This is a genomic window from Pseudomonas sp. GW821-FHT09A09 (assembly GCF_059418405.1).
In genome coordinates this window covers 1-55,643 of sequence record NZ_JBWKPU010000026.1, presented here as the reverse complement: position 1 = coordinate 55,643, position 55,643 = coordinate 1, and the positions used below count along the sequence as shown (strand labels likewise).

Below are 55,643 nucleotides of genomic sequence, written 5' to 3'. Positions count from 1 at the left end.
GCCGGTGCCGATCATCATCACCGTGCTGTGCTTTGTGTTCTTTGGCTGGCTGCTCAACTACACCACCTACGGGCGCAACACCATGGCCATCGGCGGCAACCAGGAAGCGGCGTTGCTGGCGGGTGTGAACGTTGATCGCACCAAGATCATCATCTTTGCCGTGCACGGTTTGATCGGTGCGTTGGCCGGGGTGATCCTTGCCTCGCGCATGACCTCGGGTCAGCCGATGATCGGCCAAGGGTTTGAGTTGACGGTGATTTCGGCCTGCGTATTGGGCGGGGTATCGCTGAGCGGCGGCATTGGCATGATCCGCCATGTGATTGCCGGGGTGCTGATTCTGGCGATCATCGAGAATGCGATGAACCTCAAGAACATCGACACCTTCTACCAGTACGTGATCCGTGGCTCCATCCTGCTATTGGCCGTCATCATCGACCGCATGAAACAACGCTGAAGCCCTTGTAGGAGCCGGCTTGCCGGCGATGGCATCACCTGGGTTTACCTGATGCACCGAGGTGCCTGCATCGCCGGCAAGCCGGCTCCTACAGTTATATTCCTGCGTCTATAATGGCGCCGTTTTCGTACTTCCCACATAGGCCCGATATGCAGGAAAACCCTCAGCCCACCGTCAAAGAAACCGCCCCCACCGGCACCCAAACTCTGTTGCGTGGCCTGGGCGTGGTGCAGGCGGTGGCGGCCGGTGCGCGGGATCTGAAAGAGATCGCCCGGCGCATCGGCACCACTCGCAGCACCACCCACCGCCTGGCCAGTTGCCTGGTGGAAGAGCGCTACCTGCGCGTGGTGCCGCAAGTCGGTTACCTGCTGGGCCCCAAGCTCATCGAACTGGGTTTCCAGGCACGTGAAGAGTTGCCGCTGGTGACCTTGGCCATTCCTTATCTGGATGAGCTGTCGGCATTGACCGGCGACACCATTCACCTGGCCATTCGTGAATACGACGACGTGCTGTACCTGCACAAGAACCCGGGGCGCAATGGCCCGGAAATGCGCTCGCGGGTCGGCCATCGCATGCCGTTGGCGCGTACCGGTATTGGCAAGGCGTTGCTGCTGGATGACCCGGTGCAGGAATGGCAGCGCCTGTACGAAGTGAGCCAGCCGGTTGCCGGTAAACACCAGCCGTGGCCGCAGCACCCGGAACAGTCCTGGGCGCAGTTCGAGCAGCGCATGCACGAGTACGTGGTGGGGGGCTTTGCGTTCGATCTGGAAGACAACGAACCGTCGATCCGTTGCGTGGCGGCACCGGTGCGCGATGCCAGCCGGCGAATCGTCGCCGGCATCAGCATCGCCAGTACCGTGCCCTACATGCCGCTGGAGAAAATGGCCGAGCTGATCCCTGTGGTCAAACAGGTCGCAGCGCGGCTGTCAGCGGAGTTGGGCGCGAAGGCCTGATCAGGCCTTCAGGGTCGCCATGTCGATGACAAAGCGGTACTTCACGTCGCCGGCGATCATGCGCGCGTAAGCCTCGTTGATCTGGCGGATGTCGAGCATTTCGATGTCGCAGGTGATGTTGTGCTTGGCGCAGAAATCCAGGACTTCCTGGGTTTCGGCAATGCCGCCGATCAGCGAGCCGGCCAGCACTTTACGGCCCAATACCAGCTTGGCGGCGTTGACCGGTGGGTCGACCGGTTCGATCAGGCCGACCAGGATATGCACGCCGTCAAAGCGCAGGGTGTCGAGGTAGGGGTTCAGGTCGTGCTGCACCGGGATGGTGTCCAGCAGGAAGTCGAACTGCCCGGCAGCGGCCTGCATCTGTGCGTCGTCGGTGGACACGATCACGTGGTCGGCACCCTGGCGACGACCTTCTTCCGCCTTGCTGGCCGAGCGGGTGAACAGCGTGACTTCCGCGCCCATCGCCTTGGCGAACTTGATGCCCATGTGGCCCAAACCGCCCATGCCCAGCACGCCGACTTTGTCGCCGGCCTTCACGCCGTAATGCTTGAGCGGCGAGTAGGTGGTGATGCCGGCGCAGAGGATCGGCGCGGCGCTGGCCAGGTCGAGCGTGGCCGGGATCTTCACCACAAAGTGCTCGCTGACTACGATACTGTCGGAGTAGCCGCCCATGGTGTTGCTGCCGTCTACACGGTCCGGGGTGGCGTAGGTCATGGTCGGACCTTCGAGGCAGTATTGCTCAAGGTCCGCGTGGCAAGCGTCGCAGTGACGGCACGAGTCGACCATGCAGCCGACGCCGACCAGGTCACCGACTTTGTGCGCGGTGACGCTGGCGCCGACGGCGGTGACTTTGCCGACAATTTCGTGGCCGGGCATCAGCGGGTACACGGCGATGCCCCATTCGTTGCGAGCCTGGTGGATGTCGGAGTGGCACACGCCGCAGTAGAGAATCTCGATGGCCACGTCATCGGCGCGCGGGCTGCGGCGCTCGAACGACATGGGGGCCAGGGGCGTGGTAGGCGACTGGGCGGCATAACCGATAGCGGTGTACATGGAGGCAACCTCGCAAAAGCAATCACAGGTGAGGCGGCGCATTTTCCGCGCAGGGTCGGTGGGCGGCCATGGCGATTGCTCCGAACCTCATGCCTATTCGTCCGGGAGTGCCGGGTGTTTGGATCCATGTGCCTTCAGACCTGCGATGATGTTCTCATCCCTTTTTCGCGAAGTTTTTTGCCATGTTGTTGACCCGCCATCTCGATGCCAACGCCACCCTGGTTGCCTTGATCGAGGGGCTTACGCCCTGCGACGGTTTCTCCCCGACGAACCTGCCCGGCGTGCAGGTGTTGCGCGCCAGTTGCGACGTGGCGCGCGGGCCGCAGATCTATGAGCCGAGCCTGATGTTCGTGGCCCAGGGCAGCAAAGTCGCGTACCTGGGCCCGCGTACGCTGGAGTACGGCGCCGGGCATTACCTGATCCAGGCGATGCCGGTGCCGTTCGAGTGCGAGACCTTTGCCATGGCGCCCGATGCGCCGCTGTTTGGCGTGACGGTGGGGATCGACCGCGTGGTGCTGGGTGAATTGGTTATGGCCATGGGCATTCAGGCCGGGCCGCCACCGACGGCGCAGACCCTGGAGTCGATGAGTTCGGTGGTGCTCGATGATGCGATGCGCGGTTGCGTCGAGCGGCTGTTGCAGTGCCTGCACGATCCGCTGGAAAGTCGGATCATGGGCCCGGCGCGGGTGCGCGAATTATTGTTCACCGCATTGCGCGGGCCACAGGCAGATGTGCTGCGCGCGTTGGTGGAACAGCAGGGACAGTTTTCGCGGATTGCCACGTCGTTGAGTCACCTGCACGCCCATTACGACGAGCCGCTGAACATCGAGACCTTGGCCGGGTATGCACACATGAGTGCGTCGACCTTTCACGAGCATTTCAAGCGCTGCACGATGTTGTCGCCGGTGCAGTACCTCAAGCGTTTGCGGCTGCTCAAGGCTCAGCAATTGCTGCTGGTGGAGGGCATGGGCGTGGCGCAGGCGGCGCATCGCGTGGGGTATCAGAGCACGTCGCAGTTCAGCCGCGAGTACAAACGCTACTTCGAGCGCAGCCCGGGTGAAGAGCGCGCTGCCTAAATCTTATTGATTCAACCCGGTCAATGTGGGAGCTGGCTTGCCTGCGATAGCGGTCTGTCAGTGCCTTATGTATAGCTGGCCCACCGCTATCGCAGGCAAGCCAGCTCCCACAACTGACCGCGCTGTGTCAGCTGTAAAAAAAGGCTCCCATTTGGGAGCCTTTTTTTGGCTTACATATTCGGGTAAGTCGGCCCGCCCGCGCCTTCCGGCGTGACCCACGTGATGTTCTGCGAAGGGTCCTTGATGTCACAGGTCTTGCAGTGCACGCAGTTCTGGGCGTTGATCTGGAAGCGCTTCTCGCCGTCTTCCTTGGTGATCACCTCATACACGCCAGCCGGGCAGTAGCGCTGCGCCGGTTCATCGTAGAGCGGCAGGTTGGTGCCGAGTGGGATGCTCGGGTCCTTGAGCTTCAAGTGGCACGGTTGCTCTTCTTCATGGTTGGTGCTGGAGAGGAACACCGAGCTCAACTTGTCGAAGCTCAGCTTGCCGTCGGGTTTGGGGTAGTCGATCTTCTTGCTGTCCTTGGCCAGCTTGAGGCAGGCGTAGTCCGGCTTGGTGTCGTGCAGGGTGAACGGCATCTTGCCGCCCAGGATGTTCTGGTCGAACCAGTTGAAACCTGCGCCGAGGATCGGGCCGAACTTGTGCATCGCCGGGCCGAAGTTGCGGCTGGCGAACAGTTCTTCGTAGAGCCAGCTGTTCTTGAAGCTGTCGACGTAAGCGGTCAGTTCATCACCGCCTTCGGATTCGGCGAACAGGCGGTCGGCCACGGCGTCGGCGGCGAGCATGCCGGACTTCATCGCGGTGTGGCTGCCCTTGATCTTGGCGAAGTTCAGGGTGCCGAGGTCGCAACCGATCAGCGCGCCACCTTTGAAAACCATCTTCGGCAACGAGTTCAGGCCGCCTTTGCAGATGGCACGGGCACCGTAGCTGATGCGCTTGCCGCCTTCGAGGTACTGGGCCAGCACCGGGTGGTGCTTGAGGCGCTGGAACTCATCGAACGGCGACAGGAAGGTGTTGCTGTAGGACAGGTCGACGATCAGGCCGACGACCACCTGGTTGTTTTCCAGGTGGTAGAGGAACGAGCCACCGGTGTTCTCGGCGCTCATGATGTCCAGTGGCCAACCGGCGGTGTGCACCACCAGGCCTGGCTGGTGCTTGGCCGGGTCGATTTCCCAGATTTCTTTCAGGCCGATGCCGTAGTGCTGGGCGTCGGCGTCGCTGTCCAGGTTGAAGCGCTGGATCAGTTGCTTGCCGATGTGGCCGCGGCAGCCTTCGGCGAACAGCGTGTACTTGCCACGCAGTTCCATGCCGGGGGTGTAGACGCCTTCTTTCGGGTTGCCTTCACGGTCGACGCCGAGGTCGCCGGTGATGATCCCGCGTACCACGCCGTTTTCGTCGAACAGTGCTTCCTGGGCGGCGAAGCCTGGGTAGACTTCCACGCCCAGGTTCTCGGCCTGCTGGGCCAGCCAGCGGCACAGGTTGCCCAGGGAGATGATGTAGTTGCCTTCGTTGTGCATGGTCTTGGGCACAAAGAAGTCAGGGACCTTGGTGGAGGCTTCGGGGCTGCGCAGTACATAGATGTCATCGCGCACCACGGGGGTGTTGAGCGGGGCGCCGAGTTCTTTCCAGTCCGGGAACAGTTCGTTCAGGGCGCGTGGTTCGAACACGGCACCGGAGAGGATATGGGCGCCGACTTCGGAGCCTTTCTCGACCACGCAGACGCTGATTTCCTTACCGGCTTCGGCGGCCTTCTGCTTCAGTCGGCAGGCGGCAGACAGTCCCGCCGGGCCAGCGCCGACGATGACCACGTCGAATTCCATGTATTCGCGTTCCACAGGCTATCTCCTACTCAAGGCTCAACAGGCTTTTTTTTCTAATGGGTGGAGGTTCGGTGTCGTCTTGCAGCAACGGCATGACCCACCTTTCTCTCTAGGTGGCGCATTATATCTACACCACTGGCAGCGTCCAATACAAACGTTTGTTTGAATTGCTCGCAGGCTAGGTAAATCAAAGAGACGCGGCTTATGACGGGCTATTTTGCCGTATTGACCAGAATAGGCGTTCCGGTCAATATACGGTCGGTTTTGCGCTTACCGTAGGCAGACTGCAGGTTTCAAGAGCACGTCCAAAAGCAAGAAAGGTGGCGCGCGTCCAAGCAATGGCGCGCAGTTTACACGCTGCGATAAAGAATGACCTCTCAGTCACTGCTGACGAACGGTCATCACTTCCCGTGAGCAAGGTCATCCGCCGACGTTTTTGGAGGTGCCCTTGTGTGCCGATGAGCATCAACCGCCAGGTTCGCCTAGGCGACTTTCTTTTCACCGGAGAGTAACGAGGAATCCATGAAGGTTCTTGTAGCTGTCAAACGCGTTGTCGATTACAACGTGAAAGTTCGCGTCAAGGCGGACAATTCCGGCGTCGACCTTGCTAACGTCAAGATGTCGATGAACCCTTTCTGCGAAATCGCTGTGGAAGAAGCCGTCCGCCTGAAAGAGAAAGGCGTGGCGACTGAAATCGTCGTGGTTTCCATCGGCCCGACCACTGCCCAAGAGCAGCTGCGTACCGCCCTGGCACTGGGCGCCGACCGCGCTATCCTGGTCGAGTCCGCTGAAGAGCTGACCTCCCTGGCCGTTGCCAAGCTGCTCAAGGCCGTTGTCGACAAGGAACAGCCTCAGCTGGTGATCCTCGGCAAACAGGCCATCGACAGCGACAACAACCAGACTGGCCAGATGCTGGCTGCCCTGACCGGTTTCGGCCAAGGCACCTTCGCTTCCAAAGTTGAAGTGAATGGCGACAGCGTCGCGGTGACCCGTGAAATCGACGGCGGCGCACAAACCGTTTCGTTGAAACTGCCGGCCATCGTCACCACCGACCTGCGTTTGAACGAGCCGCGCTACGCGTCCCTGCCAAACATCATGAAAGCCAAGAAGAAGCCGCTTGAGTCGGTGACTCCAGACGCTTTGGGCGTTTCCACCGCCTCCACCAACAAGACCGTCAAGGTTGAAGCACCGGCTGCGCGCAGCGCGGGCATCAAGGTCAAGTCGGTTGCAGAACTGGTCGAGAAACTGAAAAACGAAGCGAAGGTAATCTAACCATGACTATCTTGGTAATCGCAGAACACGATAACAAGGTGCTGGCCCCGGCCACCCTGAACACCGTGGCCGCTGCCGCTAAAATCGGTGGCGACATTCACGTGCTGGTAGCAGGCCAAGGCGCTGGCGCCGTGGCTGAAGCCGCTGCGAAAATCGCAGGCGTGAGCAAAGTCCTGAACGCTGACAATGCGGCCTACGCGCATCAGCTGCCGGAAAACGTGGCCCCGCTGGTTGCAGAGCTGGGCGCTGGCTACAGCCACATCCTGGCTGCCGCTACCTCCAACGGCAAAAACATCCTGCCACGCGTTGCCGCGCAACTGGACGTTGACCAGATCTCCGAGATCATCTCGGTTGAAAGCGCTGACACCTTCAAGCGCCCGATCTACGCCGGTAACGCCATTGCCACCGTGCAATCGACCGCTGCCATCAAAGTGATCACCGTGCGTGCCACCGGTTTCGACCCGGTTGCTGCAGAAGGGGGGGCGGCTGCCGTTGAAGCTGTTGCCGCTGCCCACGACGCTGGCACTTCCAGCTTTGTTGGCGAAGAGCTGGCCAAGTCGGACCGTCCTGAGCTGACCGCTGCCAAGATCGTCGTTTCCGGCGGCCGTGGCATGCAGAACGGCGACAACTTCAAGCACCTGTACGCCCTGGCCGACAAGCTGGGCGCTGCGGTCGGCGCTTCCCGCGCGGCCGTCGACGCAGGTTTCGTACCCAACGACATGCAGGTCGGCCAGACCGGCAAGATCGTCGCGCCACAGCTGTACATCGCCGTCGGTATCTCCGGCGCGATCCAGCACTTGGCCGGTATGAAAGACTCCAAAGTGATCGTTGCGATCAACAAGGATGAAGAAGCACCGATCTTCCAGGTGGCTGATTACGGCCTGGTGGCGGACTTGTTCGAAGCCGTACCTGAGTTGGAGAAGCTGGTCTAATCCAGCCGCTTCACTTATAAAGAGCCCGGTCTTATGACCGGGCTTTTTTTTGCCTTTGTAGGAGCCGGCTTGCCGGCGATGGCGTCCTTGAAATCTTCGGTGATTTCAACGGCCTCATCGCCGGCAAGCCGGCTCCTACAAGGGATGCGTTTGTCATTGGGAGGAGGTGTCATGGAATTGCGTCGTTGGGTGGGGCTGCTTGGCCTGTCACTGCTGCCGGGCCTGGCGCTGGCCGCCGGCAAATGCGAGCGCCTGGTGATCACCGGCAGCCCGGATGCGCCACCGCTGCTGTGGCGTGACCCGCAAGACCCGACGCACCTGATCGGCGCCACCGCCGATGTGTTGCAACAGGTGGGCAAGGACCTCGGCCTGAAAATCGATCTGCTCTACGGCGGCAAGCGTTCTCTGGCGCTGGAGGAAGTGCGCAGCGGGCGCATGGACATCCTGGCCGATGCGCCGCTGAACCTGGGCGAGCTGGAAACCCTCGACTACATCCACCCGGCGCTGGTGCAGATCGATTACCTGGTGTGGACCCGCAAGGACTCGCCGCTGGTGTATGCCTCGGCCGCGGACCTGCATGGCCACAAGGGCGCAGTGTCAGAGCGGGCGCGCTTGAGTGCCGACTTCGAGACGTTTGCCGGCCAGCAACTCAGCTTGCAGCGTTTGCCCACCCTGACCCCGGCGTTTCAGAAGCTGCTGCTCGGTGAGGTGGACTATGTGCTGGCCGGACGTTATTCCGGCATGGCCATGGCCCAGACCCTGGGCATGAGCAATGACTTGGTCGCCCGCGAAGTACCCATCGACCAGCCGGGCCTGTACCTGGCGATTTCCCACAACTCGGCCTGCAATGATCCGTGGCTGCGCGGACAGTTGGCCAAAAAGATGACAGAATTGCCCGCTTCCGGTGTGGCGCAAGCGGCGTTGCAGCGCAATCTGGAGCGTTGGAAAGCGCAGTTGCAGCAACCTGTCGGCACCCCAGCAAAGTAAGGATTTTCAGTGACTCTTCGACCTCTTTTCGCGGCCCTCGCCGTTGTCGCTCTGGCGGGATGTGCAGCCGATCCTGCGCCGAATGAACAAATACGCCTCACCCAGCAGGCCCTGGAACAAGCCAGTGCGGTGGGCGCCAGCACCGATGAATCGCCTGAACTGAAACTGGCTGAAGACAAATTCGCCCGGGCCAAGGCCGACATGGCCGACCAGTCCTACAAACACGCGCGCATGCGTGCCGAACAGGCCGAGCTGGACGCACGCCTGGCCGAAGCCCAGGTGCTGACCCGCAAGAGCCAGGAACAACTGAATGTGCTCAACACGCGCATCACCCGCCTGCGCAAGCAATTGCAGTTGGGAGAAGCCCAATGAGCCCGTTGATCCGTGGATTGAGCTGTGTGTTGCTGCTGGGCAGCGCGGCGTTGGGCGGTTGTGCCAGCCAGCCCAACAGCGAGCAGGCCTTGCAACTGGCCAGCAATGACTTCCAGAAGGTCAAGGAAGACGCCAACGTGCTGCGCTTTGCGCCCAAGGACATTATCCGTGCCGGTGAGTCCCTGGCGCGGGCCGACCGTTTGTCCAGCTACTGGGGCAGCGGTGCCGACGTGGTGCATTACGCCTACCTGAGCCAGCGTTACAGTGCCATCGCCCGTGAACACACCGAACAGGCGCTCAACGCCGAGCGCGGCGTCAAGCTAGAACTGGAGCGCCAGCGCCTGCAACTGGCCCTGCGTGAAAACAAGCTGGCCAGCGTGCAGCAGCAAGGCAAGTGGCTTGAGCAGCAAATCGCCAGCCTGACCACCACCCAGACCGATCGAGGTTTGGTGATGACCTTGGGCGATGTGCTGTTCGACACCGGTGAAGCCGAGCTGGAAAACTCGGCCAACCGCACCGTGCTGAAAATCGTGCAGTTCCTGCAACTGAACCCCAAGCGCACAGTGCGCATCGAGGGTTACACCGACAACACCGGCGGCGAGCAGGAAAACCTGAAACTGTCCCGTGACCGTGCGCAGTCGGTGGCCGATGTGTTGATGGACCTGGGCATTGATGAGCAACGCATCGAAGTCCAGGGGTATGGCGATCAGTACCCGGTGGAGGCCAACGCTTCCGAGCGGGGCAGGGCGCAAAACCGCCGGGTCGAGATCGTCTTCTCTGATGAAAAAGGCCAACTCGGCGCCGCCCGCTAACGCCTGGCACCGATCAAAATGTGGGAGCTGGCTTGCCTGCGAAGGCGGTGTATCAGTCAATATTTCATTGGTTGACACACCGTCTTCGCAGGCAAGCCAGCTCCCACCGTTGTTTGGTGTACACCCTTACAGTTTTTACTGTCACTCCCGCCCGCGCTCGACTATTGTGGCAACTGTCCCCGTACACTTCTAAACTGTGCCGGTATGTTTCACACAAAAATAAAATACCCGTGAAATCGAGTGCTGCGTCATGACCAATCTGTTGCTTTACCAACGTATCGCCCAGCAACTGGCTGAGGATATCCGGCGCGGTGTCTATCAACCGGGGGAGCGCGTGCCTTCGGTGCGCAAGATGAGCTCCCAGCTCAATGTGAGCCATGCGACGGTATTGCAGGCCTACGCCAACCTGGAAGACCAGGGGCTGATCCGGGCGCGGCCGCAATCGGGCTACTACGTGCACCAGACCCCCGCGCTGACGGCCCCGACGCCGGACATCGCACGGGTCGAGCGCCCAGGGTTGGTCACCCGCAGCAGCATCATTCAGCAGGTCTTGGTCGAGTCGCGCCGCGAAGGGGTGTTCCCGCTGGGCGCGGCCGTGCCGAGTGTCGACTACCTGCCCGTACGGGCACTGCACCAGCAGTTGGCCAAGGTCACGCGTTTCCAGAGCCCGCGGGCGTTCAGCTACATGTTCAGCCCTGGCTTCGAGCCGTTGCGCCGCCAGGTGGCGATTCGCATGCGCGACGCCGGCGTGGTGGTGGACCCTTCCGAAGTGGTGATTACCCACGGCTGTGTCGACGCGTTGCAGATGTCGTTGCGTGTGCTCACACGCCCTGGCGACCTGATCGCCGCTGAGTCACCGACCTACTACGGTTTGCTGCAACTGGCCGACCTGTTGGGCCTCAAGGTCATCGAGATCCCCAGCGACCCCGCCACCGGCATGAGCCTGGAAGCCCTGCAATTGGCGGCCAACCAATGGTCGATCAAGGCCCTGGTGCTGACCACGCGCTTGAGCAACCCGCTCGGCGCGACCATGCCCGAGGAGCGCCAGAAGCAACTGCTGCGCCTGGCGTCGGACTTTGATATCCAGATCGTCGAGGACGATATCTACGGCGAGCTGATGTTCGAACTCGGCCGCACCAAGGCGCTTAAAGCCTATGACCGCCTGGACCGGGTGATCTACTGTTCGAGTTTTTCCAAGACCTTGTCGCCGGGTGTGCGTATCGGCTGGATGATCGCCGGTAAGTACCAGCAGGAAATCCAGCGTTTGCAGATGTTCAGCACCCACTCGGCGTGCAGCGTGACCCAGATGGGCGTCGCGGCCTACCTGGAAAACGGTGGCTATGACCGGCACCTGCGCTACATCCGCCAGGAATACCGCAAGAACCTCAGCGCATTTCAGCTGGCGGTGCAGCAGTATTTCCCGGAAGGCACGCAAATGACTCGTCCGACGGGGGGCTTTATCTTGTGGGTCAGTTTGCCGGGCCGGGTCAATACCCAGGAACTGCACGTGCGCGCCCTGCAGCAGGGCATCAGCATTGCGCCCGGGGTGATATTCAGTAATACGGAACAGTTCAACCACTGTATTCGCCTCAACTGCGGCACCCCGTGGAACCGCGAGGCAGAGCGCGCGCTGATGACCCTGGGGATGCTCGCCAGCCAGTTGTGCCAGGAAACCGCAGCGGGTTTTTGAGGCGTGCATTGGGGACAGTACCGATCGCTGGCAGATCAGCACGCTTGTCATGCCGCGCACAACAAGCGAGCATATGGCCCTCTGCCGTTAATGCTGTTGGCGATATGACCTCTATTTTTCGCGCTGCTGTGGTGATTGGCCTGCTAAGCCTGTGCAACGTCGGCACGGTGCTGGCGGCAACCCCCGTGACAGACAGCAAGCCCGCCGCCAGCAGCCAGCAGAAGACCCCCGCGAAGAAACCGGCCCCGGCTAAAAAAGCCCCGGCCGCCAAGAAAAAGGCGGCGGCGGTCAAAAAGCGTGCACCGATCGCCAGCAAGTCCAAATCGGCCCATGAAGTCGCCCAGACCCAACTGCCACCGGCACAGTTGGACCTTTCCCTGCCGTCGGACATGGTCCGGCACTTGCAGCCGATTGGCACCATGCCCAAGCCCAAGAGTGTGCCGTTGTTGCCGCCGATGTTCGGTGAGAAGCCGTCGGACAATAGCGCGTTCCAGATCAACGGCCGCTTGCTCAGCAACGAGATGAAGCTGCAACTGCGTAACGAAGAGCGGCGTGAAGTGGAAGGCGCCGCGCTGGATTTCGAATTCAAGCAGTAAACTTTTCCCCCGAAGGTGACCCCGACCTTCGACCATCTGTCGCAGACTGGTCAGTCACTTTTGTTTTGTGCGAAAAACCCCTGTTAGACCATTTTAAAACGGCTGTTTTAGGGCGTACTCTAGCCCGGCCATCCACATTGAGTCGTCGAGGACCTGCTGGTCATGAAATGCCGTGAAGGCTGTGGCGCTTGCTGCATCGCCCCCTCCATCAGTTCACCGCTGCCGGGAATGCCTCAGGGCAAACCTGCGGGGGAGCGTTGCCTGCACTTGTCGGTCGAACAGCTATGCCTGCTGTTTGGCCAGCCGGAGCGACCTGCGGTGTGCAGTGATTTCAAGGCAGATCCTGAGGTGTGTGGCACCGACCAGGCCGATGCAATCCGGTTGATCGGCTGGTGGGAGCAGATGACGGCGGCTTGATGGGCTTTACTATCGGAACTTCAACAATAAGGAATACAACAATGGGTTCGCTGAAACGAATGGCTGTGTTGTGCGGTTTTACGGTGTTGTTTGCTGCCACTGCCCAGGCTGAGGATTGGCAAGTCGCCAAGGACGAAGACGGTATCAAAGTGTCTTTGAGCGAAATTGCCGGCTCCAAGTACAAGGCCTATCGCGGTGTGACCGTGATCAAGGCTCCGGTGGCAAAAATCGTAGCGCTGCAGGAAGACGCCGTCGGCGCTTGCACCTGGATCCACGAGTGCAAATCGCAGAAATTGCTGAAGACCGAAGGTGACAAGAGCTGGACCTACACCCAGTTCAAGGCACCGTTCCCGGTGACCGACCGCGATTCCATCCTCGAAATCACCACCAGCAAGGCGGCTGACGGTACCGTGACCCGCAAGCTGCTGGAAGTGCCGACCTACCAGCCTGAAGTCAAAGGCTACGTGCGTGTGGCCCAGGTGGATGGCTACTGGAAGCTGGTGCCAAAAGGCGACAGCCAGACCGAAGTCACTTACCAGGTGCACACCGAGCCAGGTGGTAGCGTGCCGTCATGGTTGGCCAACAAGTTCGTGGTGGACGCGCCGTTCAACACCTTGAAAGCCCTCAAGGAACGCGCCGAGAAGTAAGCGCTATCGGTCCGGTGCCTCCGGCCTTGGGTGGAACGTTTGGCGAACCCCCAAGGTCCAGATAGATGTGAGCCCACACGCGGGCTTTATCGAGGAGGCACCGATGCAAACGTGGCAAATTACCTTCGTTGATGACCACGGCGTTAAAGCTGTGGAGCAGTTCACCTGCGAACAAAAGCCCAGCCTCGAAGACGCTGCGCACATGATTCGCAACAAGCTGGTGCCCGTTGCGGCCGAGCTTGACCTCAATGACCTGGAGGGTCGCAAGCCCGAGCCGACGGTCAAGATCCTCAAAGACCAGAACAGTATCCAGATCCTCGACATCTCGCCTGCCGCCTGAACATTCCCTGACTGCCATTAAAGCGCCTCTGGTGGAGGTGATAGCTTCGCGCTACTCTGCAATCGAGATCAGCGAATGATTCGCTAAGGTCTGGTCTTGTCAGCTACATGCTTGTTTTCCCTCGGTGTTGTTATTTGCCGTAGCACCCGCGCCGTTAGGGCGCGGGCTTCGGGAAGCACGGAAAGTCTATCCATCAATTTGAGGAGCACTTTTCATGAGCACAGCCTATCAAGAAGACATCAGCACCAACGTTCTGCGCCGCATGAAAGAAGGCGGCTTCGACTTCTCACGTTTCCACCCCATCGAGTTCTACGCCATTTTCCCGGATGAGGAACGGGCGCGCAGGGCGGCGGGTCGGTTTCGCGGGGAATCCCTGAATGCCCAGGTCAGTGCGCGCGACGACGGCGCCTGGTACCTGGAACTGAGCAAAATCATGTTCGCGACCTACGACGGCATAGGAGACTTCGAGCAAGACTTTGAAGCGGTGGTCGAGCCGCTGGGCGGGATCATCGAAGGCTGGGGCGTCAAGCAGGAGGTGCGTGGGTTACCCATGTAGCAGTATGAGAAACACAGCGTATCGGCTGACCTTAGGGTCGGCCGTTTTTGTTTATACCTCCCCGATATGACTGCCCCCAACAATTTCGCGGCGCAAAAAAAAGCCACCCTAAGAAGGGTGGCCTAAAGGGAAGACCGGAGGAGCCAGTCGGTACACGAAGTACCACGGTACCGATTGCGCAAGGGTTGAAGCTGTAGGACGAGTCCTGTTCAGCAGATGGTGGTGATTATCCGCAAGCTTCACCGGGCAGTGAAATCAACTCTGACTATGCTGTTGATAGCCAAAGCCCGCATTGCGATGAAGCGTGCGTCATGGCGCCGGGCATTCTGCGCACCAGGACGGTGCGACGTGTGCCTCGCATTAATTCAACTCACTGATTTTAAAGTGTTTATGCCGCTGGCACGGGCCTTGCGATGGTTCTTGCGTCCGGGTGACAAGGAGTACGGCATGATCCGCACTTATTACGACGAAATGTACGATAGGGCAGGGCAGGTTCGCCCCCATTACCGCGAGTTCGCCCGATGGTTGGCCGAAACCCCGGCTGAACTGCTGGCCCAGCGCCGGCGCGAAGCCGATTTGCTGTTTCACCGCGCCGGAATCACCTTCACCCTCTACGGGGACGAGCAGGGCACCGAGCGCCTGATTCCCTTCGACACCATCCCGCGCAGCATTCCGGCCAGTGAATGGCGGGTTGTCGAGCGTGGCTGCATTCAACGGGTCAAGGCGCTGAACATGTTTCTGGCCGACCTGTACCACGAACAACGCATCATCAAGGCCGGAATCATCCCCGCCGAACAGGTGCTGGCCAACGAGCAATACCAGTTGGCGATGCAAGGCCTGGACTTGCACCGTGATCTGTATTCCCACATTTCCGGGGTCGATCTCGTACGTGATGGCGACGGCACTTACTACGTGCTGGAAGACAACCTGCGCACCCCCAGCGGCGTAAGCTACATGCTCGAAGACCGCAAGATGATGATGCGCCTGTTCCCCGAACTGTTCGCTGCCCAGCGCATCGCGCCCATCGACCATTACCCCAACCTGCTGCTCGACACCCTGAAAAGCTCAAGCCCCCTGGATAACCCCAGCGTGGTGGTGCTGACCCCGGGCCGCTTCAACAGCGCGTTCTTCGAGCATGCCTTCCTCGCCCGGGAAATGGGCGTGGAACTGGTAGAAGGCGCCGACCTGTTCGTGCGCGATGACCGCGTGTTCATGCGCACCACTGACGGCCCCAAGGCGGTGGATGTGATTTACCGTCGTCTCGACGACGCGTTCCTCGACCCGCTGGCCTTCAACCCGGAGTCGATGCTGGGCGTGCCCGGCCTGCTCGCTGCGTATCGCTCGGGCAACGTGGTGCTGGCCAATGCCATTGGCACCGGGGTGGCGGATGACAAGTCGGTGTACCCCTTCGTCACCGAGATGATCCGGTTTTACCTGGACGAAGAGCCCATCTTGAAGAACGTTCCTACCTTCCAATGCCGCAAGCCTGACGAACTGTCCTACGTGCTGGCCAACCTGCCGAACCTGGTGGTGAAGGAAACCCAGGGCTCCGGTGGCTACGGCATGCTGGTGGGCCCGGCGTCCACTGCGGCGGAGATCGAAGCCTTCCGTGCACGTATCAAGGCCAAGCCCCATGCCTATATCGCCCAGCCCACCTTGTGCTTGTCCACGTGCCCGACCTTCGTCGAAAACGGCATTGCGCCGCGCCACATCGACCTGCGCCCGTTCGTCTTGTCCGGCAAGGAAACCCGCGTGGTGCCGGGCGGCCTGACCCGCGTGGCCCTGCGCGAAGGCTCGCTGGTGGTCAACTCGTCCCAGGGCGGCGGCACCAAAGACACCTGGGTGGTGGAGGACTGATGCCATGTTGAGTAGAACTGCCTCCGACCTGTACTGGATGTCGCGCTACCTGGAGCGTGCGGAAAACCTCGCGCGCATGCTCGATGTCAGCTATTCCCTGTCGTTGATGCCCCAGGACGGGCACGGCGACGGCCTGCACGAATTGGCCATGCCCTTGCTGATCACCGGCACGCTGGATGATTACCGCGAACGCCATGGCGAACTGCATGCCGAACACCTGCTGCACTTTTTTGCGCTGGATGCGGCCAACCCCGCCAGCATCTACAGCTGTCTCGGGGCTGCGCGGGCCAGCGCTCATGCGGTGCGTGGGCGAATCACCGCCGACATGTGGGAAAACATCAACGCCACCTGGCTGGATATTCGCGATATCGCCCAGCAGGGCCTCAGCCGCTACGGCATGAGCCGCTTCTGCGAGTGGGTCAAGGAGCGTTCGCACCTGTTTCGCGGTGCCACCTACGGCACCATCATGCGCAACGATGCCTTCCGTTTTATTCGCCTGGGCACCTTTATTGAACGAGCCGACAACACCTTGCGTCTATTGGATGCGCGCTACGAAATGGCCGGCGACCAGGCAGCCGCAGTCACTGACGGCACCGCCCACGCCTACTACCAGTGGAGTGCATTGTTGCGGGCGTTGTCGTCGTTCGAGGCGTACACCGAGATCTACCGTGATGCACCCGGTGCCCGCCAAGTCGCCGAATTGTTGCTGTTGCGCGCCGATGTGCCCCGTTCGCTGCGTGCCTGCAGTGAGGAGATCGATCAGATCCTCGCCAGCCTGCCCGGCCTCAATGGTCGGCCGGCTCAACGTTTGGCGGCCGAGATGGACGCGCGCTTGCGCTTCACGGCCATCGACGAAATCCTCGAGGAAGGCCTGCACGCCTGGCTGACCGACTTTATCCCTTTGGTGCGCCAGTTGGGCGACGCCATCTACAGTTCCTACCTGGAGGCCGCATGAGACTCTCCATCAGCCACGAAACCACCTACCACTACGAGGACCAGGTGCGTGCGAGCATCCAGTACCTGCGCCTCACGCCCCACGACAGCGAGCGTCAGCACGTGCTCAGCTGGCAGCTCGACCTGCCGCGCCCCGTGCGCGCCCAGGTGGACCCGTTCGGCAATATCCTGCATGTGCTGACCCTGGACGAACCCCACGACGCCATCATCATTGGCGCTCGGGGCCAGGTCGACATCGACGAGTTGCGCGAGGCCGAACACGAGAGCCAATCGGCTTTCCCGTTCTTGCGCAGCACACGCCTGACCGAACCCGATGACGCCCTGCGCCGGTTTGCCGAGCAGCACTGTCATCAGCGTCGTGACCGCACGGCACTGATCGACTTGATGCATGGGCTCAACCAGGCGATGGTTTACACGCCGGGCGCTACTGAAGTCGACACCAGCGCCGGTCAGGCCTTTGCGGGAGGGGCGGGGGTGTGCCAGGACCACGCCCATGCATTCCTGGCCTGCGCCCGCAGCCTGGGGATTCCAGCGCGGTATGTGTCGGGGTATTTGTACAGCGAAGACAGCGCGCACCTGGCCAGCCACGCCTGGGCCGAAGCCTGGCTGGATGACGCCTGGTACAGCTTCGACGTGACCAATCAACTGGCCCGCCCGGAACGGCATTTGAAGCTGGCCGTGGGCCTGGATTACCTCGACGCCTGCCCGGTACGCGGCATGCGCCGTGGCGGCGGGCATGAGCAGATGCATGCCAAGGTATTTGTGGCGCCAACGCCGGTCATTTCAGTCCAGCAGCAATAGGCGACGTAGATCTAATGTGAGCTGGGTTGTGTGGGAGCCGGGCTTGCCCGCGATACAGACGCCTCGGTACAACAGATGCACCGAGGTGATGCCATCGCAGGCAAGCCAGCTTCCACACAAGCCAGCGCCCAGAATTGACGTGTGCTTGGGCTCAGGGTTGCTGCTTGCGACCGGCCATATGCTTCAAATACCCCACCAACAAATCCAGCTCATTGTCCGGCAGCACACTGGACGCGAACGCCGGCATCTTCGCCTGCGGCCAATGCCGCAGGCTCTGCGGGTCGCGGATATACCGCTTGAGGAAATCACCGCCGAAATACTCGGTGGGGTTGTAGGGAATATTCAGGTCCGGCCCCACTTGCGCATCGCCTGCGCCATTGAGGCGGTGGCAAGCCAGGCAGTTTTTCTGGAACAGCGCAAAGCCCTGATTGATCGGGTCATTGGCGGCCAGCTTTGGGTCCGGCAGCAGCGCGGGAAAGCGCTCGGCAACCGTCTTCAACTGCTTGATCCCGGAGATCTGGAACGGCCATTGCTCGGGGCTGATATGGCCGGCCTGCGGGTCGGTCCACACCAGGTAAAACGGCCCGGCGCTGGGTTTGCCGTCGGCCAGCGCAGGCCACGGGTGGGCCGGGTCTTCTACCGCCAGCCAGGCGCGGGCGCCGCTTTTTTGCAGCAGCGGCGCGGCAGCGAGTTCGGCGGCGAACCCATCCAGGGCAACGGCTTGGAGGTGGTTACGGGGCTCAAGGCCGGGCAGCAGCACTGCCAGCGGCACAGCGCGATAGGTCATGTTGCGTTTGTAGGAAACGTCATCAGCGATCTGCACCGTCTGCGCGTCGGGCAGCTTGAGCAGGTCGGCGGTTTGCCAGGTCTTGGTGGTGTGGTCCAGCTCGATGGTCAATTGCGCAGCTGAAACCGGCAAGGCCAGCAGCAATGCGAGAGCGGCAAGGGTGGTTTTCAAGAGAGAGCCCGGTGTGAAGTGGCGGTGGGGCTCACGATACCGGAAATCTGCGCGCAAAAAGACAGCCCCTGCAACGGGACCGCTATGCGCAATGTCCCGGCAGGTGCTGCCAAAAGCTGCAGTCCTGGTGCAGTGTGTGCACGGAATGTAGGGATCGGTGTATCACCCAATAACCTTGGTTAAGTTGGGCAAGATCAGAATCAGTGTGGTGGCGAACAGAATAAGTCCCGCCTGACGAACTTTCGTATGCTTGAACATGGCTGACTGCCTTTTGTTGTTATTCCTGAGCGTCAAATGCGTGCCGGTTTATTTCAGTATCGCGATGTGACGTTGCACTTTTCTTACAGCTGCTCCAGCAAAACCCGGCAGCAGCTCCTTACAGATTCAACCTTAGAGCCCTCGTTCTGCGTGGCTTAGATCCATTTCATATCAGCTAATCAGCATTTGCGCTAAAAACGGAATGAGGCCTATCGCCATCTTGGCGCCAGACCCTTGGCTAGACAGCTAAAACGATTAATCAAGCAATTACCGCCGCAGCCTACCGTTCGTCCGAGCGTGGGGGTCAAAAGCAATGAGCGCATCCGTCATTGAAACCGTGTCAATCGGGCCTAAGGTAGGGGCACACATGCACAGCGGTTAGAGGACGTCATGACCCAAGCTTTGATCTTTGATGCGATACGCACGCCCCGTGGCAAAGGCAAGGCGGACGGTGCCCTGCACAGCGTCAAGCCGGTGAACCTGGTGGCCGGCCTGCTCACCGCGCTGGCCCAACGCAGTGACCTCGACACGCGCCAAGTGGATGACATTGTCCTGGGCTGCGTCACCCCGGTGGGCGACCAGGGTGCCGACATCGCCAAGACCGCCGCACTGGTGGCGGACTGGGACATCAGTGTCGCCGGGGTGCAAATCAACCGTTTCTGCGCGTCGGGCCTGGAGGCGGTCAACCTGGGCGCCATGAAGGTGCGCTCCGGCTTTGAAGACCTGGTGGTGGTGGGCGGCGTCGAGTCCATGTCCCGCGTGCCCATGGGCAGCGACGGCGGCGCCTGGGTGCTCGACCCGCACACCAATATGCACAGCCACTTCACGCCCCAGGGCATCGGCGCCGACCTGATCGCCACCTTGGAAGGCTTCACGCGCCAGGACGTGGATACCTTTGCCCTACAGTCCCAGCAGAAAGCCGCCAGGGCGCGTGCAGACGGTTCTTTCAACAAATCGCTGATCGCGGTGCAGGACCAGAACGGCATCGTGCTGCTGGACCATGACGAATTCATCCGCGGCGACTCCACCCTCGAAGGCCTGGGCAAACTCAAGCCCAGCTTTGAAATGATGGGGCAGATGGGCTTCGACGCCACCGCATTGCGGGTCTACAGCCATGTGGAGCGCATCCACCATGTGCACACGCCGGGCAACAGCTCCGGCATTGTCGATGGCGCCGCGCTGATGCTGATCGGCTCCGAAGCGAAAGGCCGCGAACTGGGCCTGCAACCGCGGGCGCGCATTGTTGCCACGGCGGTCACCAGCACCGACCCGACCATCATGCTCACCGGCCCGGCGCCCGCCACCCGCAAAGCCCTGGCCAAGGCCGGTTTGCGGGTCGAGGACATCGACCTGTTCGAAGTCAACGAAGCGTTCGCCTCGGTGGTGCTCAAGTTCATCAAGGACATGGGCATTGACGCTGCGCGAGTCAACGTCAACGGCGGCTCCATCGCCATGGGCCACCCGTTGGGCGCCACCGGCTGCGCGATCCTCGGCACCTTGCTCGACGAGCTGGAAGCCCGCCAGCAGCGCTACGGCCTGGCCACCCTGTGTGTCGGCGGTGGCATGGGCATCGCCACCATCATCGAACGGCTCTGAGCCCAAGGAACCTGTCATGACCCAAGCCATTCGTTACGAAAAAGGCCAGGACCAGATCGTGGTGCTGACCCTCGACATGCCCGGCCAGAGCGCCAACACCATGAACGGCGCGTACCGCGAAGCCATGGCGGCCACGCTCACGCGCCTGGAGGCGGAAAGGGACAGTATTGCCGGTGTGATCATCACCTCGGCCAAAAAGACGTTTTTTGCCGGTGGCGACCTCAATGAGTTGATCAAGGTCGACAAGGCCCACGCCAAGGAATTCTACGACGGCGTGCTGGAGCTGAAGGCGCAGTTGCGCCGCCTGGAAACCCTCGGCAAACCGGTAGTGGCCGCGATCAATGGCGCCGCACTGGGTGGCGGCTGGGAGATCTGCCTGGCCTGCCATTACCGGGTCGCGCTGGATGCCACATCCACACAGCTGGGGTTGCCGGAAGTCACCTTGGGCCTGTTGCCGGGCGGCGGTGGGGTAGTGCGTATGGTGCGCCTGCTGGGGCTGGAAAAAGCCTTGCCGTATTTGTTGGAAGGCAAAAAAGTGCGGCCCCAACAAGCGCTGCAAGCTGGCTTGATTCAAGAATTGGCAGCCGATCGTGATGAGTTGCTGGCCAAGTCCCGGGCGTGGATTCTCGCGAACCCGGAGGCGAAACAGCCGTGGGACGGCAAGGGCTATCAACTGCCGGGCGGTACGCCGTCCAACCTGAAAGTCGCGCAGATGCTAGCCATCGCGCCGTCGATTTTGCGCAGCAAGACCCAGGGCTGTTTCCCCGCGCCGGAGAAAATCCTCTGTGCCGCCGTGGAGGGGGCCCAAGTGGATTTCGACACGGCGCACCTGATCGAAACCCGCTACTTCACCGAGCTGGTCACCGGGCAAGTGGCGAAGAACATGATCGGCACCTTCTGGTTCCAGCTCAACGAAATCAACGCCGGCAGCTCGCGGCCCAGAGGTGTTGCGCCCTATGTCACGCGCAAAGTCGGCGTGCTCGGTGCCGGAATGATGGGCGCGGGCATTGCCTACGTCAGCGCCAGTGCCGGCGTTGATGTGGTGCTCAAGGACATCAACCTGGCCGCCGCTGAAAAGGGCAAGGCGCACTCAGCGGAGCTGCTCGACAAGAAGGTCAGCCGTGGGCAAATGACCGCCGAGCAGCGGGAAATCATCCTGGCGCGGATTCTTCCCACTGCCGCCGACGCCGACCTGGCCGGTTGCGATTTGGTCATCGAAGCGGTGTTTGAAGACCGAGAGCTCAAGGCAAAAGTCTCGGCTGCCGCCCAAAGCGTGGTTGGCGCTGATGCGGTGATCGCCTCCAATACCTCCACACTGCCGATCAGCGGTTTGGCCAAGGCCGTGCCGGATCCAGCCAAGTTCATCGGCCTGCATTTCTTCAGTCCGGTCGACAAGATGCCGCTGGTGGAAATCATCAAGGGCGCCCAGACCAGCGACGAAACCCTGGCCCGAGGTTTTGATTTCGTCCTGCAAATCAAGAAAACCCCGATCGTGGTCAATGACAGCCGGGGTTTCTTCACCTCAAGGGTGTTCGGCACCTTCACCAACGAAGGCATTGCCATGCTCGGCGAGGGCGTGGCCGCGCCGATGATCGAGACCGAAGCGCGTAAGGCCGGCATGCCGGTGGGGCCGCTGGCCGTCTCGGATGAAGTGTCCCTCAGCCTGATGAGCCATATAAGGCAGCAAACCGCCAAGGATCTGCAGGCGGAAGGCAAGTCTATGCCGGTACATCCGGCGACGGCGGTGATCGACCTGTTGGTCAATGAATACAAACGCTTGGGCAAGGCGGCGGGTGGCGGGTTTTATGAGTACCCCAATGGCGGGCAGAAGCACCTGTGGCCGGAGCTGAAAAGCCGCTTTGAACGCGCCGACCAGCAGATCTCGCCGCAGGATGTGCGCGACCGTTTGCTGTTTATCCAGGCCATTGAAACCGTGCGTTGTGTTGAGGAGGGCGTGTTGATGTCCACGGCCGATGCCAACGTCGGTTCGATCTTCGGTATCGGTTTTGCTGCGTGGAGTGGCGGCGCGTTGCAGTTCATAAACCAATACGGGCTGAACGATTTCATCGCCCGTGCTCGTTACCTGGCCGAGCAATATGGCGAACGGTTCAACCCCCCGGCCTTGCTACTTGAAAAAGCTGCCCAGGGCCAGATATTCACCTGACCGAAACGCCATGGCGTGAGCACTACATAACCCCTGTGGGAGCGGGCTTGCCCGCGAAAGCGGTGTATTAGCCAACCTGTTTGTCGGCTGAAATGTCGCCATCGCGGGCAAGCCCGCTCCTACAGGTGATCGCTTGGCGGACTTGCCTTGAAGGGGTGTTTCAAGGCAGGCTCTGGGGTGTGCATTATTCCCATCACCGTGTCAGGTATTTTTTATGTCGCTACGCGTCTGTATCCTGGAAACCGATATCCTGCGTCCAGGTTTGATCGATCAGTACCAAGGGTACGGGCAGATGTTCAAGCGCCTGTTTTCCAAGCAGCCGATTGCTGCTGACTTTGTTGTCTACAACGTGGTGCAGGGCGAATACCCGTCGGACGATGAAGTGTTCGATGCCTACCTGGTGACCGGCAGCAAGGCCGATTCCTTCGGCACCGACCCGTGGATCCAGACCCTCAAGACTTACCTGCTCGAGCGCTATGCGCGTGGCGACAAGCTGCTGGGGATCTGCTTCGGTCATCAACTGTTGGCGCTGTTGCTGGGCGGCAAGACCGAGCGCGCCAGCAAAGGCTGGGGCATGGGCATCCATGATTACAAACTGAACGCCAAGGCCCCGTGGATGAGCCCGGTGGTGGAAGAACTGACCCTGCTGATCAGCCACCAGGACCAGGTCACCACGCTGCCGGACAACGCCACGGTGATCGCTTCCAGCGATTTCTGCCCGTACGCTGCCTACCACATCGAAGACCAGGTGCTGTGCTTCCAGGGCCACCCGGAGTTCATCCACGACTATTCCCGCGAACTGCTGGAAATACTTCAGACAACCCTGGGTGAGAAGGTCTACACCCACGGTGTCGCCAGCCTGGAACGTGACCACCACGGCGCAACCGTGGCGGAGTGGATGATGCGCTTCGTGGCCCACAAACCCGAAGCCACAGCTTAAGCGCGATGGCGGTCGTGCGTCGGCAACGTTTTACAACCACCCCGACCGCTTGAAACTGGCCCACAAGCCCGTACAGCCCACCGCGATAAACCCGAGCACCGCAAAATAGCCGTAGTGCCATTGCAGCTCGGGCATGTTCTGGAAGTTCATCCCATAAATCCCCGCTACTGCCGTGGGGAACGCGAGGATCGCCGCCCAGGCAGCGAACTTGCGCTGCACCACGCTCTGGCGCGAAGCCTCCAGCAGCACACCGATCTCGATGGTCTGGCTGGCGATGTCACGCAGGGTGGTGAGGTCTTCCATCTGGCGTGTCACGTGGATCTGCACATCACGGAAGTACGGGCGCATGTTCTTGTCGATGAACGGGAAGCTCAGCTTCTGCAATTCCTGGCTGATCTCCACCATCGGCGCCACATAACGCTTGAGCCGCAACACGTCGCGGCGCAGGCCGTGGAGGTTCTGGATATCGTTTTCGTTGAGCGAGTTGCACAGCACGTTGCGCTCCAGCTCGTCGATCTCGGCGTGGATTGCCTCGCTCACCGGCTGGTAGTTTTCGGTGACGAAATCCAGCAGTGCATACAGTACGAAATCTTCCCCATGTTCCAGCAGCAGCGGTCGCGCCTCACAACGCTGGCGCACGTAGCCGTAGGACGCCGAGTGGCCGTTGCGTGCGGTGATGATGTAGCCGTTGCCGGCAAAGATATGGGTTTCGATAAACACCAGCTTGCCGTTCTCGCGCACCGGTGAGTAGGTGACGATGAACAGCGCATCGCCGAAGGTTTCCAGCTTCGGCCGGCTGTGTTTTTCCAGGGCATCTTCGATGGCCAGTTCATGCAGGTTGAACTGGCGTTGCAGGTTGGCCAGCTCCTGGGCGTTGGGTTCTTCCAGGCCGATCCACACAAAGTGGTCGGGTTTGGCGGCCCAGGCCGCGCCTTCGTCCAGGGTGATATCAGTGACTTTCTTACCGGCGCTGTAGACGGCGGCCGCAACAACTCTACCCATGGTGCAGATCGCTTCTTATTAGGAGGACAGGTGTCTGGCAGCTTAGCCCGAAGCGAGTTCAATTGTTACAACCTGCAGTGAGCGAGCTTGCTCGCGCCGGCCCACTTACCTCCCCCCAATCTCAAGCAACCCGCGCTGCGCAACTCCCCCGCGCAACACTCGCATCCATCTGCGCAATACATTCCGCCATCTGCGCCCGGCACGCCTGCAGCAGAGCGGGAATGTCATCCGACGTCATCCCGTTGGTAGGAATCGGCGGCAAAGAACGTATGAGCACATCACCACTGTTCCAGCGATTGAGCTGCATGTGATTCACATAGTTGCTCACGCACACCTGCACGATGGGCACACCGGCCGCAATCGCCATATGAAACGCGCCTTTCTTGAACGGCAGCAGGCCCTTGCCCAGGTTGCGCGTGCCTTCGGCAAACACCCAGATCGAGGTGTCTTCATGCTGCAAGGTGTGAGTGGTGGTGAGCATCGCGCGGCGCGCCTTGTGCGCATTGCCGCGGTCGATCAGCACATTGCCCGCCAGCCAGAACAATTGGCCGAACAGCGGCACCCATTTCAGGCTTTTCTTGGCAATGCATACGGTGCGGTGGGGCACCACGGTGCCGAACACAAACAGGTCATAGTTGGACTGATGGTTGGCGATGACGACGCACGTGCCGGGCTTGTTGCGCAGCGAATCCACATCGGCCTTTACGTTCAGCCCGAGTATCCACATGGCCGGCAACGCATACAGGCGCGCGCACAGGCGGCTGTTATCCGGGTTGAACGGCCGGCACACGCCCAGCAGCACGCCCAACACGCCCGCCACCATAAAGTGCAAGCCCATCAACAACATACGTAACAGAAAAAGCATCGACACGGCCCATCGGGACAAAAGGTGGCGCAGTGTACGGATGTGCACTGTATTCGGCAATTGCCCCTACAGACGTAGGAGATAGGCGATGTTTGAGCACATGTTTCAACATGTGCCGATACGGCCCGGCTAGAGCGGCTAAGGAAGGATCAGGTTTAATTGTAAGAAAAAGCCCGACGCAGGGCCGGGCTTTTGCTGTGATTGCAGTAGGGGCTTAGCTCAGGATGTGGCCCTGGTCCTGAATGATCGCGTCATCCAGTGCGTCCAACAGCGCTTTGCGTACTTTCAGCTTGGTGTGCTTGTGGGCGTTCATGTTGATCTTCTTCAACTGCCGCGCGGCTTCCAGGGCGGCTGCGTGCAGCTCCTCGGGGGCGACCACCTTATCGAGGAAGCCGGCGCCCACGGCACCTTGCGGGTCAAACATCTCGGCATTGATCACCGAGCGCTGGAACGCCGCCTTGCTCAGGCGATCACGTGCCAGCTCGATGCCGGCGTGGTGCATGGTCATGCCGATCGCCACTTCATTCAGGCCAATGCTGAACGGGCCTTCCACACCGATCCGATAATCCGCCGACAACAGCAGGAACGCCCCCTTGGCTACCGCATGCCCAGTGCACGCCACGATCACCGGGAACGGGTGCGACAACAAGCGACGTGCCAGCGTCGAGCCGGAGGTCACCAGGCCGATGGCCTCTTTAGGGCCGGCGGTCATCACTTTCAAATCATACCCACCGGACAGAATGCCCGGCGTGCCGGTGATCACCACCACCGCGTGGTCTTTCTCCGCTTGGTCCAGCGCTTCATTGAACGCACTGACCACCGCCGGAGAAATGGCATTCACCTTGCCGTTGCTCAAGGTCAGGGTCGCGATACCGTCTTCGAGGTGGTAAGCAATCAACTCACTCATGACGCGGTTCCTTGTAGGACTTGTTATAGAGACATAGGCGCAGACGTTACCCACCACGCCTGTCCGGGTAAAGCGCCGTGACTGACTACCCAGTCAGACTTTTCCCACCTGCTCGCTGCCAGACAGCCTAGGGCAGGGCCCAACAGCCGTCCCAGACGCGTGCCACACAAGCCTGAGAATGGCAGAATCACCGCCCCTTGCCGGGCGTACGCCGGCATAACCTGCTAACCGCATGAAAATTCTGAAAAAAACCTTTGCCATCAGAAAGGCTTTCGACTACATTAGCGCGCCTCGACAGACTGAACTGGTTTGACGAGATACGGTGAAGTGTCCGAGTGGCTTAAGGAGCACGCCTGGAAAGTGTGTATACAAGAAATTGTATCGAGAGTTCGAATCTCTCCTTCACCGCCACATTAAGTAAACACAAACCCCCGATTTTCCTAGAGAAGATCGGGGGTTTGTGGTTTCTGGCGTCCAAAAAATACCCTCATGGGACCAACATGGGACTGGCGCCCCGTTCTGGTGCGTAGATTTGGGAAAAGACAGACGAACTAAAGCGCCTGCCTTCACACCTCAACGCTACTCTGGACCGAGTGAACCAGGCTTTAGCACCGCTCAGCAAGAATGGCCACCATGCTATGTAGAGTCGCAATGCTGGGTGGCAGGCTATCAAAATCGCTAGATAATTAGGAGGAACGGTAAAATGGAAAAGGTTACTGAGTTTTTTGCGACCCAGAATTTTCAGAGTGCAATTGCTAATTTGGCTGAACGCCTAAGCGTCAATGATTTACCGATTGAGGCAGATAAGCAGTTTATACAGTTTATACTTTCTGCGCTGGAGCTGTTTAGGGTTCATGCTCGTGATTTTGATGCTAATTGCCAGTTTAATATTAACTTGATTGGTAATCGGTTTTATAATGATGTTTCAGAGGCGAGAACGAATGCGGGTAGTATTGAGAGTATTTTTACCATTTGCTATAGGTTCTTGTCCGAGCTTGCCTTCTATAGAGAAGGTAGCTTTCCGGGGGATGTGGGTTATGAAGTGCGCAAAGTATTGGAAAAGATTCAATATGGAGCTAGTGAGATTCCATCTAGAGTAAAAGATCAACTGGTTTATGCTGACAATTTTATGCCTGTTGCTTTAGCTAAAAGCTTTCTAAATAAGGCGGATTTTGGTGTTATAAGGGATTTTGACGAAAAATACGCAGGCCTAGGTGCGGTAGTCAAAGAGTTAGATACGAAATTGGAAGGGAGCAAAAAAGACGTCGGTGCCCTCCATGATGCTTTAAAGAGCTACGAAGATGCTTTCAATTTTGTAGGGCTTCACAAGGGTTTTAATGATATTGCTCGCTCCAAAAGGCGCTCGTCTTATCTCAGCGTTTTTATTATGGTATTGCTGGCTTGTATGATGGTTGCACCTTTTCTATGGAAGATTTGGCATGTTCTTAATGATGTGCCTTCTAATGTATTTAACACAGAGCTTTTTGTGGCTTTCCTAGGCTACGATCTTCTACTTTTGTATTTTTTTAGAGTTGTTTTTCAGGGTTATAAGTCAGTGAAAGGCCAGCTCGTTCAACTGGATTTGAGAAAGGCTGTATGTCAGTTTATCCAGAGTTATGCAGATTATGCTGTGAAGATAAAAGGGAGCAACCCTGCACTCTTGGAGAAATTTGAGTCATTGGTGTTCAGCGGCATTGTTGCAAATGAAGAAAATATTCCGTCTACGTTTGATGGTGTAGAGCAGTTGGTCAAATTGTTTGAAAAGGTTAGAGCCCCTTAAGAAGGTTCGAACTAGGCCAAAGGCCTTTGCCCACCTGAAATGGTCGAATTGCCGTGCTAATTGCCATAGTGTGGCTTTCCGCGAGTGGTGAGCTGATGCAGCTTTACCAATAACGCCGCTTATGTTCAAAAGGCCCCTACATCTGGGCCAGGTGTGGGGGCCTTTTTAGCACCTGTCGTTCGCCAGAGTCCCGTGGAACGGCATATCACAACCCCATACGCTGTTCCAAATCTCTCCTTCATCGCCACATCCTACAAACACAACCTCCCGGGGTTTTCTAGAGAAAGCCGGGGGGGGCTTGTGTCTGGAAAACTGCCCAACATTAACGCCCTGCTGCGGATCTAGAAATTACCGACTTCTAGCGATCACCCCCGCCATATACTCATTCAAATCCCGAAAATCCTTAACCGTCCACGCGAACGGCGCCACCTTCACCCCATTCTCCCGCAGCGTCCTCGGAATCAAATCCCCATTGGGACGAAGTATCACCGACGAAACAATCACCCCCGGGTAGTCATTCAGCCGCTGCTTGAACGCAGGCGTCGTCAGGTTTGGCGTCGGTGGGTTGCTCTTATTGGCCAGCGGCCCTGTGCCTTTGATATCGGCGCCGTGGCACATGGCGCAGCGCTGTTGGTAGATCGTCTTGCCATTCATGTTGTCTGCAAAGGACAGTGAAGGTTGGGCCAGTGACATAAGCCCCAACGAAGCGGCGAACAGTATTTTCATTGTTATAAGGTCTTGTGAATAAGCCGAAGTTGAATCGAGAAAAAGCGCCTCAATGCCGATGCCGATGATGCACATCCGGAAAATGCGCATGACTGTGCCGCAACGGGCTGTGCACGTGCACATGGCTGTGGGGCTGCGCCGGGTCCCATTCAAACCCGTGTTCATGTTGATGATGTTCGTCATGCACATGCCGATGGCCATGTTCCGTAGCGTCGTGTTGGTGTTCATGGGCATGTCGCTCGGTCAGGTGCAGCCACACCCCCACGGCCATCAGTGCCGATGCAATCCAGAACGCCACGGAAACCGACTCACCCAACACTAGCAAGGCCACCGCAGCGCCGAGAAAAGGGGCGGTGGAGAAGTAGGCGCCGGTGCGCGCGCTGCCCAGCCCGCGCAGTGCCAACACGAACATGACCAGGCTGATGCCGTACCCCAGAAAGCCCACCAGCAGGAGCGGCAGCAGTTGCGCCGTCACCGGTATTTGCGCGCCGAGGTAGAGCGCCAGGCTGGTGTTCACCAGCCCTGCGATCAGGCCTTTGGCGCCGGCAATAAACAGGGCGTCTGACGCCGAGACCTTGCGCGTCAGGTTGTTATCGATGCCCCAGCACAGGCAGGCCAGGGCCACCGCAAACGGGCCGGTCCAGTCATGGCTGTTGCCGCCGCCGTCAGACCAGGACAGCACCACGCCGCCCAATACGATGGCGAGCATGCCAAGCACGATGCGGCGGTCGGCGTTTTCCTTGAAGACCAGCCAGGCGATGACGGCGGTGAGTACCGATTCGAGGTTGAGCATCAGGGAGGCGGTGGCGCCTGCGGTACGGGTGAGGCCGACCATCAGCGCGACGGGCCCGAGGATGCCGCCGAAGGCAATGGCGCCGAGTAGCCAGGGCCATTCGGAGGGCGTCAGCCCGGCGGGTTTCCAGCCGCGATCCCGCAGGAGGCGTACGCCGGTGAGCCCGATGCCGCTGCCCAGGTAGAGCAGGCCGGCCAAGAGTATGGGGGAGAGGCCCAGGCCAAGGCTTTTGGCCAGTGGGGTGCTGGCGCCGAACAAAGCGGCGGCTGCGAGGGCGTAAACGATGCTGAGGTTCATGGGCCATCCTCGAGAGTCATAGCCCATGATACGTCGCTTGCCGGGGTTAAAACCCTGGCGGCGGTCTATTTATTGCGCGGTTTTCAGTTTGATCACATCACCGGAAATCTTGGTGGTGTAACCGCTGAGTACCCAGGCCCAGAACCAGTTTTCCTGCACTTGGGTGTTGATCAGCGCATCGCCGCCCTTGGCCTTGATGGCGGCGTCTTGAGCGCGCACGAAACGGCTGTTCTGGCCGATCGGGATGATGCCGAACAGCATGATACCGGTGGCGCTTGCTTCACTGTGGCCCAGAACGGTGTATTGGTTGCTGTCGTACTGCGGGGACTTGATGGCGGTGCCGGTGCAGCCAGCGAGGGCAAAACCAAGAACGGCGGCTGCAGCGACTTTACTGATGTACTTCACGGGTAACTCCATGGGCAAAAAATCGAGATCCAATTCTCGAAAGCGCGCCACTTTAATCGCCGAAGTGGCAGATTGAAATCATTGCCCCGAAAGTTTCATCTTCACGCCTTCACGTACACCCAGGCCGTGAGCCCCGATGCCAACGGCACGGCCACGCGCTTGTAGTCCGATACTTCATAGGCATCGGCTGCCGCCAACTCTTGGGCGGTGATCTGAAACACCATGCCTTCGACGCTGGCGCCTTGCTCGTGGGTGGGTGCCACGATCGGGTGGTGAGTCTTGCCACTGGTGGCCAACACGGCGGGGTCGGTGATTTCTACCCAGCTTTGTGCGTAGCCCAGCATCGCGTCTTGCTGCCCGGCCAGTTCGCGCCCGAAGTTGGCGAGTTGTACGGCCTTGTCCTGCAAGGTGCCGTAGGAAAACAGCAGTTCGGGGTAGGCGGTGGAGCGTTCCATTTCTATTCCTTAAGCGAGGAGGTCTTCGTAAAAAGCGCCGTAAGGCTTGCTCGGGTGGGCGATCTGGATTTCCAGGATCCACAGCCCTGCATTCGGGTAGTACTCGAAATCACCGAGGTCGCCGCCACGGTGGATCGCATGGGGGAAGTCGCTGACGCGGTGGCCCTTGATGTCCAGGTTCAGTTGCCAACCCATGGCCTGGGCTTGCTCTTGGGCGTAGCGGTAGAGTTCCAGGCCGACCACTTGCTGGTTTTTCCAGCGCGATTGCACGCGGTCGAACAGGGTCTTGGCGGCGCTGGCGCAGGCGATCATTTCCGGGTCGTTGCCGGTGGTGAAGGTTGCGCCGGCATCGCCTTCGTGGCCTTGCCACACGGCACCCATGTCGATGAAGAAGATATCGTTGTCGCCCAGCACCGGGTCACCTTCGGAGCGCTGGTTGAAGGCCTTGAGGGTGTTGGCGCCGAAACGCACCAGCAACGGGTGCCAGATGCGTTGCATGTCGAGCTCGGCGAGCACCTGCTTGCCCAGCTCGCGGGCTTCGGATTCGAGCATACCCGGGCGGATGCGTTGGGCGAGGTGGTCGATGGCTTTCCAGGTCATGGCCTGGGCGAAGCGCATGGAGTCGATACTGTAGGCGGCGCCCACGGCTTCTTTGGGTTGTGCAGTCACCGATGGTTCCTCGCGTTGGGCTGGGTTTTTCGTTATTCATTTTACTATATAGCGATGTAAGAAAGAGCCCAACTCCTGAACGCGAAAACGCACCTGTAGGAGCCGGCTTGCCGGCGATTACGGTGGGTCAGGCAACATCCCTGTTTGCGGTACCGTCGCTATCGCCGGCAAGCCGGCTCCTACATAGCGATGTAAGAAAGAGCCCAACTCCTGAGCGCGAAAACGCACCTGTAGGAGCCGGCTTGCCGGCGATTACGGTGGGTCAAGCAACATCTATGTTTGCTGTGCCGCCGCTATCGCCGGCAAGCCGGCTCCTACAGTTACGTGGGGAAACGTGCAGCAGAACGTGGGTTGGGTTAGATGTGCAACCAGGCCAGGCTGCCCAGGACGACTGCCACACCGGCGGCGGTGTAGGACATTTGTTTTAGCCACTCTCGTCTGGTCAGCAACGTAATCGCCGCCAGCGAAATCGCGATCTGGATCGCGGTCATCGCCTGGGCCCAACGGTGATGCTGGTGCAGGGCCTCTTCGGACTTCTGGTCCCATTCCTTCGACGTGGCTTCCAGCTTCTCAGCCTGTTTGCGCACGTCTTCCTTCTGGCCTTTGTAGCGCTCGATCTCATCCTTGTAATGCGCGGCATCCACGCCCGGGATGTGGGTGGCGAGTTCCGCCAGGTTCTGCCGGCTGGATTTGGCCTGGTAGTAATTCCACTGGTTGGCGGCTTCGGTCTTGATGATGGCGGCGTTGTTCTTGTCCATCGCCGCTTCGCTTTCGGTGGAGCCGGCCTGATAGCTGAGCATGGCGCCGAGGGTGGCCATCAAGGCGGTCATCACCGCAATGCGGCTGGCGAAATTGTCCCCTCGGCCGTGGGCATGTTCGGTGGTGTGTTCGATGTGTTTTTCGTGGGGGCTGGGGACTTCGAAGGCTTCGGACATGGGGGCGTCTACGAACGGATTGAGGGAGACTGATTCTTTACCAGTGAAGCTGTCTCAATCCTGTACGTAACGCTGCAAACCCTCCACCAGCGCATCGAACATCACCCGGCAGCGCGGGCTGTTGCGCAGGTCTTCGTGCATGGTCACCCAGGTGTCCAGCTGGATCGAGAACCCCGGCGCCAGCACCCGGCGCAGGCGCGGGTCGCGCTGGGCCAACAGCACCTGGCAGCCGCCGATACCGGCACCGGCGCGGATCAGCGCCAGTTGCGCCAGGTCGCTGTCACTGCTCAGGGCAAAGGCGCTGCGTTCGAAGCCTTTGATCGCCAGGCTGCGAATAAAGGCGTTCTCCTGGTCGAAGCCAATCACCGAGTGATGGGCCAGGTCCTGCATCTGCTGGGGCGTGCCGTGTTGTTCCAGGTAGTCATCGCGGGCATGCAGGCCCACTTCGATGATGCCTACGCGCCTTGCCAGCAATTGCTCCTGGCTCGGTCGGACCATGCGCACGGCGATGTCGGCTTCCAGTTGCAACAGGTCGCTGAGGCGATTGGTCAGGGTCAACTCGACCTTGAGGTGAGGGTGGTGTTGGCGCAATTGGCTGAGGATCGGCGGCAGCACTTCCACGCCGACCACTTCACTGGCCGACACCCGCACCACGCCGCGTACGTCGTCGCCCTGGGCCGAGGCCGCCCGTTCCAGGGCAGCGGCGGTGCGAGCCATGGTTTCGGCGTGGCCGCGCAGGGTGTGCGCCATCGCCGTCGGCAACAAACCGGTGGGCGAGCGGGTGAACAGCACCACGCCCAATGCCGACTCCAGCGCGGCAATATGCCGACCGACCGTGGGCTGCGTGATGCCGAGCAGCCGTGCGGCCCCCGACAACGATCCTTCCTGGAGTACGCCGAGGAACGACCGGTAAAGCTCCCATCCGATATTCAATGCCATGCATAAATGTATAGCGACTCAGCAATCTTCGGCAATTTATCTATAGCCGGGGCACGCACACACTGGCGCCAACAATAGACAAAGGTGGGAGGCGGTGATGAGCAAAGTGCTGGTATTGGGCGCAACAGGTGGAGTTGGCGGTGAAGTCGCGCGGCAGTTGAAAGCGGCAGGTTGGGACGTGTGTGCGTTGGCCCGTGACGTAGAAAAGGCATGCAGCCAGAATGCGGCATTCACCTGGCTCAAGGGCGATGCGCTGAACCGTGATGAGGTGCTGGCCGCTGCCCGTGGTTGCGAGGTGATCGTTCACGCAGTGAACCCACCGGGTTATCGCAACTGGGCAGAACTCGTACTGCCGATGATCGACAACACCATCGCCGCCGCCATCGCCGAAGGCGCAACCATCGTGTTGCCCGGCACGGTCTACAACTACGGGCCGGATGCCTTTCCCGTGTTGCACGAAGACTCGCCCCAGCACCCGCAAACGCGCAAGGGCGCGATCCGTGTGCAATTGGAGCAACGCCTGCAAGAGGCCTCTGGTCATGGCGCTCGCGTCTTGATCCTGCGCGCCGGGGACTTTTTTGGTGGCCGCGCCGCGAACAGCTGGTTTTCCCAGGGCCTGGTCAAGCCCGGCAAGCCGGTGCACACCATCAGCTATCCGGGCGCCCCGGGCCTGCTCCATCAATGGGCGTACCTGCCGGACGTGGCACGCACGATAGTCGAGTTGCTGGCCCGCCGTGCCAGCCTCGCTGCCTTTGCGCGTTTTCATATGGCCGGGCATACCGACACCGACGGCACGCAGATGACGCGGACCATCCAGCGCGTGGTGTTGCGCAGGACAGGCCAGCAGCCCCGCGTAGGCAGTTTCCCTTGGTGGCTGTTGAAGCTGGCGGCGCCCTTTGTGGTGACCTTCCGCGAACTGCAGGAGATGCGTTACCTGTGGCGCACCCCGCTGCGCATGGACAACACATGCCTCGTCGAGGTGCTTGGCAAAGAACCGCACACCCCGTTGGAGCAGGCAGTCGAGGCCACCTTGAGCGGCCTGGGCTGCTTGCCTAAGGCCGTCTGATCAGGCGCACATACACCGCGACGTTGATCAGCAACACCACGGCCCCGAGCACCAGCTGAATGTTCGGGGTCAGCCCGGCCGGGTAGATCATCGCGAGGATGTAGTGCTCGATAAAGCCGCCGCCATAACCGTCCTGGCCGGCCAGGTGGCGAAACAGGTTTTCCCAACGGGTGAGCGGGCAGGGCAGGTGGAACACTTCCACGGCCACGCCCCAGGCAGCGGCGGGCAGGTGCAGCCACATCACGGGCCGCCATTTGAGGGCCAGCAGCCCGCCAAACAGCACGAACAGGATGAAGCACAGGTGGAACAGCACCAGACCGTCGGCGGCTAATCGATAGAGCATGTCGGGGCTCGCTGTTGAGGTCGGCCGGGCATCAGGCGTTGAGTTCTTGTTGCAGGTAGTCGATGAACACGCGCAGTTTTTTCGGCGTGTTGCTGCGATTGAAGTAATACAGGTACAGCGCGCTGTGGGTGATCCAGTCGCCCAGGACTTCCACCAGCTCACCGGATTGCAGGTAGGGCTCGACACTGGAACGCGCTACATAGGCAAAACCGAAGCCATCCAGTGCGCCACGGATCATCAGCTCGATGTCGTTGGTGGCCAGCCGGCCCTTCACCGTCACGCGCAGCGGCTTGCCGTCCTTTTCAAAATCCCAGCGGTGCAGCAGGCCGGTTTGGGCGCTGCGATAGTTCACGCATTCATGTTCAAGCAAATCATGCGGGTGGGTGGGGACTGTGCGGCCTTGCAAATAGCCCGGGGTGGCGACGATCACAAAGCGCAGTTGCCGGGCCACGGGGATCACCACCATGTCCTCGGCCAGCACGTGATCGTAGCGGATACCCGCATCAAACCCTTGGGCGACGATGTCCACCAAAGCGTTATCCACGGCCACTTCCAGGTTGATCCCCGGGTGTTTGCGCAAGAACCCTTGCAGCAACGGCTGCAACACCATGCGGCTGGCGGTGGAGGGCACGTTCAGGCGCAAGGTGCCGCTGGCCTCGACGGTGGCGGCGGCGACGCTGTGCAAGCTGGTGTGCAGTTCTTCGAGCAGCGGGGTAACGCGTTCAACCAGTTGCGCACCGGCTTCGGTGAGGCTGACGCTGCGGGTGGTGCGGTTGAGCAGGCGCACGCCCAGCTGTTTTTCCAGGGCGCCGACCCGCTGGCTGACGGTGGAAACCGACAGGCTCACGGCATCGGCCGCCTGGGTGAAACTCTTGGCGCGGGCGACCTGCAGGAACAGGCGCAATTGCTGGAAATCCGGCGTGTCCATTGTGTGGTTTTTCCGAAAGGGGCTTTTGGATTATGCATCTTTTTCACAAGAACACCCACGCGCATACTTTTTTCACACCCCACGAGGAAAGCCCCTTCATGACCCATTCCACCGCAAAACCTGTCTGGTTTATCACCGGTTGTTCAACCGGTTTCGGGCGCCAGTTGGCCCTGCACACCCTCGGCCTCGGCTACCCGACGGTGGTCACCGCACGTAACCCGCAACAGGTGCAGGACATCGTGGCCGGCCATGAACACAACGCCTTGGTATTGGCGCTGGACGTGACCGACCAGGCCCAGGTCGACGCGGCAGTGCAGGCGGCTCAAGCGCATTTCGGGCACATCGATGTGCTGGTCAACAACGCCGGTATTGGTTACTTCGGCGCGTTGGAGGAAAGTGACCTGGATGAAGTGCGCCGCATGTTCGACATCAACTTCTGGGGCCTCAGCGCCATGACCCGCGCCGTGTTGCCCGGCATGCGCGCTCGGCGCTCGGGCACCGTGGTGAACATCTCTTCGGTGGGCGGGATTGCGGCGTTCCCGTCCCTGAGTTTCTACAATGCCACCAAGTTCGCGGTGGAAGGGTTGTCTGAAGCCCTGGCAGGGGAAGTCGCGCCGCTGGGGATCAAGGTGTTGCTGGTAGAGCCGGGCCCATTCCGCACCGACTGGGCCGGGCGCTCGGCTAATGAGGCCGCTCACACCATCGACGACTACCGCGACACGGCGGCGGCGCGGGCCAGTCGCGTGCGCAGTTACAGCGGAAAACAGCCCGGCGACCCGGTGCGCGCCGCAATCGCCATCGTCAAGGCGGTGGAAGCCGAACAACCGCCGTTGCGCTTGCTGCTGGGCAAGGCCGCGCTGGGGTTTGCACGCACCAAGGTCGAGGCATTGAGCGCTGACTTCGACGCGTGGGCTGACGTGACTGAGGGCGCGGATTTCCCCGAGTAAGGTCTTGGGAAACAGCACATCGATGGTCACAACGGTTGCTTGCAAGAGAGCCGGGCCGTTATTGTGCTGAATCCTTTTAGTCCTTCCCCAAGGATCTGTTTGATGAACGCACCGCGTACCGCCGGCCCGATCAAGGCCGTGATTTTCGATATGGACGGTTTGTTGCTGGACACAGAAGGCATCTACACCGAAGTCACGCAGATCATCGCCGAACGCTACGGCCGTACCTATGACTGGGGGATCAAGCAGCACATCATCGGGCGTGGCGCCCAGGACCTGGCCGACTACGTGGTCAAGGCCCTGGACCTGCCGATCACCCCGGCTGAGTTCCTGACCATCCGCGAACCGCTGATGAGCGAACGTTTCCCCAAGGCCTTGGGCATGCCCGGCGCTGAAGCGTTGGTGCGGCACTTGAAGGCGCACAACATTCCGATTGCCGTGGGCACCAGTTCGTCGCGCAATTCATTCGGCCACAAGACCACGTTGCACCGCGAGTGGTTTGGCCTGTTCGACACCATTGTCACCGCTGACGACCCGGAAGTCGGCGCGGCCAAACCCGCTCCGGACATCTTCCTCACCGCCGCCCGCCGCCTGGGCGTTGCGCCCGAGGACTGCCTGGTGTTCGAAGACTCGCCGTTCGGCGTCACCGCCGCCAAGGCCGCCCACATGACCGCCATCGCCGTGCCCGATGAAGCCATGGCCGACAGCAAGTACCACCACGCCGACCAGATCATCCGCAAACTCGCCGACTTCGACCTGGCGGCCTACGGCTTGCCACCGCTTCATTGATACCCTAAAACCGTAGGAGCCCGGCTTGCTGGCGATAGCGTCCTTAACACCGCCATCGCCGGCAAGCCGGGCTCCTACAAGGGTCATGCGCTGGTCGTAAAAAATGTGGGAGCTGGCTTGCCTGCGATAGCAATCTTGAGGGCGCCATCGCCGGCAAGCCAGCTCCCACATTGGGTTTTGCAGTGTTCCTGAAGTATTAGGCGCTGAAGCCGCCATCAATGGTCAGGCTGGCACCGGTGATGTAGCCGGCCTCCGGCCCTGCCAGGTAGGCCACAAAGCTGGCAATCTCCTCCACATGCCCATACCGCCCGACCGCCATCAACCCAATCAAACTCTCGGCAAAATCACTGTCCGCCGGGTTCATGTCGGTGTCCACCGGCCCAGGCTGCACGTTGTTGATGGTAATGCCCCGTGGCCCCAGGTCCCGCGCCAGGCCCTTGGTCAACCCCACCAGCGCGGCCTTGCTCATCGCATACGGGCCGCCACCGCCAAAGGGCATGCGCTCGGCGTTGGTGCTGCCGATGTTGATCACCCGGCCTCCATCACCCATGTGCCTGGCCGCTTCCTGAGTAGCAATGAACACGCTGCGCACGTTGATCGCCAGGGTCTGGTCGAAGTCTTCCAGCTTGAAGTCTTCCAGCGGCGCGATGGCCAGCACACCGGCGTTGTTCACCAGGATGTCCAGGCGACCAAAGGCTTCGACGGTTTTGTTGACGGCGTTGCGAATCGCCTCGGCATCGGCGCTGTCGGCACGAATCGCCAGGGCTTTACCGCCTTCGCTGATCACGCTGTTCTGCAATTCCTCGGCCTTGGCGGCCGAGCTGACGTAGGTAAAAGCAACCGCTGCACCTTGCGCGGCGAGGCGCTTGACGATGGCGGCGCCGATGCCGCGGGAACCGCCTTGAATCAAGGCGACTTTGCCGCTGAGGTTATGTGTGGTCATGTCGATCTCCTAGCTGTTCAAGGCGGAATGCCTTGTTGATGGCGCCGAGTATCAACCTCACCCCGGTACACCGGTAGACCGCGATTGCTATAGTCTGTGTAAACCAAAAGTTTAGAGTGGGCGTTATGGAGAGCTTTGGCAGTATCGAATGCTTTGTGCGCAGTGCCGAAGGCGGCAGCTTCGCCGAAGCAGCCCGGCACCTGAGCCTCACCCCGGCAGCGGTGGGCAAGAGTGTCGCCAAGCTTGAGGCGCGCCTGGGTGTGCGGCTGTTCCAGCGTAGTACACGGCGCCTGACCCTGACCGAAGCCGGCAAACTGTTTCTGGAGGAAGTCAGCGGCAGCCTCACCACCATCCAGAATGCCGTGGCCAACCTGGCCAGCGCCGAAGGCCGGCCAGTGGGCACGCTCAAGGTCAGCATGGGCACGGTGTTCGGCAACCGTTACGTGGTGCCGCTGCTGGGTGAGTTCATGGGACGGTTTCCGGACATCAGCCCGGACTGGCATTTTGATAACCGTCAGGTGGACCTGATTGGCCAGGGTTTCGACGCCGCCATTGGCGGAGGCTTTGAGTTACCCCAGGGGGTGGTGGCGCGCAAACTCACTCCGGCGCACCGGGTGTTGGTGGCCGCGCCGAGCTATTTGGCAAAACGCCCGTCAGTCAACACACCGGAAGATCTCGCGCACTGCGCGGGCATCCTGATCCGTTCACCGCAGACCGGGCGCATCCGCACGTGGCAACTGACCGGCCGTGACCGCGAACAGCGCCCGCTGGTGCTCAAGCCCGGCATGACCATGAGTGACTCCGAAGCCGCCTGCTGCGCCAGCGCCCAGGGCCTGGGCATTGCGCTGGTGAGCATGCCGATGGCGGTGCCGTTTCTCGACAGCGGCGCGGTGGTGCGGGTGTTGCCCGACTGGTATGTCGACGATGGCAACATTTCCATTTACTACGCCGAACACAAACTGCTGCCCGGCAAGACCCGGGCGTTTGTGGACTTTATCATCGAGCAATTTGCCGAGCAGCGGTTGAGCCAGCGATTCAGCGCGGTTTGATCATGGCCGTAGACAGCGGCGCGGCCATCGCAGGCAAGCCAGCTCCCACAGGGAAATGCGATCCCCTGTGGGAGCCGGGCTTGCCCGCGATGCAGGCGACTCGGTCTACCGCCCGAATTGCCCCGGCCAGCCAATGACTTTCTTCGGCCTCGGCGTCGCATAGGTGCGGATCTTCGACGTCGACAACCCCAACCGTACCAACGACTCGGCAATGGTCACCGCCGCCGTCACCCCATCCACCACCGGCACGCCGGTGCGCTGGCGGATCTGTTCATCCAGCCCGGCCATGCCGCCGCACCCCAGGCAGATCACCTCGGCCTTGTCCTCGCTGATGGCCAGCTCCGCCTGGCGCACAATGGCTTCCATGGCGGCCAACGGGTCTTCTTCCAGCTCCAACACCGCCATGCCACTGGCCCGTACCGAGGCGCAGCGCTGGTAGAGCCCGGCCAGTTTCAGGCGGTCTTCGATCAGCGGCACGGTGCGGTCCAGCGTCGTGACCACCGAGTAGGCATGCCCCAGAAACATCGCCGTGCTGGCGGCCGCTTCCGTGATGTCCACCACCGGCACGTTCAGCAACTCCTGCAGGCCTTCGCGGCCGTGCTCGCCGTAGCCGGCCTGGATCACCGCGTCAAACGGCTGGTCGTAGGCCATCACCCGGTCCATCACGGCGATGGCCGCCAGGTAACTTTCAAAATTGCCCTCCACCGATTCCGCGCCGAAGTAGGGGGTAAGCCCGACGATCTCGGTCCCCGGCGCAGCCACGGCCCGCGCTTGCTGGGCGATGGTGTCGGTGATGGATTCGGTGGTGTTGACGTTGACCACGAGGATACGCATGGAAAATCCTTGATTAGTGACTGACGTTATCGACTGCAATGCTCTCGCCGCTGACATCGGCGTAGTACGGCTGGCGCTTGGCGATCAGCAGGTACAACAGCCCTGCAATACCGGCGCCAAACATCCAGGAAAACGGTGCGACGCTGGCAAAGCCCGGCAACAGCGCCAGCAGAATGGCGATCACCGCCGCTGGAATGAAGGCTGCCACCGCACGCAGGTTGATCCCACGACTGTAGAAATAGTCGCCATGGGGGTCTTCGCTATACAGCTGCAGCACGTTCACCCGGCTTTTACGGATCAGCCAGTAGTCGACCATGATCACCCCGTACAACGGCCCCAGCAGTGCGCCCAGGCCGGAGAGGAAATACACGATCACCAGCGGGCTGTTGTAGAGGTTCCACGGCAGGATCAGCACTGCCAGGGTCGCGCTGATCAACCCGGCGCGGCGGAAGTTCAGGTACTTGGGCGCCAGGTTGCTCAGCACAAAGGCCGGGGCGACGAAGTTGGCCATGATGTTTACCGCCACGGTGACGATCAAAAAGGCCAGGCAGCCGAGCACGAGGAAGAAGGTATTGGGGATGGCCGCGATGATTTCAGTCGGGCTTTCGATCACCCGGCCATTGAGCTGGAACTGCCCGCCACACAGCAGCACGGTGATGGCGGCAAACACCAGGATATTCACCGGCAGGCCCCAGAAGTTGCCGACCTGGATGGTCTTGCGGCACGGCGAGGAGCGGGCGAAGTCGCAGAAATTGAGGATCAGCGTGCCGTAGATGGTCAGCCACAGTGCACCACCGGCGAAGATGTTGCGCCACATCTCGCCGCCGCTCAGCGGTTCGCGAACCGACCAGGCAATGTTGCCCCCCACCTGGAAGTACATCCAACCGGCCAGTGAAGCCACCGTCACCAGAATCACCGGCCCGGCGAAGGCTTCATAACGGCGCACCATTTCCATGCCGTAGGCCAGGATCGCCAACTGCACGAACCAGATCGTCACGAAACACGCCCAACCCAAGGTCGACAGGCCCAGGATCGAGTTGTGGTCATAGTCGGCAAACCCGGGGTGAATCGCCGACAGCAATACGCGGAAAACCACCGAAGCCAGGTAGGTCTGGATACCGAACCAGGCAATCGCGATCACCGCACGAATCAACGCCGGAATCTGCGCGCCATGAATACCGAAACTGATCCGGCTGATCACCGGAAACGGCACGCCGGTCTTTTGCCCCATATACCCGGACAAGTTCATGAAGAAATACACCAGCGCCGCGCCGATGCCTAAAGACAACAGAATCTGCCAACCGCCCAGGCCCAATGCATATAAGCCAATGGCGAAGGAATAGTTGGCAATGTTGTGCACGTCATTGGTCCACAACGCGAAGATGCTGTAGCGCCCCCAACGGCGGCCTTCCACTTTGGTGGGCGCCAGGTCCTTGTTGTGCAGGCGTGGGCTGAGCACCAGCGGGCCGGGGCTGATGGCCTCGGGGTTCAGGGCGGAGGAGGGCAGATCCAGTGCGAGGTTCGATAGGCTTGTACGCATTCCGGCAAGCTCCAGCGCATCTGCAGGCGAGCCGCGGATGGCAAAGTGTATGTATGTTTTGTATTTATTGTATACAAAGCGCGTTTCACCTTAAGCCACATGCGTGCCAGTTTTCGATCTATGAAAATATCGGTTAATTTCGTTTTTGTAGGTGTGTTTAATAACTGGCTGAATTAGAAGAAATATAAATTGACCGATTGAACAGGTATTTATTTTTCAGCGGGAAGATGACGGTTTACAACGAGGAGATATAGACGGGAGAAGGTGTTACGTAATGGTGCGGTCGAATATAAATTGCACACATAAATGGCACCGATGGTTACATCTATGTGTACATTCTTAATGCCCAACACAAAACAAATGTGGGAGCTGGCTTGCTTGCGATAGCGTCACCCCGGTATCACTGATACACCGAGGTGCCTGCATCGCGGGCAAGCCCAGCTCCCACACAAGCCTGCTCCCACATTGTTTACCGCATCAGCTTCAAGCCTTGCTGATGATATTTCCCGCATGCAACCCACACTCTTTCTGCGTGGCTTCCTCCCACCACCAGCGGCCTTCGCGCTCGTGCTGGTTGGGCAGTACCGGGCGGGTGCACGGTTCGCAGCCGATGCTGATGAAGCCGCGCTCATGCAGGCTGTTGTACGGCAGCTCCAGCATGCGGATGTAACCCCAGATCTCCTCGCTGGTCATCTGCGCCAGCGGGTTGAACTTGTACAGGGTGCGTTCCGGAGTCGAGAAGGCCGTGTCGATTTCCAGCGCCGCTACCTGGCTGCGGGTGCCGGGGCTCTGGTCGCGGCGCTGGCCGGTGGCCCAGGCGCGAACGCCCGAGAGCTTGCGGCGCAGCGGCTCGATCTTGCGCACGCCGCAGCATTCGCCATGGCCGTCCTTGTAGAAGCTGAACAGGCCTTTCTCTTTGACGAAGGGTTCCAGCTTGCTCTGGTCCGGCGAGATCAGCTCGATGTCGATCTTGTAGAAGTCGCGCACCTGCTCGATGAACCGGTAGGTTTCCGGGTGCAGGCGGCCGGTGTCGAGGCTGAACACCTTGACGTTCTTGTTCAGCTTCCAGGCCATGTCCACCAGCACCACGTCCTCGGCACCGCTGAAGGAAATCCACAGGTCATCGCCGAACTGGCTGAACGCCAGCTTGAGGATGTCCTGGGCAGATTTGTTGGCATAGGTCGCGGCGAGTTCAGCGACGTCGAAGGCTTGGTTCATCAGGACGGTTCCTACAGGTCAGTGGCGCTGAGCGCTCTATAGGGGAGCGATGGTATCAAAATCCGCCCTGCGTTGCGGCGGCGAGCTTGAATCGCTAGAGTTCGGCAGTCCTTTTGCTCGCTCAACTAACAACATCCAATGGGAGTGTCTTGTGGAAATTGCCTGTCTCGACCTGGAAGGGGTGCTGGTTCCGGAAATCTGGATCGCCTTCGCCGAAAAAACCGGTATTGAATCCCTGCGGGCCACCACCCGTGACATTCCCGACTACGACGTGTTGATGAAGCAACGCCTGCGCATCCTCGACGAACATGGCCTGAAACTCGCCGATATCCAGGAAGTGATCGCCACCCTCAAGCCGCTGGACGGCGCCATCGAGTTCGTCAACTGGCTGCGCGAACGCTTCCAGGTGGTGATCCTGTCTGACACCTTCTACGAGTTCTCCCAGCCGCTGATGCGCCAGCTGGGCTTCCCGACCTTGCTGTGCCATCGCTTGATCACGGATGAAAACGACAGGGTGGTGAGCTACCAACTGCGCCAGAAAGACCCCAAGCGTCAGTCGGTGCTGGCCTTCAAGACCCTCTACTACCGTGTGATCGCGGCCGGTGACTCCTACAACGACACCACCATGCTTGGCGAGGCCGACCGTGGGATCCTGTTCCACGCGCCCGAGAACGTGATCCGCGAATTCCCGCAGTTCCCGGCGGTGCACACGTTTGAGGACTTGAAGAAAGAATTCATCAAGGCCTCGAATCGGCAGTTGAGCCTGTAATTTTTTGGTGGGGCTGGTGGCCTCATCGCAGGCAAGCCAGCTCCCACACTTGAATGGGTTCACACACCAAAATGTGGGAGCGGGCTTGCCCGCGAAGAGGCCAGCCCAGTCACTACAAACCTTCCAGCGTCTCCAACAACACCCGCACCTTCGTCAGCGACTCCTGATACTCCGCCTCCCACTCCGAGTCCGCCACGATCCCGCCGCCGCCCCAGCAGCACACCTGGCCATCCTTGACCAGCAAGCTACGGATGGCGATGGAGCTGTCCATCTCGCCGCGCACGTCCAGGTACACCAGTGAGCCGCAGTACAGGCCGCGTCGGGTGGGTTCCAGTTCGTCGATGATCTGCATCGCGCGGATCTTCGGCGCGCCGGTGATGGAGCCGCCCGGGAAGCTGCCGGCGATCAGGTCGAGGGCGTCCTTGTCGTCGGCCAACGTGCCGACAACGCTGCTCACCAGGTGGTGCACGTTGGGGTAGCTTTCCAGGCTGAACAGCTCCGGCACGCTGACCGAGCCGGTGCGGCAGGTGCGGCCGAGGTCGTTGCGCAGCAGGTCGACGATCATCAGGTTTTCGGCGCGGTCCTTGGGGCTGGCCAGCAGTTCGGCGGCGTTGGCGGCGTCCTCTTCGGGCGTCAGGCCACGAGGGCGGGTGCCTTTGATGGGGCGGGTTTCGACGCGGCGTTCGCTGATGTGCACGAAGCGCTCGGGGGACAGGCTCAGTACCGCGCCGTCATCGGGCAGGCTCTGGAACCCGGAAAACGGGGTGGGGCAGGCCTCACGCAGGGCGCAGTAGGCCGCCCAGGGGTCACCAGCACACGGCGCGCGAAAACGCTGGGCAAAGTTGACCTGGTAGCAATCGCCGGCCTGGATGTAATCCTGGATGCGCACGATGGCCTGGCGGTAGGTCTCGGCGCTGAGGTCTGGCGCCATGGGGCCCTGCAACTGGAAGCTGGCGCTCGACTCAGTGGCAGGCGTGCTGAACAGTGCAATCAGGCGTTGCCGTTCGCCCTCGGCCAGGGTGGGGTGAAACACCAACTGGCTGGTCTGGGCCTGGTGATCACTGATCAGTGCCCAGGCATACAGCCCGAAGCGTGCGTCCGGCAGGTGCAGGTCGTCGGCGGCCAGATTGGGCATGTGTTCCAGGTGCCGGCCAAAGTCGTAGCTCAGGTAGCCGATCAAGCCGCCGGCAAACGGCAGCTCATAACCGGCAGGCAAGGCCGCCTCACCCAACAACCTGAGGTTTTCCCGCAAGCGTTGCAGGAAATCACTGCCGCTTTCGTCAGGCGCCACCGTCAAGGTTGCATTCGGCCAGGCGCTGAGCACGTCATAACGCCCGCGTTCGGCGGCCGGGCGGCCGCTGTCGAGCAGCACCGCGCCAGGAGCGTGACGAATCGCCGTGAAGTACGCGGCGGGGTTGGCCCGGTAGGGCAGCGGGTGTACGGAACAGGTCGACATGCGGGGTGGATCAGCTAATGGCGCGGGGGAGGGGATTGTAGTCCCCTGTCGGTTCTGGTCCTAGAGGGGATGTCGGGGATAAGCAGATTGAGGCCTTATCCTGATTCAGCGGTTGCTGGTTCGAAAGCCATCGCAGGCAAGCCAGCTCCCACATGGGAAAGCGGTCAACCTGTGGGAGCTGGCTTGCCTGCGATGAGGCCGTCAGCCTTCTACCGCCGGAATATGCCCAAACATCTCCTGCACAAACCTCACCCGCTCTTCCGGCGTTTCCGTCACGCCCGCAGCCTTCAATTCTTCCAATCGCGCTTCCACCGCGTGGGTGCGCAAGGTCAGGCCGCAGTCGTTGGCAATCTGGATATTCAGCCCGGGCCGCGCATTGAGCTCAAGGATCAGCGGGCCTTTTTCCTGGTCCAGCACCATGTCCACGCCGATGTACCCCAGCCCGCACAACTCGTAGCAACCCGCCGCGAGCTTCATGAAACCGTCCCAGTTGGGCAGTTGCACGCCATCCACCGCGTTGGTGGTGTCGGGGTGTTTGGTGATGATGTTGTTCAGCCAGGTGCCACGCAGGGTCAGGCCGGTGGCCAGGTCTACGCCCACGCCAATGGCGCCTTGGTGCAGGTTGGCCTTGCCGCCCGACTGGCGCGTCGGCAAGCGCAGCATGGCCATTACCGGGTAGCCCATCAGCACGATGATGCGGATGTCCGGCACGCCTTCGTAGCTGATGCTCTTGAAGATCTGGTCGGGCACCACGCGGTATTCGATCAGGGCGCGGTCACGGTGGCCGCCCAGGGAATACAGGCCGGTGAGGATGCTGGAGATCTGATGCTCGATCTCTTCATGGCTGATGATCTTGCCCGACACCGTGCGATAGCGCCCCTCGAAACGGTCCGCTACCACCAGGATGCCGTCACCGCCGGCGCCCTGGGCCGGCTTGATCACGAAGTCGCTGCGCCCACCGATGATGTCGTCGAGCTTGTCGATTTCCTTCTCGGTGCTGATCACCCCGTACATTTCCGGTACGTGGATGCCGGCCGCCATCGCCCGTTCCTTGGTGATGATCTTGTCATCCACGATCGGGTAGAGGCTGCGCTTGTTGTACTTGAGCACGTAGTCGGCGTTACGCCGGTTGATGCCCATGATCCCCCGCGCTTCCAGGGCCTTCCAGGTCTTCCAGAAGCCGAACATTACTGGTCAGCCTTCAAGAAGGCCTTGAAACGCACCAGCTCGGTCAGGCGGTAGCCGCGATAACGCCCCATGGCCAGCATGAAGCCCACCAGGATCAGCAGGATCGCCGGGAAGGTGAACACGAAGTAGATCAGCTCCGGCACGCTCATGATGATGTGCGCCAGCGACGCCGCGAACAGCGTGCCAATTGCCACTTTCAGCGCATGGTTGGCGCCGCGTTCTTCCCAGGTGATCGACAGGCGTTCGATGGTCATGGTCAAGATCACCATCGGGAACAGCGCCACCGACAACCCGCGCTCCAGGCCCAGCTTGTGGCTGAACAGGCTGATGGCCGCGATCAGCACCACCACGAAGGTCAGCACCACCGACAACCTCGGCAGCATCTGCAATTTCAAGTGTTCCAGGTAGGAGCGCAGCGACAACCCCAGCGCCGTGATGATCGTAAACAGCACAATCCCGAAGCCCAGCTGCGTTTCGCGGAACGCCAGGGCGATCAGCACCGGGGTAAACGTGCCCAGGGTCTGCAGGCCGATCAGGTTGCGCAGGATCAGGATCACCAGCACGCCAATCGGGATCATCACCATGATCATGAACGTCTGCTGGGTCTGCAGCGGCAGGCCGTACAGCGAGTATTCGAGGAAGTTGGCGTCGGTGTTCTCGTCGGTCAGCTTGGCCAGGCGGATGGCGTTCATCTCGCTGTTGTTCAGGCTGAAGGTCACCATGGCCTTTTTGCCGCCATCCACCGTGATCAGGTTTTCATCGCCGGTCCACCACAGCAGGCGGTCGGCCGGCAGGCCTTGCTCGCCGGTTTCCGGGTTGAAGTACAGCCAGTCATTGCCGTTGAAGCTGCGCAGCCACAGTTCCGGGGTTTGCGGCTGGTCAGCGACGAGGCGGATGGTGTGAACTTTTTCCACCGGTACGTGGGCGATGGACAGCAGCAACTCGACGATCTTGGCCTTGTGCGGCGTGGACGGGTCGCCCGCCAGCAGCAGCTTCACGTTGTCGTCGTTGAGGTTGTTGGTGCGCTTGATGGCTTCGCTGATAAAGGTCTCGACGTCGGCCGAGTGCTGGCGGATCGGCGCCAGCAGGGCTTCGGCGGCGATCTTCTCGGGGCCTTCCACGGCGATGCTGTCGCGGAAGGTCGGGCCTTTGACCTTGATCTTTTCACCGCTGTAGCGCTTGGTCAGCACCAGGCGGTAATACAGGGTCTGGTTGCCCTTGGCGCGGCGTGCCGACCAGGTGACCTTGCGGTTGCCGTCAGTGCGGTTGACGCTCACGCCGTAGTTGTTGGAGATGAAGCTCTCGTTGAGGCTGACGAAGTCGCGGCTCAGGGGCGGCACGAACATCTGGATCTTCACCGGGTCTTTCGGGTTGGCGACGAACTCGACCTTGGCGTCGATGTTCCACAAGTCGTCAGTGGCGTCCTCGGTAACGGGGATCCCCAGCACGAAGATCTGATAGGCGGTGACCGAAATACCCAGCACCACCAGGATGGTGATGAGGATTTTCAGGTGCAGGGTCAGAGAGCGCATTCGGTTTACTCGGCGGTATGAGCGTCGGCGGCGCAGGCAGGTTTGCCTGCTGCGTATTTAAGACTGGGGTCGACCAGCGCATCAAAGCGTTTGAGCGCTTCGGAGCCGATCAGCAGCGGGTATTGGAATGCGCTACGGTCAGTCAAGTTCACTTCGATGCTGCGTAAAGCGGTGCCCATGCAGATATCCAGCGCAATCACGGGGCGGGCGGTGTAGTTCTTGTCCTCATCGGGGTCGTAGTCACCGGCGCGGCGCTTGATCTTGCTGACGCGGGCCAGGGGGCGTTCGATGGGGTGGGAATGGGCGGTGTCGATGGCCAGGTAGAAGCGCACCCAGGACTCGCCGTTGCGCTTGAAGCGCTTGATGTCGCGGGCGCTCAGCGAGGCGGTCTTGGCGCCGGTATCGAGTTTGGCGGCCACTTCCAGGTCGATGCCCGCCAGCTGGGCGTATTCGTTCAGGCCATACACGGTCTTCTCGGCAGCAAGGCCAAGGCTCGGGAGGGCCAGCAGGCAAAATAATAGAAGGAGGGGCTTGAGTGTCATAAATCCTGAGGCAGTGCAGTGCAATGTTCAATTCATGGCGACTGGCATTGCTGCGCAATCTCTTGTGCGCCGTTTCATCCAGTGATGTCAGGCAAAAGCGGCCGCATTCTAACATGATGCTTTTTTGGCGCCAGCGCTGGCAGGCGGCCATGCCCCGATAAAGTGCAGCAGGGGTTATTAGACGATTGTCGACAATGTGGATTTATTCTTTGACTCGCAACCGCTTATTGGCTAGTTTTTGCGGAATTGCTTTTGAAGGTGTCGACAATATGCTGGATCAATCGGAAGCCTTGGTGGCGACGACGGACGAATCCCAGACCATGTCCGAGAACGTCTTCCGCCGTATCCAGGCCGCCATCGTCAAGGGAGAGATCGCCCCCGGCAGCAAGATCTCCGAGCCGGAGTTAGCGCGTACTTACGGCATCAGCCGTGGCCCGCTGCGCGAGGCGATCCACCGCCTGGAAGGCCAGCGCCTGCTGGTACGCGTCCCCCATGTTGGCGCGCGGGTGGTGTCGCTCAGCCATGCCGAGCTGATCGAACTCTACGAAATCCGCGAATCCCTCGAAGGCATGGCCTGCCGCCTGGCCGCCGAGCGCATGACCGACGCCGAAATCGAAGAATTGCGCCAGGTGTTGCACACCCATGAGCGCGACGAGGCGTTCCAGGCCGGCCTCGGTTACTACCAGCAGGAAGGCGACTTCGACTTTCATTACCGGATCATCCAGGGCGCAGGTAACCGTACCCTCACCCAAATGCTCTGCGGCGAGCTGTACCAGTTGGTGCGCATGTACCGCATCCAGTTCTCCGCCACCCCCAATCGTCCACGCCAGGCCTTTGCCGAGCACCACCGCATACTGGACGCGATCGCCGATCGCGACGGTGAACTGGCCGAACTGCTGATGCGCCGTCATATCGGCGCGTCCAAACGCAACATTGCCCGTCATTTCCCCGGCGGCGCCCCTGAAAGAGGTGAGTCATGAGTTCCTACAATAAAAGCACACCCGGCCAGCGTTTCCGTGATGCGGTCGCCAGCGAGCACCCTTTGCAGGTGGTCGGCGCGATCAATGCCAACCATGCGCTGCTGGCCAAGCGTGCCGGGTTCAAGGCGATCTACCTGTCGGGTGGCGGGGTAGCGGCGGGTTCCCTCGGGGTGCCGGACCTGGGCATCACCGGCCTGGATGACGTGCTGACCGACGTGCGCCGCATCACCGATGTGTGCGACCTGCCGCTGCTGGTGGACGTGGACACCGGTTTCGGTTCCTCGGCCTTCAACGTGGCACGCACCGTCAAGTCGATGATCAAGTTCGGCGCGGCCGCCATCCATATAGAAGACCAGGTAGGCGCCAAGCGTTGCGGCCATCGCCCGAATAAAGAAATCGTGTCCCAGCAGGAAATGGTCGACCGCATCAAGGCCGCCGTGGATGCGCGCACCGACGACAGCTTCGTGATCATGGCGCGCACCGACGCCCTGGCCGTGGAAGGTTTGGAATCGGCCCTGGAACGTGCCGCCGCCTGCATTGAGGCCGGCGCCGACATGGTGTTCCCGGAAGCCATCACTGAACTGGAGATGTACAAGCTGTTTGCCTCCCGTGTGAAAGCGCCGATCCTGGCCAACATCACCGAGTTCGGCGCGACGCCGCTGTACACCACCGAACAGTTGAAATCTGCCGATGTTTCCATCGTGCTGTACCCGCTCTCGGCCTTCCGTGCCATGAACAAGGCGGCCGAGAATGTCTACACCGCGATCCGTCGCGATGGCACCCAACAGAACGTGATCGACACCATGCAGACCCGCATGGAGCTTTACGATCGCATCGACTACCACACCTTCGAGCAAAAGCTCGACGCGTTGTTTGCCGCCAAGAAATAAACGCCTTACCCATAACTGTAGGAGCCGGCTTGCCGGCGATGGCGCCCTCGAAATGGGCGCAGCCTTCAAGGGCCAATCGCCGGCAAGCCGGCTCCTACAGGGCCGCGATTAACCAAGGCCTCCCTATAAATACAAAATTGGAGAAGAACCATGGCTGAAGCAAAAGTACTGAGTGGCGCCGGCCTGCGTGGCCAGGTCGCCGGGCAGACCGCACTGTCCACCGTGGGCCAGGCCGGTGCCGGCTTGACCTATCGCGGCTACGACGTGCGCGAACTGGCCGCCGATGCGCAATTTGAAGAAGTCGCCTACCTGCTCTTGTACGGCGAACTGCCGACCCAAACCGAACTGGCCGCCTACAGCGCCAAGCTGAGCAAATTGCGCGACCTGCCCCAGGCGTTGAAGGAAGTGCTGGAGCGCATTCCTGCCGACGCTCACCCGATGGACGTGATGCGTACCGGCTGCTCGTTCCTGGGCAATATCGAGCCCGAGAAAGACTTCAGCGTGCAGCGCGATGTGACCGACCGCCTGCTCGCTGCTTTCCCGGCGATCATGTGCTACTGGTACCGCTTCAGCCACGACGGCAAGCGCATCGATTGCGTGACCGACGAGCCCAGCATTGGCGGCCATTTCCTGCACCTGCTGCACGGCAAGAAACCAAGCGAGCTGCACGTAAAAGTGATGAACGTCTCGCTGATCCTCTACGCCGAGCACGAATTCAACGCCTCCACCTTCACCGCCCGCGTGTGTGCGTCGACCCTGTCCGACCTGTATTCCTGCGTGACCGCCGCCATCGGCTCCCTGCGCGGCCCGCTGCACGGCGGTGCCAACGAAGCGGCGATGGAGATGATCGAGCGTTTCGGTTCGGCTGAAGAAGCCGTCGAAGGCACTCTCGGCATGCTGGCGCGCAAAGACAAGATCATGGGCTTTGGCCACGCGATCTACAAAGACAGCGACCCGCGTAACGAGGTGATCAAGGGCTGGTCGAAAAAGCTCGCTGATGAAGTGGGCGATAAGGTGCTGTTCCCGGTCTCCGAAGCCATCGACAAGACCATGTGGGAGCAGAAGAAGTTGTTCCCCAACGCCGACTTCTATCATGCCTCGGCGTACCACTTCATGGGCATCCCGACCAAGCTGTTCACGCCGATCTTCGTGTGCTCGCGCCTGACCGGCTGGGCCGCGCACGTGTTCGAGCAGCGCGCCAACAACCGCATCATCCGTCCAAGCGCCGAATACATCGGCGTAGAACAGCGCAAGTTCGTGCCAATCGAACGTCGCTGAGTGGGATGAGCTGAGCACACGGGCAAATGTGCTTTTCTGTGGGAGCTGGCTTGCCTGCGATGGGATCAACTCGGTGTACCTGTCACACCGCAGTGATGCCATCGCAGGCAAGCCAGCTCCCACAGAAAGCAAAGCCAGTGTCGACAGTTCTCCTTTTGTAACTACCGTGACCGAGTCCTGACGATGAACACTGAATTTCGCAAACCGCTCCCCGGCAGCCGCCTGGATTTCTTCGACGCCCGTGCGGCAGTCGAGGCCATCACCCCCGGCGCCTACGCCACCTTGCCCTACACCTCCCGCGTACTCGCCGAAAACCTGGTGCGTCGCTGCGACCCGGCCACCCTCAACGCGTCCCTGAGCCAACTGATCGAGCGCAAGCGCGACCTCGACTTCCCCTGGTTCCCGGCGCGCGTGGTGTGCCACGACATCCTCGGCCAGACCGCCCTGGTCGACCTTGCCGGCCTGCGCGATGCCATCGCCCAGCAAGGCGGTGACCCGGCGCAGGTCAACCCGGTGGTGCCAACTCAACTGATCGTCGACCACTCCCTGGCCGTCGAGGCCGGTGGTTTCGACCCGGACGCGTTCGAAAAAAACCGCGCTATCGAAGACCGCCGCAACGAAGACCGCTTCCACTTTATCGAGTGGACCAAAAAGGCCTTCAAGAACGTCGACGTGATCCCGCCGGGCAATGGGATCATGCACCAGATCAACCTGGAGAAAATGTCGCCGGTGATCCAGGTGCGCGACGGCGTGGCCTTCCCCGACACCTGTGTCGGCACCGACAGCCATACCCCGCACGTCGACGCCCTGGGCGTGATTGCCATCGGCGTCGGTGGCCTGGAAGCCGAGAGCGTGATGCTCGGCCGCGCCTCATGGATGCGCCTGCCAGAAAGCGTTGGCGTGGAACTCACCGGCAAGCTGTTGCCGGGCATCACCGCCACCGACATGGTGCTGGCGCTGACTGAGTTCCTGCGCAAACAGAAAGTGGTCGGCGCCTGGCTGGAATTCTTCGGTGAAGGCGCCTCGGCACTCACCCTGGGCGACCGTGCAACCATCTCCAACATGGCCCCGGAATACGGCGCCACGGCGGCGATGTTCTACATCGACCAGCAGACCATCGCCTACCTCAAGCTCACCGGCCGCGAAGACGAACAAGTCACCCTGGTGGAGCAATACGCCCGCCACACCGGCCTGTGGGCCGATGACCTCAAAGGTGCGCGATACGAACGCGGCCTCACCTTCGACCTGTCCAGCGTCGTGCGCAACATGGCCGGCCCGAGCAACCCGCACGCCCGCGTCGCCACCAGTGACCTGGCGTCCAAAGGCATCAGCGGCCAGTGGGACGAAGTGCCCGGCCAGATGCCTGACGGCGCGGTGATCATCGCGGCCATCACCAGTTGCACCAACACCAGCAACCCGCGCAACGTGATCGCCGCAGGCCTGCTCGCGCGCAATGCCAACAAGCTCGGGCTGACCCGCAAGCCGTGGGTCAAATCGTCCCTGGCCCCGGGTTCGAAAACCGTGGCCATGTACCTCGAAGAAGCCGGCCTGGGCCACGAGCTGGAAAAACTCGGCTTCGGCGTGGTGGCCTTTGCCTGCACCACCTGCAACGGCATGTCCGGCGCGCTGGACCCGGTGATCCAGCAGGAGATCATCGACCGCGACCTGTACGCCACCGCCGTGCTGTCCGGCAACCGCAACTTCGACGGGCGTATTCACCCGTATGCCAAGCAGGCCTTCCTGGCGTCGCCGCCACTGGTGGTGGCCTATGCGATTGCTGGCACCATCCGTTTCGACATCGAAAAAGACGTGCTGGGCCTGGACGCCAACGGCAAGGAAATCCGCCTGCAGGATATCTGGCCGAGCGACGAAGAAATCGATGCGGTGGTCAAGGCGTCGGTCAAGCCGGAGCAGTTCCGCAAGGTCTACATCCCGATGTTTGCCATCCACGAAGACACCGGCCCCAAAGTCGCGCCGCTGTATGACTGGCGCCCGCAAAGCACCTACATCCGTCGCCCTCCGTACTGGGAAGGCGCACTGGCTGGTGCGCGACCGCTCAAGGGCATGCGCCCGTTGGCGGTGCTGCCGGACAACATCACCACCGACCACCTGTCGCCGTCCAACGCGATCATGCTCGACAGCGCCGCCGGCGAATACCTGGCGAAAATGGGCCTGCCGGAGGTCGACTTCAACTCTTACGCCACCCACCGTGGCGATCACCTGACCGCGCAGCGCGCCACCTTTGCCAACCCGAAACTGTTCAACGAAATGGTGCAGGAAAACGGCAAGGTCAAGCAGGGCTCCCTGGCGCGTATCGAGCCTGAGGGCCAGGTGACGCGGATGTGGGAAGCCATCGAAACCTACATGGAGCGCAAGCAGCCGCTGATCATCATTGCCGGCGCCGACTACGGCCAGGGTTCGTCCCGCGACTGGGCGGCCAAGGGCGTGCGCCTGGCCGGTGTGGAAGCGATTGCCGCCGAAGGTTTCGAGCGCATCCACCGCACCAACCTGGTGGGCATGGGCGTGTTGCCGCTGGAGTTCCTGCCGGGCACCGACCGCCACACCTTGAAGATCGACGGCAGCGAAACCTATGACGTGGTCGGCGCGCGTACCCCGCGTGCGCAGCTGACCCTGGTGATCAACCGCAAGAATGGCGAACGTGTCGAAGTGCCGGTGACCTGCCGCCTGGACACCGCCGAAGAAGTGTCGATCTACGAGGCGGGCGGCGTGTTGCAACGTTTTGCCCAGGACTTCCTGGAATCGGCGGCAACGGCCTGAGGGGACACCATGGCACACGTAGCGCAAATCAAGATCCCCGCCACCTACATGCGTGGCGGCACCAGCAAGGGCGTGTTCTTCAGCCTCACGGACCTGCCCGAATCGGCGCAGGTGCCGGGTGCTGCCCGTGACGCCTTGCTGTTGCGGGTGATTGGCAGCCCCGACCCCTACGACAAGCAGATCGACGGCATGGGCGGCGCCACCTCGAGCACCAGCAAGACGGTGATCCTGGCCAAGAGCACCCGCGCCGACCACGACGTGGATTACCTGTTCGGCCAGGTCTCCATCGACAAGCCCTTCGTGGACTGGAGCGGCAACTGCGGCAACCTGTCGGCGGCAGTCGGTTCGTTCGCCATCAGCGCCGGCCTGGTCGACCCTGCTCGCGTGCCCCACAACGGCGTGGCCGTGGTGCGCGTGTGGCAGGCCAATATCGGCAAGACCATCATCGCCCACGTGCCGATCACTGAGGGCGCGGTGCAGGAAACCGGCGACTTCGAACTGGACGGCGTGACCTTTCCGGCCGCCGAAGTGCAGCTGGAGTTCATGGACCCGGCAGCGGAAGAAGAGGGCGGCGGTGGCTCGATGTTCCCCACCGGCAACCTGGTGGACGACCTCGAAGTACCCGGTGTGGGCACCTTCAAGGCCACGCTGATCAACGCGGGCATCCCGACCATCTTCATCAACGCCGAAGACCTCGGCTACACCGGCACCGAGCTGCAGGGCGCGATCAACAGCGACCCCAAGGCCCTGGCGATGTTCGAAACCGTGCGGGCCTACGGCGCGCTGCGCATGGGCCTGATCCAGCACCTGGACGAAGCGGCCCAGCGCCAGCACACGCCGAAGGTGGCGTTTGTGGCTAAGCCTTTGGATTACGTGGCGTCCAGCGGCAAGGCGATCAAGGCGGGGGATGTCGACCTGCTGGTACGCGCGTTGTCCATGGGCAAGTTGCACCACGCCATGATGGGCACGGCGGCCGTGGCGATTGGCACGGCGGCGGCGATTTCCGGCACCTTGGTCAACCTGGCGGCCGGTGGCGTGGAGCGCAACGCGGTGCGCTTCGGGCACCCGTCCGGCACCTTGCGCGTCGGCGCCGAAGCCAGCCAGGTCGACGGTGAATGGGTGGTGAAGAAAGCCATCATGAGCCGCAGTGCCCGCGTGCTGATGGAAGGCTTCGTGCGCGTGCCCGGCGACGCCTTCTAATGCGTTACACCGATCCAAACCTGTAGGAGCGGGGGGGGGGGGGGGGGGGGGGGGGGGGGGGGGGGGGGGGGGGGGGGGGGGGGGGGGGGGGGGGG

Annotated in this window: 54 protein-coding genes and 1 tRNA gene (1 of these 55 running past the window's edge); 32 read left to right on the top strand and 23 right to left on the bottom strand. The window is 60.9% G+C overall.

Annotated elements, in window-relative coordinates; genetic code table 11:
• Together araH and AC07OV_RS21320 are read left to right on the top strand one after the other, a co-directional pair.
• Positions 1 to 454, top strand: partial view of an L-arabinose ABC transporter permease AraH gene (gene araH / locus AC07OV_RS21325; RefSeq protein ID WP_176997903.1) — the 3' end only. Its footprint begins 512 nt before the window's first position; the window shows 454 of its 966 coding nt (coding positions 513-966); its start codon lies off the left edge, out of view; its stop codon occupies positions 452 to 454.
• A gap of 149 nt (positions 455 to 603) precedes the next feature.
• On the top strand, positions 604 to 1,407 hold the full coding sequence (locus tag AC07OV_RS21320; protein WP_176997902.1) for an IclR family transcriptional regulator: 804 nt from the start codon (positions 604 to 606) through the stop codon (positions 1,405 to 1,407).
• Here AC07OV_RS21320 and AC07OV_RS21315 read toward each other — a convergent pair whose 3' ends face one another.
• The gene (locus AC07OV_RS21315) at positions 1,408 to 2,460 is read right to left on the bottom strand and encodes an NAD(P)-dependent alcohol dehydrogenase (RefSeq protein ID WP_495092917.1); all 1,053 of its coding nucleotides are present in this window, start codon (positions 2,458 to 2,460) and stop codon (positions 1,408 to 1,410) included.
• A 182-nt stretch (positions 2,461 to 2,642) separates the two neighbouring features.
• Between AC07OV_RS21315 and AC07OV_RS21310 the strand changes: the two genes are divergently transcribed.
• Complete coding sequence (locus tag AC07OV_RS21310; RefSeq protein WP_176997900.1) at positions 2,643 to 3,536, top strand: AraC family transcriptional regulator; 894 nt, start codon at positions 2,643 to 2,645, stop codon at positions 3,534 to 3,536.
• A 170-nt stretch (positions 3,537 to 3,706) separates the two neighbouring features.
• Here AC07OV_RS21310 and AC07OV_RS21305 read toward each other — a convergent pair whose 3' ends face one another.
• Positions 3,707 to 5,371, bottom strand: a complete 1,665-nt coding sequence (locus tag AC07OV_RS21305; protein WP_176997899.1) for an electron transfer flavoprotein-ubiquinone oxidoreductase — start codon at positions 5,369 to 5,371, stop codon at positions 3,707 to 3,709.
• Between the two features lie 507 nt (positions 5,372 to 5,878).
• On the opposite strand from AC07OV_RS21305, the gene AC07OV_RS21300 reads away from it, so the two are divergent.
• From AC07OV_RS21300 to AC07OV_RS21235, 14 genes are all read left to right on the top strand, one after another.
• Positions 5,879 to 6,628 carry an electron transfer flavoprotein subunit beta/FixA family protein gene (locus AC07OV_RS21300; protein ID WP_495092916.1) on the top strand — a complete coding sequence of 250 codons (750 nt, stop codon included), beginning with the start codon at positions 5,879 to 5,881 and terminating at the stop codon, positions 6,626 to 6,628.
• Between the two features lie 2 nt (positions 6,629 to 6,630).
• Positions 6,631 to 7,560 carry an electron transfer flavoprotein subunit alpha/FixB family protein gene (locus AC07OV_RS21295; RefSeq protein WP_495092915.1) on the top strand — a complete coding sequence of 310 codons (930 nt, stop codon included), beginning with the start codon at positions 6,631 to 6,633 and terminating at the stop codon, positions 7,558 to 7,560.
• A gap of 171 nt (positions 7,561 to 7,731) precedes the next feature.
• Entirely contained in the window at positions 7,732 to 8,547 is an 816-nt protein-coding gene (locus AC07OV_RS21290) for a substrate-binding periplasmic protein (protein WP_494998251.1), read from the top strand.
• 9 nt (positions 8,548 to 8,556) lie between these two features.
• Positions 8,557 to 8,919: a DUF4398 domain-containing protein gene (locus AC07OV_RS21285; protein WP_176997895.1), complete on the top strand. Its 363-nt coding sequence runs from the start codon at positions 8,557 to 8,559 to the stop codon at positions 8,917 to 8,919.
• Positions 8,916 to 9,731, top strand: coding sequence for an OmpA family protein (locus AC07OV_RS21280; protein WP_494998250.1), 816 nt, complete (start codon positions 8,916 to 8,918; stop codon positions 9,729 to 9,731). Before AC07OV_RS21285 ends, AC07OV_RS21280 begins: the two co-directional genes overlap by 4 nt.
• A gap of 250 nt (positions 9,732 to 9,981) precedes the next feature.
• Positions 9,982 to 11,421 carry an aminotransferase-like domain-containing protein gene (locus AC07OV_RS21275; RefSeq protein ID WP_017138335.1) on the top strand — a complete coding sequence of 480 codons (1,440 nt, stop codon included), beginning with the start codon at positions 9,982 to 9,984 and terminating at the stop codon, positions 11,419 to 11,421.
• 104 nt (positions 11,422 to 11,525) lie between these two features.
• A complete protein-coding gene (locus AC07OV_RS21270) occupies positions 11,526 to 12,017 on the top strand; it encodes a translation initiation factor 2 (protein ID WP_494998249.1) in 492 nt (163 codons plus the stop codon).
• 162 nt (positions 12,018 to 12,179) lie between these two features.
• Entirely contained in the window at positions 12,180 to 12,434 is a 255-nt protein-coding gene (locus tag AC07OV_RS21265) for a YkgJ family cysteine cluster protein (protein ID WP_176997892.1), read from the top strand.
• 41 nt (positions 12,435 to 12,475) lie between these two features.
• Positions 12,476 to 13,081 (top strand): START domain-containing protein, encoded by a 606-nt coding sequence (locus AC07OV_RS21260; protein ID WP_494998248.1) that lies wholly within the window; start codon positions 12,476 to 12,478, stop codon positions 13,079 to 13,081.
• A 103-nt stretch (positions 13,082 to 13,184) separates the two neighbouring features.
• Positions 13,185 to 13,421, top strand: a complete 237-nt coding sequence (locus AC07OV_RS21255) for a hypothetical protein (RefSeq protein ID WP_176997890.1) — start codon at positions 13,185 to 13,187, stop codon at positions 13,419 to 13,421.
• A gap of 214 nt (positions 13,422 to 13,635) precedes the next feature.
• Positions 13,636 to 13,977 (top strand): ribonuclease E inhibitor RraB, encoded by a 342-nt coding sequence (locus AC07OV_RS21250; RefSeq protein WP_003193463.1) that lies wholly within the window; start codon positions 13,636 to 13,638, stop codon positions 13,975 to 13,977.
• 447 nt (positions 13,978 to 14,424) lie between these two features.
• Positions 14,425 to 15,834: a circularly permuted type 2 ATP-grasp protein gene (locus AC07OV_RS21245; protein ID WP_495092914.1), complete on the top strand. Its 1,410-nt coding sequence runs from the start codon at positions 14,425 to 14,427 to the stop codon at positions 15,832 to 15,834.
• A gap of 4 nt (positions 15,835 to 15,838) precedes the next feature.
• Positions 15,839 to 16,789 carry an alpha-E domain-containing protein gene (locus AC07OV_RS21240; RefSeq protein ID WP_176997888.1) on the top strand — a complete coding sequence of 317 codons (951 nt, stop codon included), beginning with the start codon at positions 15,839 to 15,841 and terminating at the stop codon, positions 16,787 to 16,789.
• Positions 16,786 to 17,589: a transglutaminase family protein gene (locus AC07OV_RS21235; RefSeq protein WP_494998246.1), complete on the top strand. Its 804-nt coding sequence runs from the start codon at positions 16,786 to 16,788 to the stop codon at positions 17,587 to 17,589. Before AC07OV_RS21240 ends, AC07OV_RS21235 begins: the two co-directional genes overlap by 4 nt.
• 151 nt (positions 17,590 to 17,740) lie before the next feature.
• Here the strand turns inward: AC07OV_RS21235 and AC07OV_RS21230 are convergent, their stop codons facing one another.
• Positions 17,741 to 18,547, bottom strand: coding sequence for a c-type cytochrome (locus AC07OV_RS21230; RefSeq protein WP_495092913.1), 807 nt, complete (start codon positions 18,545 to 18,547; stop codon positions 17,741 to 17,743).
• A 648-nt stretch (positions 18,548 to 19,195) separates the two neighbouring features.
• Between AC07OV_RS21230 and AC07OV_RS21225 the strand changes: the two genes are divergently transcribed.
• The 3 genes from AC07OV_RS21225 (at position 19,196) to AC07OV_RS21215 (ending at position 23,505) form a co-directional block, all read left to right on the top strand.
• Positions 19,196 to 20,401 carry an acetyl-CoA C-acetyltransferase gene (locus tag AC07OV_RS21225; RefSeq protein ID WP_494998244.1) on the top strand — a complete coding sequence of 402 codons (1,206 nt, stop codon included), beginning with the start codon at positions 19,196 to 19,198 and terminating at the stop codon, positions 20,399 to 20,401.
• Between the two features lie 16 nt (positions 20,402 to 20,417).
• Complete coding sequence (locus tag AC07OV_RS21220; RefSeq protein WP_495092912.1) at positions 20,418 to 22,565, top strand: 3-hydroxyacyl-CoA dehydrogenase NAD-binding domain-containing protein; 2,148 nt, start codon at positions 20,418 to 20,420, stop codon at positions 22,563 to 22,565.
• A 214-nt stretch (positions 22,566 to 22,779) separates the two neighbouring features.
• Positions 22,780 to 23,505, top strand: coding sequence for an amidotransferase (locus AC07OV_RS21215; protein ID WP_176997883.1), 726 nt, complete (start codon positions 22,780 to 22,782; stop codon positions 23,503 to 23,505).
• 30 nt (positions 23,506 to 23,535) lie between these two features.
• Here AC07OV_RS21215 and AC07OV_RS21210 read toward each other — a convergent pair whose 3' ends face one another.
• The 3 genes from AC07OV_RS21210 to AC07OV_RS21200 all read right to left on the bottom strand — a co-directional run bounded on the left by AC07OV_RS21210 (position 23,536) and on the right by AC07OV_RS21200 (position 26,279).
• The gene (locus tag AC07OV_RS21210) at positions 23,536 to 24,507 is read right to left on the bottom strand and encodes a magnesium and cobalt transport protein CorA (protein ID WP_176997882.1); all 972 of its coding nucleotides are present in this window, start codon (positions 24,505 to 24,507) and stop codon (positions 23,536 to 23,538) included.
• 121 nt (positions 24,508 to 24,628) lie between these two features.
• Positions 24,629 to 25,372 carry a 1-acylglycerol-3-phosphate O-acyltransferase gene (locus AC07OV_RS21205; protein WP_495092911.1) on the bottom strand — a complete coding sequence of 248 codons (744 nt, stop codon included), beginning with the start codon at positions 25,370 to 25,372 and terminating at the stop codon, positions 24,629 to 24,631.
• A 214-nt stretch (positions 25,373 to 25,586) separates the two neighbouring features.
• Positions 25,587 to 26,279: a crotonase/enoyl-CoA hydratase family protein gene (locus tag AC07OV_RS21200; RefSeq protein ID WP_495092910.1), complete on the bottom strand. Its 693-nt coding sequence runs from the start codon at positions 26,277 to 26,279 to the stop codon at positions 25,587 to 25,589.
• Between the two features lie 321 nt (positions 26,280 to 26,600).
• Here AC07OV_RS21200 and AC07OV_RS21195 point away from each other — a divergent pair.
• Both AC07OV_RS21195 and AC07OV_RS21190 read left to right on the top strand, forming a co-directional pair.
• Positions 26,601 to 26,690: transfer RNA gene (locus tag AC07OV_RS21195), tRNA-Ser, on the top strand.
• Positions 26,691 to 26,982: 292 nt separating this feature from the next.
• Entirely contained in the window at positions 26,983 to 28,059 is a 1,077-nt protein-coding gene (locus AC07OV_RS21190; RefSeq protein ID WP_495092909.1) for a hypothetical protein, read from the top strand.
• 348 nt (positions 28,060 to 28,407) lie between these two features.
• Here AC07OV_RS21190 and AC07OV_RS21185 read toward each other — a convergent pair whose 3' ends face one another.
• From AC07OV_RS21185 to AC07OV_RS21155, 7 genes are all read right to left on the bottom strand, one after another.
• The gene (locus AC07OV_RS21185) at positions 28,408 to 28,785 is read right to left on the bottom strand and encodes a c-type cytochrome (RefSeq protein WP_495092926.1); all 378 of its coding nucleotides are present in this window, start codon (positions 28,783 to 28,785) and stop codon (positions 28,408 to 28,410) included.
• A gap of 49 nt (positions 28,786 to 28,834) precedes the next feature.
• Entirely contained in the window at positions 28,835 to 29,875 is a 1,041-nt protein-coding gene (locus AC07OV_RS21180) for a DMT family transporter (protein WP_495092908.1), read from the bottom strand.
• A 69-nt stretch (positions 29,876 to 29,944) separates the two neighbouring features.
• Positions 29,945 to 30,280: a hypothetical protein gene (locus AC07OV_RS21175; RefSeq protein ID WP_016973626.1), complete on the bottom strand. Its 336-nt coding sequence runs from the start codon at positions 30,278 to 30,280 to the stop codon at positions 29,945 to 29,947.
• A 101-nt stretch (positions 30,281 to 30,381) separates the two neighbouring features.
• Positions 30,382 to 30,735, bottom strand: a complete 354-nt coding sequence (locus AC07OV_RS21170; protein ID WP_494998239.1) for a gamma-glutamylcyclotransferase family protein — start codon at positions 30,733 to 30,735, stop codon at positions 30,382 to 30,384.
• Positions 30,736 to 30,744: 9 nt separating this feature from the next.
• Positions 30,745 to 31,404 (bottom strand): M24 family metallopeptidase, encoded by a 660-nt coding sequence (locus AC07OV_RS21165; RefSeq protein ID WP_494998238.1) that lies wholly within the window; start codon positions 31,402 to 31,404, stop codon positions 30,745 to 30,747.
• Positions 31,405 to 31,760: 356 nt separating this feature from the next.
• Positions 31,761 to 32,339 (bottom strand): DUF4337 domain-containing protein, encoded by a 579-nt coding sequence (locus tag AC07OV_RS21160; RefSeq protein ID WP_495092907.1) that lies wholly within the window; start codon positions 32,337 to 32,339, stop codon positions 31,761 to 31,763.
• A 54-nt stretch (positions 32,340 to 32,393) separates the two neighbouring features.
• Positions 32,394 to 33,278, bottom strand: a complete 885-nt coding sequence (locus AC07OV_RS21155) for a LysR family transcriptional regulator (protein WP_495092906.1) — start codon at positions 33,276 to 33,278, stop codon at positions 32,394 to 32,396.
• A 97-nt stretch (positions 33,279 to 33,375) separates the two neighbouring features.
• Between AC07OV_RS21155 and AC07OV_RS21150 the strand changes: the two genes are divergently transcribed.
• On the top strand, positions 33,376 to 34,344 hold the full coding sequence (locus AC07OV_RS21150; RefSeq protein ID WP_494998236.1) for an SDR family oxidoreductase: 969 nt from the start codon (positions 33,376 to 33,378) through the stop codon (positions 34,342 to 34,344).
• Here AC07OV_RS21150 and AC07OV_RS21145 read toward each other — a convergent pair.
• Together AC07OV_RS21145 and AC07OV_RS21140 are read right to left on the bottom strand one after the other, a co-directional pair.
• The gene (locus tag AC07OV_RS21145) at positions 34,331 to 34,687 is read right to left on the bottom strand and encodes a DUF2784 domain-containing protein (RefSeq protein ID WP_494998235.1); all 357 of its coding nucleotides are present in this window, start codon (positions 34,685 to 34,687) and stop codon (positions 34,331 to 34,333) included. The genes AC07OV_RS21150 and AC07OV_RS21145 overlap by 14 nt on opposite strands.
• A 31-nt stretch (positions 34,688 to 34,718) precedes the next feature.
• On the bottom strand, positions 34,719 to 35,615 hold the full coding sequence (locus tag AC07OV_RS21140) for a LysR family transcriptional regulator (RefSeq protein ID WP_495092905.1): 897 nt from the start codon (positions 35,613 to 35,615) through the stop codon (positions 34,719 to 34,721).
• A 98-nt stretch (positions 35,616 to 35,713) separates the two neighbouring features.
• On the opposite strand from AC07OV_RS21140, the gene AC07OV_RS21135 reads away from it, so the two are divergent.
• Together AC07OV_RS21135 and AC07OV_RS21130 are read left to right on the top strand one after the other, a co-directional pair.
• Positions 35,714 to 36,562 carry an oxidoreductase gene (locus tag AC07OV_RS21135; protein WP_495092904.1) on the top strand — a complete coding sequence of 283 codons (849 nt, stop codon included), beginning with the start codon at positions 35,714 to 35,716 and terminating at the stop codon, positions 36,560 to 36,562.
• A 102-nt stretch (positions 36,563 to 36,664) separates the two neighbouring features.
• Positions 36,665 to 37,351: an HAD-IA family hydrolase gene (locus tag AC07OV_RS21130; RefSeq protein WP_176996365.1), complete on the top strand. Its 687-nt coding sequence runs from the start codon at positions 36,665 to 36,667 to the stop codon at positions 37,349 to 37,351.
• A gap of 196 nt (positions 37,352 to 37,547) precedes the next feature.
• Here the strand turns inward: AC07OV_RS21130 and AC07OV_RS21125 are convergent, their stop codons facing one another.
• On the bottom strand, positions 37,548 to 38,294 hold the full coding sequence (locus AC07OV_RS21125; RefSeq protein ID WP_494998233.1) for a 3-oxoacyl-ACP reductase family protein: 747 nt from the start codon (positions 38,292 to 38,294) through the stop codon (positions 37,548 to 37,550).
• A gap of 125 nt (positions 38,295 to 38,419) precedes the next feature.
• Between AC07OV_RS21125 and AC07OV_RS21120 the strand changes: the two genes are divergently transcribed.
• Positions 38,420 to 39,343, top strand: coding sequence for a LysR family transcriptional regulator (locus AC07OV_RS21120; RefSeq protein ID WP_176996363.1), 924 nt, complete (start codon positions 38,420 to 38,422; stop codon positions 39,341 to 39,343).
• Between the two features lie 105 nt (positions 39,344 to 39,448).
• Here AC07OV_RS21120 and AC07OV_RS21115 read toward each other — a convergent pair whose 3' ends face one another.
• From AC07OV_RS21115 to AC07OV_RS21105, 3 genes are all read right to left on the bottom strand, one after another.
• Positions 39,449 to 40,177 (bottom strand): aspartate/glutamate racemase family protein, encoded by a 729-nt coding sequence (locus AC07OV_RS21115; RefSeq protein WP_135309449.1) that lies wholly within the window; start codon positions 40,175 to 40,177, stop codon positions 39,449 to 39,451.
• A 13-nt stretch (positions 40,178 to 40,190) separates the two neighbouring features.
• Positions 40,191 to 41,717 (bottom strand): NCS1 family nucleobase:cation symporter-1, encoded by a 1,527-nt coding sequence (locus tag AC07OV_RS21110; RefSeq protein ID WP_494998231.1) that lies wholly within the window; start codon positions 41,715 to 41,717, stop codon positions 40,191 to 40,193.
• A gap of 483 nt (positions 41,718 to 42,200) precedes the next feature.
• Positions 42,201 to 42,935 carry a phosphoadenylyl-sulfate reductase gene (locus AC07OV_RS21105; RefSeq protein ID WP_176996361.1) on the bottom strand — a complete coding sequence of 245 codons (735 nt, stop codon included), beginning with the start codon at positions 42,933 to 42,935 and terminating at the stop codon, positions 42,201 to 42,203.
• A gap of 151 nt (positions 42,936 to 43,086) precedes the next feature.
• Here AC07OV_RS21105 and thrH point away from each other — a divergent pair, with 151 nt between their 5' ends.
• A complete protein-coding gene (gene thrH / locus AC07OV_RS21100) occupies positions 43,087 to 43,704 on the top strand; it encodes a bifunctional phosphoserine phosphatase/homoserine phosphotransferase ThrH (RefSeq protein ID WP_065929901.1) in 618 nt (205 codons plus the stop codon).
• A 112-nt stretch (positions 43,705 to 43,816) separates the two neighbouring features.
• Here the strand turns inward: thrH and pabB are convergent, their stop codons facing one another.
• The 4 genes from pabB to rloA all read right to left on the bottom strand — a co-directional run bounded on the left by pabB (position 43,817) and on the right by rloA (position 48,422).
• Complete coding sequence (gene pabB, locus AC07OV_RS21095) at positions 43,817 to 45,160, bottom strand: aminodeoxychorismate synthase component I (protein WP_495092903.1); 1,344 nt, start codon at positions 45,158 to 45,160, stop codon at positions 43,817 to 43,819.
• Positions 45,161 to 45,361: 201 nt separating this feature from the next.
• The gene (locus AC07OV_RS21090; RefSeq protein ID WP_176996357.1) at positions 45,362 to 46,348 is read right to left on the bottom strand and encodes an alpha-L-glutamate ligase-like protein; all 987 of its coding nucleotides are present in this window, start codon (positions 46,346 to 46,348) and stop codon (positions 45,362 to 45,364) included.
• Positions 46,348 to 47,880, bottom strand: coding sequence for an osmotic stress tolerance membrane protein RloB (gene rloB, locus AC07OV_RS21085; RefSeq protein ID WP_178924694.1), 1,533 nt, complete (start codon positions 47,878 to 47,880; stop codon positions 46,348 to 46,350). The genes AC07OV_RS21090 and rloB overlap by 1 nt, the downstream gene beginning before the upstream one ends.
• A gap of 5 nt (positions 47,881 to 47,885) precedes the next feature.
• Positions 47,886 to 48,422, bottom strand: a complete 537-nt coding sequence (gene rloA, locus AC07OV_RS21080) for a retropepsin-like aspartic peptidase RloA (RefSeq protein WP_176996355.1) — start codon at positions 48,420 to 48,422, stop codon at positions 47,886 to 47,888.
• A gap of 269 nt (positions 48,423 to 48,691) precedes the next feature.
• Here rloA and AC07OV_RS21075 point away from each other — a divergent pair, with 269 nt between their 5' ends.
• The 5 genes from AC07OV_RS21075 to prpF all read left to right on the top strand — a co-directional run bounded on the left by AC07OV_RS21075 (position 48,692) and on the right by prpF (position 55,548).
• A complete protein-coding gene (locus AC07OV_RS21075) occupies positions 48,692 to 49,402 on the top strand; it encodes a GntR family transcriptional regulator (protein WP_176996354.1) in 711 nt (236 codons plus the stop codon).
• Positions 49,399 to 50,292: a methylisocitrate lyase gene (gene prpB / locus AC07OV_RS21070; RefSeq protein ID WP_176996353.1), complete on the top strand. Its 894-nt coding sequence runs from the start codon at positions 49,399 to 49,401 to the stop codon at positions 50,290 to 50,292. The genes AC07OV_RS21075 and prpB overlap by 4 nt, the downstream gene beginning before the upstream one ends.
• Before the next feature lie 150 nt (positions 50,293 to 50,442).
• Complete coding sequence (gene prpC, locus AC07OV_RS21065) at positions 50,443 to 51,570, top strand: bifunctional 2-methylcitrate synthase/citrate synthase (protein WP_495092902.1); 1,128 nt, start codon at positions 50,443 to 50,445, stop codon at positions 51,568 to 51,570.
• 183 nt (positions 51,571 to 51,753) lie between these two features.
• Positions 51,754 to 54,348 (top strand): Fe/S-dependent 2-methylisocitrate dehydratase AcnD, encoded by a 2,595-nt coding sequence (gene acnD, locus AC07OV_RS21060; RefSeq protein WP_176996351.1) that lies wholly within the window; start codon positions 51,754 to 51,756, stop codon positions 54,346 to 54,348.
• Between the two features lie 9 nt (positions 54,349 to 54,357).
• Positions 54,358 to 55,548 (top strand): 2-methylaconitate cis-trans isomerase PrpF, encoded by a 1,191-nt coding sequence (gene prpF / locus AC07OV_RS21055; protein WP_495092901.1) that lies wholly within the window; start codon positions 54,358 to 54,360, stop codon positions 55,546 to 55,548.
• Positions 55,549 to 55,643: the final 95 nt, after the last annotated feature.

Excerpts from the sequence above, each read along its gene's own strand:
- AC07OV_RS21320 (WP_176997902.1), top strand. The coding sequence starts at position 604 with ATGCAGGAAAACCCTCAGCCCACCGTCAAAGAAACCGCCCCCACCGGC.
- AC07OV_RS21315 (WP_495092917.1), bottom strand. The coding sequence starts at position 2,460 with ATGTACACCGCTATCGGTTATGCCGCCCAGTCGCCTACCACGCCCCTG.
- AC07OV_RS21310 (WP_176997900.1), top strand. The coding sequence starts at position 2,643 with ATGTTGTTGACCCGCCATCTCGATGCCAACGCCACCCTGGTTGCCTTG.
- AC07OV_RS21300 (WP_495092916.1), top strand. The coding sequence starts at position 5,879 with ATGAAGGTTCTTGTAGCTGTCAAACGCGTTGTCGATTACAACGTGAAA.
- AC07OV_RS21295 (WP_495092915.1), top strand. The coding sequence starts at position 6,631 with ATGACTATCTTGGTAATCGCAGAACACGATAACAAGGTGCTGGCCCCG.
- AC07OV_RS21290 (WP_494998251.1), top strand. The coding sequence starts at position 7,732 with ATGGAATTGCGTCGTTGGGTGGGGCTGCTTGGCCTGTCACTGCTGCCG.
- AC07OV_RS21280 (WP_494998250.1), top strand. The coding sequence starts at position 8,916 with ATGAGCCCGTTGATCCGTGGATTGAGCTGTGTGTTGCTGCTGGGCAGC.
- AC07OV_RS21275 (WP_017138335.1), top strand. The coding sequence starts at position 9,982 with ATGACCAATCTGTTGCTTTACCAACGTATCGCCCAGCAACTGGCTGAG.
- AC07OV_RS21270 (WP_494998249.1), top strand. The coding sequence starts at position 11,526 with ATGACCTCTATTTTTCGCGCTGCTGTGGTGATTGGCCTGCTAAGCCTG.
- AC07OV_RS21265 (WP_176997892.1), top strand. The coding sequence starts at position 12,180 with ATGAAATGCCGTGAAGGCTGTGGCGCTTGCTGCATCGCCCCCTCCATC.
- AC07OV_RS21260 (WP_494998248.1), top strand. The coding sequence starts at position 12,476 with ATGGGTTCGCTGAAACGAATGGCTGTGTTGTGCGGTTTTACGGTGTTG.
- AC07OV_RS21255 (WP_176997890.1), top strand. The coding sequence starts at position 13,185 with ATGCAAACGTGGCAAATTACCTTCGTTGATGACCACGGCGTTAAAGCT.
- AC07OV_RS21250 (WP_003193463.1), top strand. The coding sequence starts at position 13,636 with ATGAGCACAGCCTATCAAGAAGACATCAGCACCAACGTTCTGCGCCGC.
- AC07OV_RS21245 (WP_495092914.1), top strand. The coding sequence starts at position 14,425 with ATGATCCGCACTTATTACGACGAAATGTACGATAGGGCAGGGCAGGTT.
- AC07OV_RS21240 (WP_176997888.1), top strand. The coding sequence starts at position 15,839 with ATGTTGAGTAGAACTGCCTCCGACCTGTACTGGATGTCGCGCTACCTG.
- AC07OV_RS21235 (WP_494998246.1), top strand. The coding sequence starts at position 16,786 with ATGAGACTCTCCATCAGCCACGAAACCACCTACCACTACGAGGACCAG.
- AC07OV_RS21225 (WP_494998244.1), top strand. The coding sequence starts at position 19,196 with ATGACCCAAGCTTTGATCTTTGATGCGATACGCACGCCCCGTGGCAAA.
- AC07OV_RS21220 (WP_495092912.1), top strand. The coding sequence starts at position 20,418 with ATGACCCAAGCCATTCGTTACGAAAAAGGCCAGGACCAGATCGTGGTG.
- AC07OV_RS21215 (WP_176997883.1), top strand. The coding sequence starts at position 22,780 with ATGTCGCTACGCGTCTGTATCCTGGAAACCGATATCCTGCGTCCAGGT.
- AC07OV_RS21210 (WP_176997882.1), bottom strand. The coding sequence starts at position 24,507 with ATGGGTAGAGTTGTTGCGGCCGCCGTCTACAGCGCCGGTAAGAAAGTC.
- AC07OV_RS21205 (WP_495092911.1), bottom strand. The coding sequence starts at position 25,372 with ATGCTTTTTCTGTTACGTATGTTGTTGATGGGCTTGCACTTTATGGTG.
- AC07OV_RS21200 (WP_495092910.1), bottom strand. The coding sequence starts at position 26,279 with ATGAGTGAGTTGATTGCTTACCACCTCGAAGACGGTATCGCGACCCTG.
- AC07OV_RS21190 (WP_495092909.1), top strand. The coding sequence starts at position 26,983 with ATGGAAAAGGTTACTGAGTTTTTTGCGACCCAGAATTTTCAGAGTGCA.
- AC07OV_RS21185 (WP_495092926.1), bottom strand. The coding sequence starts at position 28,785 with ATGAAAATACTGTTCGCCGCTTCGTTGGGGCTTATGTCACTGGCCCAA.
- AC07OV_RS21180 (WP_495092908.1), bottom strand. The coding sequence starts at position 29,875 with ATGAACCTCAGCATCGTTTACGCCCTCGCAGCCGCCGCTTTGTTCGGC.
- AC07OV_RS21170 (WP_494998239.1), bottom strand. The coding sequence starts at position 30,735 with ATGGAACGCTCCACCGCCTACCCCGAACTGCTGTTTTCCTACGGCACC.
- AC07OV_RS21160 (WP_495092907.1), bottom strand. The coding sequence starts at position 32,339 with ATGTCCGAAGCCTTCGAAGTCCCCAGCCCCCACGAAAAACACATCGAA.
- AC07OV_RS21155 (WP_495092906.1), bottom strand. The coding sequence starts at position 33,278 with ATGGCATTGAATATCGGATGGGAGCTTTACCGGTCGTTCCTCGGCGTA.
- AC07OV_RS21150 (WP_494998236.1), top strand. The coding sequence starts at position 33,376 with ATGAGCAAAGTGCTGGTATTGGGCGCAACAGGTGGAGTTGGCGGTGAA.
- AC07OV_RS21145 (WP_494998235.1), bottom strand. The coding sequence starts at position 34,687 with ATGCTCTATCGATTAGCCGCCGACGGTCTGGTGCTGTTCCACCTGTGC.
- AC07OV_RS21140 (WP_495092905.1), bottom strand. The coding sequence starts at position 35,615 with ATGGACACGCCGGATTTCCAGCAATTGCGCCTGTTCCTGCAGGTCGCC.
- AC07OV_RS21135 (WP_495092904.1), top strand. The coding sequence starts at position 35,714 with ATGACCCATTCCACCGCAAAACCTGTCTGGTTTATCACCGGTTGTTCA.
- AC07OV_RS21130 (WP_176996365.1), top strand. The coding sequence starts at position 36,665 with ATGAACGCACCGCGTACCGCCGGCCCGATCAAGGCCGTGATTTTCGAT.
- AC07OV_RS21125 (WP_494998233.1), bottom strand. The coding sequence starts at position 38,294 with ATGACCACACATAACCTCAGCGGCAAAGTCGCCTTGATTCAAGGCGGT.
- AC07OV_RS21120 (WP_176996363.1), top strand. The coding sequence starts at position 38,420 with ATGGAGAGCTTTGGCAGTATCGAATGCTTTGTGCGCAGTGCCGAAGGC.
- AC07OV_RS21115 (WP_135309449.1), bottom strand. The coding sequence starts at position 40,177 with ATGCGTATCCTCGTGGTCAACGTCAACACCACCGAATCCATCACCGAC.
- AC07OV_RS21110 (WP_494998231.1), bottom strand. The coding sequence starts at position 41,717 with ATGCGTACAAGCCTATCGAACCTCGCACTGGATCTGCCCTCCTCCGCC.
- AC07OV_RS21105 (WP_176996361.1), bottom strand. The coding sequence starts at position 42,935 with ATGAACCAAGCCTTCGACGTCGCTGAACTCGCCGCGACCTATGCCAAC.
- pabB (WP_495092903.1), bottom strand. The coding sequence starts at position 45,160 with ATGTCGACCTGTTCCGTACACCCGCTGCCCTACCGGGCCAACCCCGCC.
- AC07OV_RS21090 (WP_176996357.1), bottom strand. The coding sequence starts at position 46,348 with ATGTTCGGCTTCTGGAAGACCTGGAAGGCCCTGGAAGCGCGGGGGATC.
- rloB (WP_178924694.1), bottom strand. The coding sequence starts at position 47,880 with ATGCGCTCTCTGACCCTGCACCTGAAAATCCTCATCACCATCCTGGTG.
- rloA (WP_176996355.1), bottom strand. The coding sequence starts at position 48,422 with ATGACACTCAAGCCCCTCCTTCTATTATTTTGCCTGCTGGCCCTCCCG.
- AC07OV_RS21075 (WP_176996354.1), top strand. The coding sequence starts at position 48,692 with ATGCTGGATCAATCGGAAGCCTTGGTGGCGACGACGGACGAATCCCAG.
- prpB (WP_176996353.1), top strand. The coding sequence starts at position 49,399 with ATGAGTTCCTACAATAAAAGCACACCCGGCCAGCGTTTCCGTGATGCG.
- prpC (WP_495092902.1), top strand. The coding sequence starts at position 50,443 with ATGGCTGAAGCAAAAGTACTGAGTGGCGCCGGCCTGCGTGGCCAGGTC.
- acnD (WP_176996351.1), top strand. The coding sequence starts at position 51,754 with ATGAACACTGAATTTCGCAAACCGCTCCCCGGCAGCCGCCTGGATTTC.
- prpF (WP_495092901.1), top strand. The coding sequence starts at position 54,358 with ATGGCACACGTAGCGCAAATCAAGATCCCCGCCACCTACATGCGTGGC.